This is a genomic window from Dyadobacter subterraneus, from assembly GCF_015221875.1.
In the GTDB taxonomy this organism is placed as follows: Bacteria; Bacteroidota; Bacteroidia; order Cytophagales; family Spirosomataceae; genus Dyadobacter; species Dyadobacter subterraneus.
The window spans coordinates 4,485,655-4,543,325 of sequence record NZ_JACYGY010000001.1 but is presented as its reverse complement, the minus strand read 5'-3'; the positions used below and the strand labels follow the sequence as shown (position 1 = coordinate 4,543,325).

The following is a 57,671-nucleotide window of genomic DNA, read 5'->3' as shown; positions in this document are numbered from 1 at the left end:
TAATTTGCTGCTTTAAGGGAAATAACTTTTGAACGATCCCGGTAGAACAGGAGCGCACCGCACCGTCAAAAAAACTGACAAGAATAATGGGCGCCTGATTTTTAATAATGCCTTCTTTTTGTCCTTTTTCAAGCAGATCATAAAGGGGTTTATTCTGCCGTTCATATTCTGCCATTTGTTTGGAAAAATTTAGCTGTATATAATTGGATTGTATGTACTGATCAATAAATACGGTTTCGTTATAATGATTTAATCTGTAATTCAGCATGTTGACATAGATAAGTTTCAAAGACTGTTTCACCGGCACATTGATGTCGAATTGTTCATACATCTTTTGAGTCATCTTATCTTCAACACTAAAATAGGCAGACTGGACGATCTCTTCTTTATTTTTAAAGTAGGTGTAAAGTGTGCCCGCGCCAACGCCTGCGGCTTTACTGATATCAGCAATATTAATACCAGCAAGCCCGTGTTTACCGGTAATGGCAAATACAGACTGAATGATTTTTTCCTGTTTGGCTGGATCTAATGGTCTCATAATACAAAGTTAACCGAAATTTTATTCGGTTAACTATAAAAAGTCGATTATAATATAATTTTAATTCTAAATTGGTGAAGATAAAATCAGGTTAGATAAACCGAATTTTGACAATTGTGTTGAGCCCGAAACGCCGGATTGATCAGAAGATATTTTGACAAATAGCTATCATCAAAACAGCCACAAGACAATATTTTGTCTGTGGCCGTTTTTGATTTCAATATTTTAGGACCGATCCCTTATACAAGCTGAACCTCAGGTTTCTTACTGTCAATTAATTTGCGATCCACTTTTCCACTGAATGATCTTAAAAATGCAAATACGACAACACCTGTAATAACACCTAATCCGATTATCTTTTTCGTAGTTTCCATAGTTACTATATTTTATTTGTACAATGCACAACAATTACGTGCGCTTTCAAAACTTAATACAAAAAAGATACCAATGGGGGCAGTGCTGAAAAAATTGTTAAATAAAGATTATTTTGATCGTTGTATTTTCATTTCAGAATTCAGGAGTCCACTAAGCTTTACAAGTAGACTAACGCAAACGGCTTACCAGGCCAAGATATATTAGCATTTACAAAAATAACATTGAACGATTCCAGGCAGAGAGCCTTCTTTTATCAGACCGATTGAAGAAGATTTCCGCATTTCGTCTGGGCATATTCATTTTGTCTCTGGTCATCGTACTTTTTTTGGCAAATGAAAGACTAATCCAGCCATTAATTCTTGTTTTCCCGGTTTGTGTTCTCGCTTTTGCTTTTATTGTCAGGTTATATTACAAGCTGTCATTAAAGCAACAGCATGTGGATTTTTTAACGGAAATAAATGAACATGAGCTATTAAGACAGGAAAATAAATTATCAGGATTCCCCTCGGGCCACATGTTTCTCAACCGGGATCATCCCTATATATCAGATTTTGACATTTTCGGTACGCATTCACTTTTTCAGCTTATTAATCGGACAACCACAGAATCCGGTCATTTAATGCTCGCCGATTGGCTTTCTGAGCCTGCTTCGAACGGCGAAATTTTTGAACGCCAGCAATCAATTCAAGAGCTTACTTTTAAAATAGATTGGAGACAGGATTTTCAGGCTTCGGGAATGCGGTTTGAAAATAAAAAAAGTGCTTATAATAAACTGCTCACCTGGATAGAAACACCTTCCAAATTACTTCCTTCGCAGTATAAGTACTTGATAACAGCGGTATTATTATCCTTTTTGTCTACATCTGCGGCAGCATATTTAGTTTATGGTCTTCTATCTGAGACTTCGTTTTCTGTATATCACATCATTCCGCTGACAATAATTTTATTTATAAACCGGCGTGTTTTGAAAAGAATAGCGCCTCTTGCAGAAGATATTATTGACAGTACGCATGTTAATGTTAATACGCTAGGCGGTTACCAGGCACTGATTGCAAAAATTGAAGCAGAAGAATTTGACTCTACCCGGCTTATGAATCTTCGGTCGCTTTTCAATCAAAATGGTTATTCTGCATTCAAAGAGATTAACGCACTAAGAACTATACTGGAAATCTTTCAGGCAAAAGGTACCAAGAGTTCTATTGGTAAAAATGATTTTTACGGGATTTTCAACAGCCTATGGCTTCTGGATATTTATCTTATCATTTTGACTGAAAAATGGAAAGAGAGAAACAGACCTTTTTTGGTTTCCTGGTCATCTGGGGTAAGTGAATTTGAAGTTTTGAGCAGCCTTGCCGGTTTTGCATATTCCAATCAGGGATTCACATTTCCTGAAATAATCCAGGAGCCCCACATCATTGGTTTTAAAGAGCTCGGACATCCTTTGATTGCAAATGAAAGGAGAGTATGTAATGACTTTTATTTGTCAGCAAGAGGAGAAATGGCTTTGATAACAGGATCCAACATGGCCGGCAAAAGTACATTTTTAAGATCAGTAGGGATCAATCTGGTTTTGGCCCTAATGGGAGCACCTTGCTGTGCTAAGTCAGGACGAGTTTCGCATATGAAAATATTTACGAGTATGCGAACGCAGGATAACCTGGAAGAAGGTATTTCTTCTTTTTATGCAGAACTTAAAAGAATTGAGCAGCTTCTGAAATTAAGTGAAATGAAAGAACCTGTCTTTTTTCTTTTGGATGAGATGTTTAAGGGGACCAATTCTCAGGACCGATATGCTGGCGGGGTTTCCTTAATAAAACAGCTGGGTGAACTAAATGTTTCGGGAATTATTTCAACACACGATCTGGAACTGGCCAAATTAACAGCGAATCAGAAAATGGTCGCAAATTTTAGCTTCAATAGTGACATTAAGGACGGAGAAATTATTTTCAACTACAATTTAACCAAAGGAATATGCACAGATTTTAACGCGCGTGAATTGATGAAAAAAAGCGGGATAAAGATTTTTTCGGGTGTAGGGGAAAAATTTTGACTTCTTAAAGCACCATAAACGGTTCCCATTAAATCTGAAAAAAAATGCACTGACATTCCAGTCTATTAATGCTTCTTTTTAGACTTATTGAATCAACCTTATTAGATAAGATAATCGAAGCAAGATTTTCCTATGTGTTATAAATACCATTGAAAGGTCATTTAATTAATTTTGATCCTGTGGAAAAGTTGAATAAAAATTAATCTCAATGTCAGCTTAGAACGCTTCGCTTATCTGACCGGCCGAAGTCTGTCTGTTTTTAAAAGGGATTTTGAGGAAATATTTTCTGATACTCCCAGCCCTTGGTTAATCTAGAAAAGACTGTAAGAAGCCTATTTTCTTATCAACAAAAAAGGCAAAAATCATCTGAAATTTATTTTGATATGAGCTTTGAGGATCTTTCACATTTCTCATTTGTGTTTAAATAGAAATTTGGATTTAATCCGATAAATTTATGGACGCTGGCAGACAACAGCTTTTATATGACAAAAAATAACAGCCATCTGTTTGTAAATCAGATGGCTGTAAATATATCATTCCGTATTTGATTCCGATCAGTTCAATTTCCAGTCTGGTCTTTCAAAGTGGCAGGTATATCCGCCAGGATTTTTTTGTAAATAATCCTGATGCTCCACTTCTGCATTCCAAAAATCACCGGCAGGTACAACTTCAGTGACAATTTTGCCAGGCCATTTGCCAGATGCTTCCATTTCTTCAATCAGCTCATTAGCAACTTCGTGCTGCGTTTCATCCAGATAAAAAATGGCGGAACGGTATGACATTCCAATATCATTTCCCTGACGGTTTCTTGTTGTTGGGTTATGAATCTGGAAGAAATATTCCAAGAGTTTTCGGTAGCTTAACTTCGAAGGATCAAAAACAATTTCGATTCCTTCTGCATGCGTTCCATGATTGCGGTAAGTAGCATTTGGGACATCGCCGCCCGTATAGCCAACTACCGTTGAAATTACGCCTGGTTGGTGTCTGAAAAGTTCTTCCACTCCCCAGAAGCAACCACCTGCCAAAATGGCTTTTTCAGTACTCATATATTTTAGTTTAATGTGATAAAGCTATGGTGCAATTTCCATGCCTTCAGGTTATAAAACAGATTTTGTATTGAAATGATTTGCGTGACACAGGTTTTATTAAAAATCTGACAAATTATTAAAAGAGTCAGTCAGCAATTGGCTGCTGGACAGAAAATAGCTTACTGAAAACTGGTATACTCTGTGATACTGATTACAAAGGTATATCACTATGCAATACTTTTGTGTACGGAATTAAAACAACCAGTAAAATGACAAATAAAATAGCAATAGTAACGGGTGGAAATAGCGGGATCGGCTATGCGACAGCCAAAGAAATGATAGCAAATGGAATAAAAGTTATCATAACAGGAAGACGTAAGGATGCAATTGAAAAAGCGGCATTGGAAATCGGGGCAATTCCTTTTGTAGCCGATCAGGCCAGTTTGCAGGATATTGGCCATTTGTACAATTTTGTTAAAGAGCAATTTAGCCAAATTGACATTCTCTTTATCAATGCCGGAATTACGGGTGAAGGATCGCTGATCGAAAACGCCAGTGAATCCAATTTTGACAATGTGATCAATATCAATTTTAAAGGTGCATATTTCACATTAAGCAAATTTGTTCCCCTTTTAAACGAAGGTGCATCTGTGGTATTTCTGTCTTCCATTGTAGCTGCTACACACAAAGCAAATAGCTCTGTTTATCAGGCAAGTAAAGCGGCTTTGAATTCAATCGCGAAAACAGCAGCAAGTGAACTGGCTTCCAGAAAGATCCGTGTAAATATCGTTAGTCCCGGACCGACAAGAACCGAAGTGTTAAGCAAGTCAGGTATGGATGAAGCAACTGTAAGCGGTATTTTCGATAATCTCGTCAATATAATACCACTGAAAAAACTGGGCATACCGGAAGATGTTGCTAAAATGGTTATGTATTTAAGCAGTGATTCGGCATCATTTATTACCGGGTCAGAATTTTTGATTGATGGTGGATTTATGCTGTAATGCAGATTGGGCAGGAAAGCAAAAAGGCAAAAGTGACGGAGGAATGAAACGCAAATTCCAGTCCCCTTTTTTGTAAATTTATTCTGCGCCTGGGCCAGTCCAAACATTTTAATGTGACTTGGCATGATCAAATCCCCATACTAAAATTATCTATGGTATAAGAGCTCCCTATTATGGTCTATTGAAACCGAAAAAGGCCAGACCAGGTATCCTGTCGATCCTTATACAGGTGAAGTTTTGGTTGAAAAACGGGAAATATTATCCGGTACTTTCCTTGTGAAAGACGGAAAAATGACGGGTGAAAATCTGTTGAAGGCTGATTTTTTCAGGTTCAGTCTGGATGGTCATATGCATCTTTGGCTGTCAATGAAATTCGTTGTTGCCCAAAGTACTTTCAGGTAGCGAAATGACCCGGAATTATGCTCAAAGCCGACTAGAAAAATTTGGGTGTAGTATTTCGCTACCTGCCATAAATTGAATTAAGATATTGTTTTTGAAGCGTTGAAAAATAGGTGAGAGATCCCAGGGTCACAATGGTCATGACAAGAAACGTGGTTGGGTGCGGGAAATAATAAAAGGTTGTCAAAATGACAAAAAAACCTCTCGCAAATTCCAGATAGAAAACCCAGCGGCGCTGTTCGAGAAGGGCACCGCAGTTAATCAGGGTACAGACAATAAAACATGCAGTCATGATTTGAAGAAAGAAATCTGTCTGATGTTCAAAAAGTAACAGGAAAAACAGGATCGTAACCATCACACTGAATTGCAGCAGCACGTACAATCTGAACTTTTGTGAACGTACCCTGACTTTGTGTTTAGAAAGAAATTTTTTCTCAACCAGGGCTCTCATTTCCGGGTCAAAATCGGCCGGACTTCCAAAATATAGTTTCAACTTTTCAAATAACCCTTTCTTTTTCTTTGCAGCATGCCATAATTCCACATGGTAATGGAAATGCTGCCACAGGAAACTGTAACTGTCAAGCGGCTTAGTAAGTCCATAAAAGGGTTCTTTTTCTTCAAGGGCAAAAGTGCCGAAAAGCTTGTCCCAGATAATAAACATATCCCCGAAATTCTTGTCGAGATACTCCTCATTGCTGGCGTGATGCACCCGGTGATGGGAAGGTGTGACCAGGATATATTCCAGAATACCCAGTTTGCCAATTAATTGGGTATGGGTAAAAAACGGGTAAAGGCCGTGTACAATCAGCATCGTGGTAATCATAGGTGCTGGAAATCCTATAACCGGCAAAATTGCCCAGAACAGTGTTCTGATTACTGCCTGGAAAACCGTAATACGACTTCCTGCTGTATAATTAAATTCTTCACTTGTATGATGAACAACATGGAATCCCCAGAAAAAATTAATTTTATGTCCACACCGGTGATACCAGTACCAGATAAGATCCGTGGCAAGTATCAGTGCGATCCACATTAAGATCGTTGGCTTTATATTGAAAATTGCAAAATGCTGGTGAAGATAATCGTAAAAAAAGTAGAAGGAACCTGCGGTGAAAAGATCGATAAGCCGCTCGGCAACGCCAACATTCATATTGGCGATGGAACTGTTAAAATTAAATACATGCCTGTCGAAAATTTTGGAAAAAAGATATTCCAATCCAATAAAAAACAGAAAAACCGGTACGGCCAGCGCCATGTAATTTAAATTCATATAAGTATAAAAAGCTTATCTATGTATAGTATATAGAACAAGTAGATTTTACAAATATGCATCTTTAAATAAACGGAACAAAATCTGATCACCACAATTAATAATTTAATTATCTCATTACAGTTTTACCCCTTTTATAATCACCAATGAAATTAAAATATCTACTTTTTATAAATCTTCTGCTTTGGATTTCACAATCCGGTTTTGGGCAAAATGTGAAACCGAATATCGTTTTTGTCATGGCAGACGATCTGGGTTATACTGATCTTTCCTGTTATGGTAATCCCTATCACCGTACGCCAAATATTGATTCGCTGGCAAAAAAGGGATTGAAATTTACCCAGGCCTATTCGGCTTGTCCGGTTTGTTCACCTTCACGTGCCGCGATTATGACGGGCAAATATCCAGCCAGGCTTCATCTCACGAATTTTATTGCCGGTGAAAGAAAGGATCCGAGATCCAATGTTTTACCTGCTCAGTGGACAAGATATCTGGCGTCGTCAGAAATTACATTGGCAGAGATTTTGAAAGATAATGGTTACAAAACCGGTATCGTTGGCAAGTGGCATCTGGGATCAGCGGATTCATCTTCGCCCGTAAACCAGGGATTCGAATATGACAGAGTCATTGCAAAAAATGGACTGGATTATTATAATTACTCGATTACCTCGAATGGAAAAACGGTTTTTGAAGACCACGGAAAGGAGTACCTGACTGATAAACTCACCGATTATGCAGTGGAATATATCAATGAGAGCAAATCAAAGCCGTTTTTTCTATATCTGACTTATTCCGCGCCACATGTCATGCTGATCCCAAGAGCTGATAAACTCAATTATTACTTTTCCAATTATGCCAAATACAAAGATAAGTTTAACCCGAATTACGCGGCAATGCTCGAAAGCATGGACGATGGTGTAGGACGTGTGGTAGCTGAGCTTGCCAAAAATAATTTACTGGAAAATACGATCATTATTTTTACTTCGGACAATGGTGGTTTAGGACTTGCCGAACTCGGTCCTGTGCCGACAAACCTGGCTCCGCTAAGGAAATGGAAAGGGCACGTATATGAGGGAGGCATTAAAATACCGTTGATTTTTAGTTGGAAAGGAAATATCAAGGAAAATATGGTGACAAATAATACAGTGATCGGAACAGACTATGTTTCCACTTTCTGCGAGCTTCTCGGAATTAATCAAACAAATAAATCAGGTGATGGTAAGAGCTTTTATCCGGTACTAAAAAGTCCGGGGCAAGTCGCTGAGCGCGGAGCTATTTTCTGGCATTATCCTCATTTCAGTAATCAGGAAGGAAGGCCGTCGGGAGCCGTCAGGCTTGGGAATTATAAGCTGGTTGAATCTTATGAAACCGGTAAGCTGGAATTATTTAATCTTGAAAATGATATTTCTGAAAGTAAAGATCTGTCTGCGAAACTCCCTTCCAAAACGAAGGAACTGGCTCAGCTTTTGAAAAACTGGCGGAAACAGGTTAATGCCAATATGCCCGAAATCAACCCGGATTATTCAAAAAAATGAAACAGGATTTCCTTGATTTATTAGCCTAATCTTCCCGAATTTTACTGCGGTGTTTTAATCCCCAGCTAACTAAAGTTTCGGTTAGTGGAAGTACGCCTCTGCCGTATTCCGTAATCTGATATTCGACAGTGACTGGTTTTGTTTCCAGCAGCGTTCTTGTGACAAGCAAATTTACTTCAAGATCTTTCAGTTCCTTGGAAAGCATTTTGGCTGAAATGCCATCAATTTCCCGCTGCATTTTTTTAAACGAATTCTTTTCACAGGGACGGTTTGCCAGATAGCGCATGATATGCAATTTCCATTTTCCACCCAGAATTTCCACGCTTTCTCTCATCGCAGTTAATTCTTCCTTGCAGCTTGCTTCACGAATTTCGCCGTTTTTTTCAATCAATGCCATATGATATCGGTTTCCTGGAAGTTACCGGTTACCTGCTGTTAACCGGTAACAAATATAAAATATTGGGCTTGTAATTTTACAAATCAACATAAAATTCAGTTATGCAAGCCATAGTTTTGAAGGATTTTGGAAGCGTGGAAAACTTTGTAATAGAGGATAAATTTCCAATTCCAAAGATTACAGAAAATCAGATTTTGGTCAAAATAAAAGCGGCTGCTTTCAACCCGATCGACTACCAGATGCGTCAGGGTAAAACCGAAAGGAAGCGAATGCATTCTCAGATTCTCGGCAGGGAAATGTCCGGAATTGTGGTTGAAATCGGTGAAAAAGTAACAAAGTTTAAAGTTGGTGATGCCATTCTTGCAGCTTGCGGAAGTATGGGCTCGAACGGAACTTACTGCGAATACATAGCCATCCCGGAAACGATTGCAGCTTTAAAACCGAAATCATTGTCTTTTGAGCAAGCAGCCGCTATCCCGACGGCTTCAATCACTGCACTTCAATGTTTCAACCGACTGAAAATAAAACCGGAAGACTCTATTTTTATCACCGGTGCAGCAGGCGGCGTTGGAATTGTTTTAGTCAAAATATTATTGGCTATGGGATTTAAAAATATAATAGTAACGGCTGGAAATCAACAAAGTATCCACCAGCTTTTGAAGAAGGGTTTAAAAGAAAATCAGATTATAAATTACAAAAATGAAGACTTGCAAGAATTAATTCTGGGCGCAAATAATCAAAACTTTTATGATCATTGCATCGATTTGGTAGGAGCTGAAATGTCCGAAATTTGTGCCAAAGTTTTGATAACAAATGGAAATTATGCAGATGTTACGGCACTTAGTACAGAAATTGCGAGAGAAAATCTTTTCAATAAAGGAGCGACCATTATTAATATTTCAAACTACGCATACATGCTGGCGGGAAATATAAATTACTACGGAGAAAAGCTCACCGAATTCATTTCGCTGATCACAAGCAACATTATCACACCCCCAGAAATCAATATAATAGGAACACTATCAAGACAAACAGTAAAAACCGCCCACCAAATGCTGGAAAATAATAAAACCAACGGCAAAAAACTTATCATGAAAATCGATTAGAAAGATACCCAACCAAATATCAAACAACCATTTCCTGACCACCCTTGACAACAAATGACAATTTCCTGACCACAAATGACAACCTCATGACAAAATTCCCCCGCAACAAAACTACCCCAAAAGGCAATTTTGCAGCAGGGGGAATTTTTTACTTAACCGGATGTTCCAACACCTTCACCCCAAAAGCAGGAGAACCGCTGAGGAGTCCGTGTGTAAAAACAGTATAAATTTTACCTGCTTCCAAAGTTACGGAGGTTGAGCTGCCGGTAGTGTTGCCGCTGGTTGCGTTGGTAAAATTTAAATCGTAAATACCCGGACTCACATTTTGAAACGGTCCGAGCGACCATGCACTCAGCGTTTCGCCTGCGAGAGAAGAATTTGCTGCTCGTCCATAAGCAACATTGCTAAACAAAGCTGTTTTGCCGTTGAAGACATTTATTGTTCCGTTTTCCGGGGAAAGATTCACGAAACGAAGTTTGGCTTTCTGAGCATCGGGCGCTTTTAAATCATCATAAAAAAGAATCAGAGAATCCGCTTTATTATTGCTCGTTCTGGCCGCAACCACGGTGTGATAAAATGTTGCGATAGGACCGTTTGGTCTTCCCGTGGCTGAAAAAGTAGCGCTGTTTCCAAACTGGTATGAAGCTTTGTAACTTGTGTTAGCACCTTCGGTAAAATTGATCTGCACATTACCAAAAACGGTAGGATAATAGGCAGAAGCCTCATTTATTGCAACGGCAGTTGGTGTGATTTTATCTGTAAATGTCCAGAAATTTAGCGGCGTAGTAACCGGTCTCGCGTTGACAAAACTGATGAATGCGCTTAATGGCGGGCGATCTGCTGCATCTACGTCCAGATAATCTGCTTCCTTGCAGGCGGAAAATCCGGTAAGCAGAATTGTTGCAATCAGCGCCTTTTTCAAAAGCGGAATTGACCTAAATGTTTTATATAGATTCATAAAAGTTGAAGTTGAAATAATTTAAAGTCTTGCCGTGATTCTGATAAAAGGCTGAATACCTGCGCTTCCGTTCTGAATTCCGATAATCGAAGGTTTACTCAAAGCATTAAGTTTTGGATCAGAATAATCACCCAGTTTGTTGAAAGCGTTGTTAACACCAATGGAGCCCTGCAATATTTTTGAGAATGAATAAGCGACAGAAGCATCAACCACCCAGATCGGTTTCAGTTTTTGATAGAAGTAATCCGGTTTTGGGAATGTTGCATTTAATGCAGACGCGTTTGTAACCGATCCGAAATAAATTGCACGTGCCATGTAGGTCAGTTTTCCAATTTTGAATGTTCCTTGCAGGTTGATCTTTTTGCCAGGAATGTTAGAGGTTACTCTCGCTTTTTCTCCGTCATTGAAAATGATATATTGATAAGCTTCCAAACCTTTTGGCGTGTTCACTTTCGTCACTTCGGTATTGACAAAATTGGCACCAAAAAGTAAGTTAAGCGCTCCGCCGCGGAAGGGTGTCTTATAGCTTCCTGTCAATTCCAGACCTTTTGTGCGGGTGCTAAAAGAGTTATAGAAAAATTTCGCTTGTGTCGTACCGGTTTGTACAAATAAATTCCTGACTTCGAGTGGCAAATTGACATCCGTTGCAGAGAAATTTCCGGTATTTCCTACACGGTTATTGACATCAACCAGGTAGGCATCAGCCGTAAATTCGAAGTTTCTGAAAGGCTGTGTTGTGATTCCTAATGTATAACCTTTTGATTTTTCAGGTGTTAAAGTTGGAATCCCAAGCGCACGTGTCGCTGCACTTTGATTGGATGCGGTAACCTGATCAATTGCCCGTCCCTGCTGAAAACTGGTGGACGTTTCGGTGTAATAATACTGAGCCAGATCCGGTGCGCGGAAACCTGTATTGTGCGATCCTCTGATGCCCAGCCAGTCTGTAATACTGTACTTTGAAGCAACTTTATACGTTGTCACATTACCCAAAGCCGAGAAACTTTCCAGTCTTAATGCGCCGGAAACGAGCCATTTTTCTGTAAAATTAACTTCCACATCAGCATAACCTGCCAAAACGGAACGGTTTACATTTACGGCATTTTCTGGCCTGAAACCTGCGTGAATTTGTGATCCTGGTGAAAGTCCATTCAAACCAATACTTCCTTCTTTTGTTGTGTAAATAATTCCGCTGGCCGTTGTGTCCAGACCAAAAACGGTACGCAGATCTGCTTTTGAATAAGAAGCTTCTTCACCGGCAACAATCTGGTAAGTTTCAACACGGTACTGCGCTCCAAAAGCGACGTTGATTCCTTTCAGCGCTTTATCAAAATAGCGGCTGATATCGATACTTCCTGTATTTTGGCTAGCGTTGTAACTTCCGGCATCAAAAGTTGTAGGTGTTTTTAATCCCAAACTCGCGTTTAAAGAATTGGTAATGACGTTTCCAAAATTGTTTTTCCCATAAACATTGGATATGTCAACAGACCAGTTGCGGATTTTTCCTTTGATACCAACGGCAAGCGATTTATCGGTGATAATGTTTTCCATCGCTGGTAAAAAACCATCCGGATACAAAAAGGCATTATTCCGCTCAGTCCATCCGGGAAGACGATAAACCGCTGTAAATTGTGAATTTCTGTGACTGATACCTCCAAACGCATAAACTTCCGCATTTTGCGCTAACGGAATGGCGGCGTTAAAAAATAACAGCGCATCTTTTGCTTTGTTGGATCCGCCACCGCGACGGTCAAAATGATGGCGGTCTAAACCGCGGTCGGCCAGAATTTTTTCGTCAATTTCCTTTGTGTAAATTGCATCATAGGCTCTGGTATTTGCACCGCCACCGTATATCGGTCCAAGGTAAAGTCCGGCCTCATCATTTCCGGGTAAAAGCGCAACCGCCTGTGTTGCAAATTCTGCCGTAGTATTCAAATAGCCACCGCTTTTTCCCAACGAGAATCCATAATTTGCATTCGTTCTTGTCGTAGTTCCATCGCCACGACGCCGTGTGCTAGCCGTAGAACTTAGCGTCAACTGATCAACATTTTTGTTTAAAACAATATTGATTACACCCGCAATCGCATCCGAACCATATTGAGCAGCTGCCCCATCCCGCAGAATTTCAACACGTTGAATAGAAGCAGTCGGAATAGAATTCAGGTCATAACCTGTGGCACCATTTCCCAATCCGCCCCAGTTAATATTAGAACTTTTATGACGACGTTTTCCATTAACCAAAACTAAAACCTGGTCAACACCCAGTCCGCGAAGCTGGGACAAATTCAAAGCTGAACCTGCATCGCCTGCATTACTACCGTTCACCGAATGAAAAGAAGGCGAAACATATTGCAATAACTGCGTGATACTGACCTGTGGAGCAGTTTCCTGCAAAGCTTTTATATCAATAACATCAACGGGAACGGGAGAATCCAGTTTGGTGCGATTCGCATTTCTCGATCCCACCACCTGGACTTCTCCAAGCGTGTGCGTATTTGGCTCCAGTGTCACATTATATTCGTTGGAAGCACCTATATGAATTTCCTGGGCTGTGAAACCGATGAAGGAAAAAACAAGCGTTTCGCCCTTAACAAGACTAAGACTGAATTGTCCGTTTCCATCCGTAATTGTTCCTTGTCGGCTTCCTTTAATGGAGACGTTAACGCCGGGAAGTGCGCTGTTATCTTCGGTAGTATGGACCGAACCGGAGAGAATTCGCTGCTGTGCAAAGGAAGGAATTGCCACAAGCACATGAATAAGAAGGATAAATTTTTTCATGAAATGGATCTTTATTAATTTTTAGGCGGGAAAAAAGCATGGTTAAATGCTTAAAATAGCAGTTACTATATGGATTATACGTAACTGATTTGTATCAATTCGGCGATGTGCAGACCTGTTCAAACTGCACGGTAAGGTACACCGGAGAGCCTGCAGTCCCGGGAGTAGCATTACCTTTCAGCAAAACATCAGGCGTTTGCCCTTTGCCGGCACACCGCCGAATCGAAAGGAGGTTTTACAAGAATTTTACAGAAGTGAAAATTTCTTTTGTTGCCTTATCGCATCCGTTGGATTTGTAAAAGATATTAAGTCGGAAGCGGTCATTAAAATCAGCGAGAATAAAATCGTTTTCATATTACGTTTTGTTATGAGGTGATATAATAATACTTAACCTATCGTTTTTGTATACTAATAATTTTTGCTAAAAACATTTTCGCATCAATCTGACTATTTTAGCTCGCTTGAAATTAATTTAGAATTTCAGTGCCATTCAAATTGCATTTTGCGTTTTGAATTTTATTAAGCCGGAAAGGTGGTTACCGGACTTTTATTGAAGTTAAAAAAGATCTGAATTTTGATCTTTTTGTCGGGTTTATATGAGAGGGTGTCATTGTAAGACGATGTAAAGGTAAGGGTAAGATTTTCGGATTGTGAAAGTTTTTTAAAACTATTTTGAAAGAAATCGGGAAGAATGCCACCAAATGATTTTTGTTGATACCGGCTATTTCCGCTTTTGTTCCAAAGGATATTTCTTGTCAATTTTTGTCAAAACCACGAAAATTGAGTCTTTATGCTCGTTTATTCCTGACAAGATAAAATGATTATTATCAGGACGTTCATAATGCAGAACAAGTTTACTGGCCGTGTCTGCCCGGTTGGAAAGTGAGAAAACATGGTTTATTGTATCAGCTTTATAACCATAATAATAGCGCCCTATACTACCATAAAACTCAGTTGTCCGTACCGAATTTTTTGTATTCACCTGAAACGGTTTATCAATTTTGACACTGATGCTGTTGAATTTTTCAAAAATTACATTTTGCCAGCGTACCGTATCACCAGCTTCGTAAGGGATCGTTTTGTTATTTATTTTAAAATCCGAGACGCTGTAAATACCACTGACTCCCGGAAGACCACTATCGAGCGGAAGTTTAAAAGATTTTCCGTTTGCATAAAGGTTACCATAACCAAACCCGCGATAAACGATGAAGATCAAAATAAAACCATACTTTAAAATGAGCCTGGCCTTATTTTTCCAATCAACCGAAAACTCGATTTTAGGAATGTAAGTAAGTGCCGCCGCTTTATGCTCAATAAGAATTTCGTAAAATTTCTTGCTGTCACGTACCAACAACAGAAGCGACAAACTTAAAATATGCATACTGGTAAGTTCGACACCGGCGTCATAGCCAATATTTACAAACCAGATCGGAACCAGTATGGCTATCATCATCAAAGCACCAGCCGTTGTGGTTCGTCTATATAAAATCAGGATCGTTGCCAACAATTCAAACACACCTGCGAACACTTCAAAAAATGGAGAAACACCGGTCGTGAGCCAGTAAAGTTTGCCGGGCGTGAAGTCGCCCAGATTTGTATTCAACTGACTGATGGTAGGGAAGGGCATTTGCACCGGAAATACTTTCGCCCAGGCAAACCAGGACATTCTCAAAGCAATTCCATAACGCGCTGCTACATAAAACCAGTAGTATAAGCGCTCGTTATCCTTGCGTTTTTTGTCAAGAATATTCCAGAGAAACCCGGCAATTGCACAAACTATAACGGTGATAAACCATCCCGTGTAATTTTTCCCTTCCTGACTTGCGAAGAACCATGGCTTGTTTTGAGAGATGGCATCAAACCAGCGAAACGTGTAAGAATTGACATTAAAACCTGCATCAAAATCCTGTGTGTAAAATTCTGGTGCAAAGGGAATTGTACTGATGACGGCGTAAATCAGCGCAGTTCGGAGCGCAACTTTTTCATACACCTTCCATTTGGAAGATGCACTTGTCGAATCTTGTAAAGACATAATTATTGTTTAGAGTTTGGGCAAAAGTATGCCTGATAAAACTTCCCTGCAAGCAATTTGGTGGTACGAAAACGAATTAATCCTACAAAGTCTATAAAATTAATAGACAATTGATTGTTATCATGTTTTCCCTGCCATATATTTGCAGCACGTTAAAACAACAACTGATTAAAAACCACCTTTGATTAGTTAACTTTTTACACCGGAAAAAATCCTGCAAATGTTTCCGGTCACATGCGAGTACTTCCGGATTGTTTTCCGGCAAGGCTATATAGTTAACTTTTTATTCTATTAAAAAAATCTATTTGTATGAAAATCAACAATCAGATGAAGGCGGTGGCTTTTGCAGGTGTCACCATTTTGAGCAGTTTTGCAAATGCCGCTGAAAACCCGGCAGCAAAGGCACCGAAACAGGGAATCTGGCGCGGAGAATTTGTGATCAGCGAAACGCACATTCCTTTCAATTTCGAATACAATGCGAAAGATAAGGATCATCCGATTCTTACGCTTTTAAACGGATCCCGTCGTGACGATTTCAAAGTGACAAAACTTTCTGGAGATTCAATTTTTGTAAAAATGAATACCTACGACGCGGCGCTTGTAGCAAACGTCGAATCCGACGGAAAGATCACAGGAGAATACAGAAGTCTGGTTCCTGGTTTCCGTGGAAGCTCCCTTCCATTTTCGGCTGAATACGGTAAGGATTATCGTTTCGTTGAAAAAGGAAAAGAGCAGCCTACCAAACATAATTTATCCGGAAAATGGGATTTACAGGTTTTGAGTAAAGCCAAAATGCCTGACAATGTTGCCCTGCTGAAACAGGAAGGTAACAGACTGACGGGTGTAATTATGTCGACTGTGGGCGATAGTCGCGAGTTGGAAGGCGTGGTGCAGGGAGATGAATTTGTATTGTCACATTTCTCTGGTCCTAATCCAAGAGTATACAAAGGAAAGATAAATGAAGATGGCTCGATCACAGGGGTGATCAGCTCAGGAATTTATGACAACACGAAATTTGAAGGAAGCAAAAACGACCAGGCTGCCTTGCCGGATCCTTACAAATTGACTCATTTGAAAGAAGGATACAGCAAACTTGATTTTACGCTGCCTGATCTTAACGGAAAACAGGTTTCATTGAGCGATGACAAATACAAAGGCAAAGTGGTAATAGTAGAAATCGTTGGTACCTGGTGCCCGAATTGTACGGATCAGACTGCTTTTCTTTCTCCATGGTTCAAGGCAAACAAGGCTCGTGGGGTAGAAGCAATTGCCATTGGTTTTGAGCAAAAAGACGATCTCGAATACGCAAAATATACATTGGGTACGCTGAAAAAGAAATATGGTATCGAATACGATATTCTTTTTGGAGGTATTGCTGACAAAAAAGTGGCTTCTGAAAAACTTCCTGCGCTAAACCGCATGATGGCTTTCCCGACAACCATTTTGATCGACCGCAAAGGTGATGTTCGCCAGATCCATACGGGATATACGGGTGAAGTAACAGGTCAGTATTTTAAGGATTATGTTGCAAAATGGAACAAGGATCTTGACGAACTTCTTGCAGAACCAGTTCCGGCTACTTTCACATCTCTGAACACAAACCCAGAGGTGAAAGGCTCTAAATAATATTGGATTGCCCCACAAGTACGAAGTATTCTGAGACAACTGCAAGGACTAAAATGTTCTTTGCAGTTGTTTAAATCTTTATCAAATTTTTTGCTAGTCATTTTAAACCTACTAATTATTAGTGGGTTATGACGGGAAAATTAAAAATCCAGTAACATGAAGTACCCAATATTAAGTATCGTTTTTGTATTCTTTTCAACCCTGGCTTTTGGCCAAAAAGATAAGGATATCTCTAAATGGAAAGTGACCGTTTCAAATACTGCCGCGGCATCTGGTCAGGAAGTTGAAGTAATATTTTCTGCCGATATTAACGAAAACTGGAAACTTTACTCTTCCGATTTTAAGGGCGATATTGGCCCGCTGCCTACACAATTCGTTTTTGAAAAAAACGAGGCATATAAACTTGTAGGCGAAATCACTCCTGTGAAACCCAAAAAAACAACAGACCCCACCTGGGATGTCGCTTATACCTATTTCACCGAAAAAGCAGAATTCAGACAGAAAATCAAACTGGTAAAAAAAGACTATATCGTCAAAGGGACGATCAAGGGACTTCTGTGCAGCAGCGTAGATGGCATTTGTGTGCCTTTTGAAGAATCTTTTCAGGTTAATTAATCTACTAAAAAGCAATGTTCAGGATACAAAAATACTTTATGGTATTGCTGAGTTTGGTAGCATTTATATTTATTGTTGCTTTTCAGCCTAAAACAGAAGGAAACGAAGTTTTGACAAAAGAACAGCTCGGGGAAAAATTGTTCTTTGATCCAATTCTATCAAAAGGAATGGCCATTAGCTGCGCCTCCTGTCACATTCCCGCCTTCGCATTTGCGGATACTGCCGCTTTTAGTATTGGCGATAAAGGCACAAAACTTCCTCGCAACAGTCCGTCGCTGACAAACTTGTCCGGAAGAACTGATTTTTTTTGGGATGGCCGGGCGGCTTCTCTGGAAGAACAGATTTTAGGTCCATTGTCGGCACATGATGAAATGGATCTGCCGATTCAGGAAGCTGTGGAGCGACTTAGCAAAAATGAATTTTACAGTACAGCATTTCAAAAGACATTCAAAACCGAAGTAAATAACAAAAACGTTTTGAGTGCGATTGCTGCTTTTGAAAGAACATTGGAAACTACGGATACACCCTACGACCGTTTTCTGGACGGTGATGAAAAAGCCATGACAGAAGCTGCAATCCGGGGACGTATACTGTTTATCGGTAAGGGGAATTGTGCCACTTGCCACTCAGGAGAAGATTTTACGGCAGACCGTTTTAAAAGTATCGGTTTGTTCAATGGAAAGGATTTTACAGATTCAGGAAGATATAAAATAACGTCTGACAGCTCGCACCTTGGCGTTTTTAAAATCCCGGGTCTGCGTAATGTCGCCGTCACCGCTCCATACATGCATAATGCTATGTTTAAAACGCTTCGTGAAGTTGTTGAATACTACAATACGCCTGACAAGTTTGTAAAAAACAGTATCAATCGTGACTTGTCTCTGGGAAGTTCTTTGAATTTGTCCGACGGAGAAATGAATGATATTGTAGCGTTTTTGGAAGCCTTAACGGACGATAGATTTAAGAAAAATAACTGAAAATCAGGTGCTTGGTGCCTAATCTAACTATGATTTTTTCATTATAATTAATCTTCATTATGACAAGAAAATATCTAATTGTGTCGCTCTTTATTATTCTTTCTTTTCAGGTTTCTGCTCAGAAAAAGGAAGTTGGTGGAATTGTCACTTCGGCAGAAAATCGTGATCTGTTATCCGGAATCGTGGTGTGGGTTAAGGGCTCGAATCAGGGTTTAGTAACAGGAAAGGACGGTTATTTTGATTTGACGGTATCCGAGGGTGATACCATTGAAGCATCATCGCGCTACTTTCAAAGCAAAGAAATTGTAGTCGGCAGTGGATGGAAATATGAGATACGGCTTGACGGAAATAAAAATGAAGAAAGAACCGGTTTTTTACGCTCAAAAACTCCGGATACCGAAGAAAAACTTCCTGATTCGGAAACTGGTTCGATTTATCTTTCAGAAAGAAAATTGAAGATTTCGGGACATTAATCTTATTTTTTCATGGGGCGAAATCAAGAATTTATTTTAACTGCTTCTTATAATAAATTTTGTGATATTCGTATTTCTATATAAAATCTATTACTTTTATATACTATATTTATGACACTTATTATGAGCCGTTTCTGAATTGTACATTTCATTTAAGCTTTGTAAAAATTTTACCAGACTTCTATTATGACAACTAACTTTAATATTAAATCCAGGATTGCAGGTTTACTTTTCCTTGTGCTCATTTCAGCAGGTTTTGTGAAAGACAGTGCCTACGAAGCCGAAATTAAAACCTGGCATGCGGAAAGAGTGGAGGCATTGAAAACAGAAAATGGATGGCTCAATCTGGCGGGTCTGTTTTGGCTTGAAGAAGGCCGCAACTCTTTTGGTGGAGACGGAAAAAATAAAATCGTTTTTCCGGCCGATCGTGCTCCGGCAAAACTTGGTGAATTCGTTGTTGAAAACGGGCAGATCACCGTAGAAGCTAAACCGGAAGCTGAGATATATTATAACGATCAGCTTGTTACTAAAATTAGCATTTTCCCATACGACAAACCTGTTGTTTTAAAACATAAATCACTCAGATGGTTTATCATCAAACGCGGGGATAAATTTGCGGTTAGATTAAGGGATTTGGAAAGTCCGTTTTTGAAAGAATTTACCGGTATCAACACTTTTCCTGTTTCCGAAGATTGGCGCGTGAAAGCGAAATTTGAACCAACAGAAGGTAGAAAAATTCCTATTCTTGATATTACGGGAAGATTGGATCAGCAGGATTCTCCAGGTGTTTTGGTTTTTAATATCAAAGGCAAAGAATACCGCTTGGATGCATTGAAATCAGGCGAAGGATTTTTCATTCTTTTTGGAGATCAGACCAACAAAAAAGAAACTTACGGATCAGGACGTTTCCTTTACACAACGAAGCTGGACGCAGAAGGTTATACGTATCTGGATTTTAATAAATCGATCAATCCACCTTGTGCCTTTACGCCTTATGCAACTTGTCCGCTTCCGCCAAAACAAAATATATTAGCATTGGCCGTTACAGCAGGTGAGAAAAATTATGGTCATCATTGATAATGGACTTGTTTGAAATCCTGATAAATCTTCAAAGATTTCAGCATCTAAAAAAATAAGTATCCCGTTTTGCAAATTATTTCTACCTGATTTAATTTGTGAGAACGGGATTACTCTTTTTAATATTCTTAAACTTTTCACTTTTGAAGTCATACCTTTTTTGCCTGCTGATTATTTTCATTTCTTACCTGCCAAATTTTGCAGTAGCGCAGATTCCTGGTAAGGATCATAAAAATTTAATTTTTCAGGACGATTTTCAGAAGCCTTTAGACACAACAATCTGGAAACCGGAAATTGCTGATTTGACAAATTCCTCGATTATAACCAAAGATGGTAAGCTGGTGATTGATACGAAAGGAGGGGTTACGGTTTGGCTGAATAAACTGTTAAAAACTAATATTGAAATAACTTATAACTGGACTGTGCTTGTGGGGACAGGAAAAAATGACAGACTATCAGATCTGAATCAGTTCTGGATGGCTTCCGACCCGCTTCGTACAAATTTATTTACGCGGAAAGGAAAGTTGGAAGAATATGATTCTCTTTCTTTATACTACGTTGGGATGGGAGGAAATTCCAATACGACAACCCGGTTCAGAAAATATCCGGGCGACGGGCAAAGAGTACTACTTTTAGAATATACTGATAAGGATCATTTGCTGATTGCGAATAAAACCTATCAAATCAGAATTATTGTAAAAAACGGAGTAACTGAATTTTGGGTGGATGGAAATAAATATTTTTTCTACCAGGACAAAAATCCTTTAATCACTGGATACTTTGGGTTTCGTTCAACAAGCTCCATGCACGAAATCAGTGACTTTAAAGTTTATCAGCTTGAAGATTGATTTTAATCAAACTTACAATATCATTGCTGGATTATCCCAAATCTAATCGAAGGCTCCATATAATTTTAGTAATAGGAAGTGTTTTCAAAATTATAATTTCAAAAGTTATACAACTTTGACCCTGAAAATTTGGTAAAGATTTCTTAATAAGCTTACTTTGTCTATCAATTTTATAGAGTAACTTCTTTTATGTTACCACCAGCATAAAGGATTTTTGTTAAATTTTAAACAATTATGAATAGAATAATTCCTTATTCTTTGCTTTGGTGTGTACCTTTTTCAAAGTATTTCAGTCGATTCTCCAACCGTATTCGCAGTTGCTGACTTTCTCGCAGCCGCATTGAAATGTCTTTTTTTGCCTTGTCTGATAATTTGATAATTAAAACGACGCGTCAAATTAGATTTTCTTATCGCAATCTTTTCGGATCCTTTCATTTCTGCATTTGAACTACCAATTCTTTTAATTAATGGGATTTATAGAGTTGAAATTCGTGGGTTACCCAAATGTAGACTGCCGTCAAATTGGATGAATTTGGTTTGCGTATATTGTATATGGTTATTTTCTCACCTCTGGTGTTGATCCTTTTATTACCAATTATTCCTAATCCAAAACAATTAACTATGATGAAAAAATACCTGTACATTTTTATGTTTTTAGCACTGATATTTACCTCTGCACGCGCTCAGGAATTTGTGAAAGGAGTGGTTAAAGATGCAGCCGGACAAACCATTCCCGGGGCAACAGTGATTTTAAAAGGCACTTCCAAATATGCCAGTACGGACATTGATGGTAAATTTAGTATTGCTGCTCCCAAAGATTTTCCTTTTACATTTCAAGTCACAATTACAGGTTACGAAAAGCATGAGGTAGATATTTACGAGTTACCATCCGAACCCGTTGAAATCACTTTAAAAACGGCTAATGTATTGGATGAAGTGGTGGTAATCGGCTACGGATCTCAGAAAAAAGGGGATCTTACAGGATCTGTTTCGTCGGTTCCACAGCTTGCTTTAAAGCAACCGATCAGCTCTTTTGACCGTGCGTTACAAGGTGCCGCAGCCGGTGTTCAGGTGACACAGGTTTCAGGTCAGCCGGGAGCCGCGGTAAGTATAAGGATACGTGGGGGAAATTCGATTACGGGAGGAAATGAGCCCCTTTATGTTATTGACGGATTTCCGGTTTACAACAGTAATGCAGATGCCAGCGCGGGTGTTACAGCCGGGCCAAGTATTAATGCACTTGCAAGTCTGAATCCCAGCGATATAGAATCGATTGAAGTCCTGAAAGATGCTTCTGCCACAGCCATTTATGGTTCCCGCGGAGCAAACGGGGTTGTGCTGATTACAACAAAAAAAGGGAAAGCCGGACAAAATACTTTTACTTATGATGCTTATTATGGTACTCAATCGGTACTGAAAAGAGTCGACGTTTTGACGAGTGCAAAAGATTGGGCATTGTTAAAAAATGACGCCCGTGTCAACTCCGGAAAAGCACCATATTATACAGAAGACCAGATCCGTAAACTCGGTGAAGGTACGGACTGGCAGGGTGCTGCTTTCCGTTCTGCGCCGATTCAGAATCACCAGCTTTCGTTTACAGGAGGTGATGACCGGACGCGTTATGCGATCTCCGGTAACTATTTCAAACAGGAAGGTATTTTAAGAAATACTGATTTTGAAAGATATTCTGGTCGGGTAAATCTGGACCGTGATATTTCTTCCGGGTTTAAAATTGGGGTTAATTTAACAGCGAGCAAAATTAGTGCTCAGGTAGCAAATGCAGGTATTGTTAATGGATTGCTGGCTATGCCGCCAACGGTGAATATTCGGGATGTAAACGGAAAATATACATATCAAAGTGAGTTTGAAACGCCGCTTGGGAACCCGATTGCAACGCTTGAGAAGGAAGTAAATAAAACCACAACCTATCGATTTCTTGCCAACACATATGGAGAATATACATTTCTGGAAGGTTTGGTAGGGAAAGTTTCCTTCGGAACAGACATTATCAATAATAAGCAAAACCGGTATGTTCCTTCTGATATTTATCAGGGCGCCAATTCAAATCCTACGGGAAAAGCATCGGTGGGATCTAAATTTGCTTCCACCTGGCTAAATGAAAATACGCTTAGTTACTCGAAAACTTTCAGCAATAAACATGTGCTGAATGTGGTTATCGGGTATACGCAGCAAGCCTTTAAATCGGAAAGTGCAATTGCGGGTTCGGAGGCATTTGTTACAGATCAGCTGGCTTATAATGATCTTGCCAGTGGTTCGGTTTATTCCCAGCCTTCATCCGGTTCTACGGCCTGGGCTCTTAATTCCTACCTGGGCAGGATCAATTATTCTATCGATCAAAAATATATTTTTACTGTCAGCGGTCGTGCGGACGGATCTTCCAGATTTGGGAAAGATAATAAGTGGGGTTATTTCCCTTCCGCTGCTTTTGCCTGGAATATTTCCCGGGAGTCATTTTTGTCTAATGTGGAGGCGATCAGTAATTTAAAACTGCGATTGAGCGCGGGCGTTACCGGAAACCAGGAAATTGGGCAATACCTTTCTTTGGCGACTCTGAACTCGGCAACGTACTTTTTTGGTGGACAAACTTACATCGGATTTGCGCCAAACCGCATTGCCAATCCGGATCTTGGCTGGGAAACGACCAGACAATATGACGGAGGAATTGACCTGTCGCTGCTGAAAAACAGAATTAATTTCGTTTTTGATGCTTACTATAAAAAGACTACAAACCTGCTGCTGAACGTACCAATTCCTTATACAACCGGACAGTCAACTGCTTTGCAGAATTATGGTTCGGTTGAAAACAAAGGAATTGAACTGGGTATTAACACGACGAACTTTTCAGGGCCATTTTCATGGAATACCAATTTCGTTTTTTCAATCAACAGAAATAAAGTGCTGACACTTGGAGACGGAGCAAATTATATTATTTCTGGCGCCAACATCGCTCAGGTAGGCAAGCCGCTGGGTTCTTTTTATGGATATAAAACGAACGGTTTATTTCAAACAGGAGATGATATTGCCAGTTTGCCAACGATCAATCCGGCTACAACCAAACCAGGAGACCGCCGCTATGTAGATATCAATGGCGACGGAAAAATTACACAAGCCGATGACCGTACGATCATCGGAAATGCACAACCTAAATTCCAGGGTGGTATCACAAACACTTTATCATACCTGAATTTTGATCTGAGTTTTTTCTTCCAGGGAACCTATGGAAACAAATTATTTAATCAGAATAAACAACAGCTCGAACTTTTGACCGGACAGCAAAATGCATCAACTGCCGCTTATGATCGTTGGACTACAACTAATCCAGGTAATGAAGTGCAGCGTGCTTTTGAAGATCCTGCTGCGGTTAATACAAGTCGCTATGTTGAAAATGCTTCTTTTTTAAGATTGAAAAATCTGACAATCGGGTATAATCTGCCGAAAAGAGTGACGTCAAAAATTCACGCCAGCAACATTAAAATTTACATGTCAGCGCAGAATCTTTATACCTGGACCAAGTACACAGGATTTGATCCGGAAGTGAGCCGCAATGAGCAGAGTACGCTGAATCAGGGGATAGATTATAGCATTTATCCAAGCAGCAAAAGTTTTCTGGGAGGTTTGAGTATTTCATTTTAATTCTGCCAAAAGGCAAATAGCACGTTTAAGCAATGAAGAAAATATTTTATATAATTCTGACTTTTATTTCATTCATCTCCTGCACGGACCTGAACGAAAAACCTGAATCTTTAATCACAACGGAGCAGTTTTATAACACTGAAAGTGACGCGCTTTCTGCCGTTACGAGTGTTTACAACGCCACGCTAAATAATGGCGGAATTACGATGTATAACCGTCTTTTCCATCTTGCTATCGAGATCATGTCAGATGACGCCATTGCGGGACTTCGGGTGACTAACGCGGATGTAAGAACGATTTCAGTGTTAACGCATTCTACCACCAATGACCGTGTTGACGAGTTATGGAGAGAAAGTTATGTGGCTATAAACCGCGCCAATATCGCTATTGACCGTATTCCACTTATTTCGATGGATGAAACCCTTCGTGCGAGACTGGTGAATGAAGCAAAGTTTTTACGCGGGCTTCTCTATTTCAATCTGGTAAGACTTTGGGGTGATGTTCCTTTAATTTTGAACGAAACAGGCTCTCTAACCAAAGACGCAATTCAGGTAGCAAGAACTCCAAAAGAACAAGTTTACCAACAAATAATTACCGATTTAACAGCAGCCGAAGCACTTCCGGCCGCCTTCACAGGCGCCGACGCAGGACGTGCCACGGGAGGAGCTGCAAAATCAATTTTGGCAAAAGTATATCTGACCCACCAGGAGTGGGATAAGGCTGCGGCAAAAAGTCTGGAAGTGATCAATGGTCCTTATGGATATGATTTATTTGAAAATTTTGCGGACGTATTTAATGTGGCTACCAAAAACGGGAAGGAGCATATCTTTTCTGCACAGTGCAAATCCAACGTGAATGGGCAGGGAAATCGGCTCGCTTCTTCGGCCACGCCGGTAGGCATTCCGGGTGTTGCCTCGGCCGGAACTGATGAGCCGCACCCGGATACTTACGCCCTTTATTCAGCTGCTGATAAACGCCGTAATGTCACATTTTTCACTTCTTTGGTGAGCCCAACAACCGGTAAGGCTGTTACTTTTCAACCTCGTTTCTTTAAATATTTTGATATGGATCAAATCGTAAATCCAACAGAATCTGCTAAGAATATTCCAGTGATTCGTTTTGCAGAAATCCTGCTCATTTATGCTGAGGCGGTTAATGAAGCAACCGGACCTTCGTCGGAAGCTTTCGCTGCTGTCAACAGAGTCAGAAAAAGAGCCGGACTTGAAGCTTTGGCAGGTTTGTCGAAAGCCGATTTCCGGGAAGCGATTTACACCGAACGCCGGTTGGAACTGATGTTTGAATTTCAACGCTGGTTCGATCTCATTCGTACAAAACGTATGATTGAAGCATGTCATAAAGCAGGTAAAACAAACGCGTCTGAAAAACATTATCTCCATCCGATTCCGCAGCGTGAAATGGATTTAAATCCAAAACTTGTACAGAATCCGGGTTGGGAATAATCGCCATCAAAATCATCGTTCACGTTTTGTCAAATAAGATTAACAGTAAATCCATGCAGCAAAAATTGAAAGTTCTTATACCCGTTATCGCTGGTCTTATGTCGATAACGTCCGTCATGGCTCAGCATAGTCCTCAGCAGCCATGGAACGGGAAAATTGCTCCAACGTTAAAGGAATCAACACCTTTCAAAATAAATTATAATAAAAAAGCATCAAAGGATGCGCCTAATGTTATCTGGATTTTGATCGATGACGCAGGTTTTGGTGCCACCACGGCATTCGGTGGTCTTGTGGAAACGCCGAACATTGAAAAACTGGCTAATCAGGGTTTAAGGTTTACAAATTTTCATACAACCGCCATTTGTTCACCAACCCGCGCAGCGCTTTTGACGGGAAGAAATCACCATTCCGCGCACGTCGGACTGCTAACACCGGCAGCTATCGATTTTCCGGGTTACGATACCTATATCCCATTTGAAAAAGCAACAGCCGCCGAAGTACTCCGTGAAAACGGTTACAGCACTTTTGCACTTGGAAAATGGCATTTGACACCGGTCACTGAAAATTCTCAGGCAGGTCCCTTCAACCGCTGGCCAACGGGAAGAGGCTTTGATCACTATTACGGATTTCTTCCGGGAGCAACGGATCAGTGGCATCCGGAGCTTTGGGAGGATAATACCAAACTGGATATTGAACCCAATACCAGGCATTTGAACGAACTTTTAGCTGATAAAGCTATCACTTACATTGCTAACCAAAAGTCGGTTGATGCGGAGAAACCGTTCTTCCTTTATTTTGCTACCGGTGCTACGCATTCTCCACATCAGGTGGCAAAAGAATGGATTGATAAGTACAAAGGAAAGTTTGATCTGGGTTGGGATAAATACCGTGAAGTCGTTATTGAAAACCAGAAAAAACTGGGTATTATTTCAAAAAATGCAATACTTCCGGAGAGAAATCCTGGTGTAAAAGAATGGGCTACATTATCTGAAAAGGAGAAAAAAGCCTATGCTCATTTTATGGAAGTTTATGCGGCATTTTATTCTTATACCGATTACGAAATCGGGCGAATCATCAATTATCTTGAACAAATTGATCAGCTTGACAATACCGTAATCGCTGTAATGCTGGGAGATAATGGAGCAAGCAAAGGCGGGACGCAGCATGGAACCGTTAACCCGCAGATTAACAGACTGCAAGGCGAACAACGGATTGATGCGATTGTAAAAGCAGCAGATATCATCGGTACGGACGAGTCAAGTACGGATTACCCTATTGGCTGGGCAGCGGCAGCTAACACGCCTTTCCGTTACTGGAAAGCTGATGCCAATACAGAAGGCGGGACCAGAAATCCAATGATTTTATTTTATCCAAAAGGTATAAAAGACAAAGGTGGAATCCGGAATCAGTATGGTCATGTCAACGATATTTTGCCAACAACCATTGAGCTTGCGAAGGCTCAGTCGCCGCAAATTATCAATGGCTATAAACAGGAACCTTTTGAAGGAACAAGTCTTGCCTATGCCGTGGATAATGCGAAAGCACCTTCAAAACACACCGTGCAATATTATGAAATTGCCGGAAGCCGCTCAATTTACAAAGATGGCTGGAAAGCAGGGGCCTTGCATGATATTCCGGAAGGGATCAACATCGGGGGAGGTGCTGACCCGACTGGTGGAAAAGTTGATTTCAGTAAAGATGTTTGGGAGTTGTACAACCTGAATGATGACTTTAACGAGCGTATTAACCTTGCTTCAAAAAATCCGGAAAAGTTGAAAGAACTGCAAGCTGTTTTTGATCAGCAGGCAAAAAAATACAATGTTTATCCCCTGAAAGATTTCACCGCACACGATATGCCAGCAGGAAGAACTGTTTATGGAAAAATGAAAAATATAACCTTGTTTCCGGGCATCGACAATCTTGTTGGCGTGAGCAGTCCTTTATACGATGGGCGCTCTTTCACAATCAATGCCGAAGCTGAAATTGTTTCAGGAAAAGAAGAAGGGGTACTTTTTGCTGTCGGAGGAGATAAAACAGGTATCAGTCTGTTTATAAAAGATGGCAAATTTCATTACACGCATAAGACCGCGCGGGATGTTTTTAACAGTGTTTCAACCAATGTGATTCCAAAAGGTAAAGTCAATTTCAAACTGGTTTATGAGTATTCGGGAAAACCTCAGGCTGGACAACCGGTAGGGAAGGAAACCATTTTTTTGAATGATGAAAAAATTGGTGAAAGAGCATTTTTACCAGCTCAGGCAGGCATTCAGGGAGGACGGAATATTGACGGTACGGACGTAGGCAGGGATCAGAAATATGAAGTTTCAGATCAGTACAAAGCACCGTTTGCATTTACGGGGAAACTGAAAAAAGTGACAATTCAGTATGATAATCTTTAATGTTAAAACGATGAAACAGATCACTCATTTTATAGCACTGGTTTTAATGCTGCTAATTGCTATAAACACTTTCGCCCAAAAAACAGTGCCGAATATTATCCTGATTCTGGCTGATGACATGGGGAAAGAATGTATCGGGGCCTATGGCAGTACTTACAAGACACCTAATATCGATAAACTGGCCAAAGAAGGATTGAAATTCAATTATGGATTTGCTCAGCCGCTTTGTACACCATCCCGTGTGCAGATTATGACGGGAAAGTACAATTATAAAAACTATTCACAGTTTGGGCATTTGAATCAGGATCAAAAGACTTTTGCGCATTTGGCGAAAGAGGCTGGCTATGCCACGGCTATTGCCGGGAAGTGGCAGTTAGGTGCAAATCAAAGATTACCAAAACATTTTGGGTTTGATCAGTATTGTCTGTGGCAATTGAGTAAACCGAGGCGAGACGGCGAAAGATATGCGAAGCCCTTGATTGACCGGGATGGTGAAATTTTGAAAACGACGGACGATGATTACGGACCCGATATTTTCACCGATTATCTTCTTGATTTTATTGAAAAAAACAAAGACAAAAAGTTTCTGGCCTATTATCCAATGGCGTTGGTACACGACCCTTTTCTTCCAACACCCAACAGCAAAAACTGGAAAACGAATGTCGAAGGCCGTCATAAAAAAGACACATTAAACTTTCGGGATATGGTAACTTATTCAGACAAAAATGTCGGTAAGATTATCCAGAAACTGAAAGATTTGAATCTGTATGAAAATACGATCATCGTTTTCACCGGGGATAATGGCACGGGAAGAGCTGTGGTAACGCCGTTAAAAAACGGTGGTAAAGTAAACGGTGGAAAAGGCCTGACGCTGGACCGCGGACATCACGTGCCGCTGATCGTAAATTGGGGAACCGGAAAATATAAAGCCCACGAAACGGACGATCTGGTTGACTTTACCGATTTCCTTCCAACGATCGCGGACATAATCGGCAAGCCGGTTCCCAAAACCTGGGATACGGATGGTACCAGTATTTTGCCACAGATCAGAGGTGAAAAAGGAACGCCAAGGAAATGGATTTTCTCGCATTATTCCCCGAACCATTCAGAAGGAGCGAATAAAGAATCTGCGCGGTTTTTCCGTGACCGGCATTACAAGCTTTATTCGGATGGACGTTTTTATGATCTGGTAAAAGACAGTGAAGAAAAGTCTCCGATAGAGAAAGGAAAAGCGGGAGCTGAAGGCGAAAAAGCCAGAATACTTTTTCAGGCTCAATTAGCGAAACTGCCAGCCTGGAAATTTGGTGATCCAAATGTTGCCAAAGTTATTCTCCCTGGTCTGGAACCGGTTGCAGGTTTTGCCGACAAAGGAGATTGATTGTGATTTAAGGTGGGTTTAAGGAATTGTTTCAACTTATAAAATTTAAGATATACGTATGAAAATATCAGATATTCCCGTAAAGTTGCTTGGTCTGACATTGATTCTTTTTCTGTCCGAAATCAATGTTACTCTCGCGCAAAAAAATGAAAAGTACAACGTTCTCTTCATCGCCGTAGATGATATGAACGACTGGATCGGGCCATTTGGCGGTTATGAAGGAATTAAAACACCTAACATTGACAAGCTTGCCAAAAAAGGTGTTGTTTTTAAACGGGCTTATTGTTCGGCCCCGGCCTGTAATCCGTCGCGTGCAAGTTTGCTGACTGGTGTCAGGCCTTCAACATCAGGTGTTTATCATAATAATCAGCCTTGGCGACCGGTGCTAAAGGATGCGGTCACTTTACCTCAGTATTTCACAGCCAATGGTTATGAGGTAAAAGGTGCGGGTAAAATTTTCCATAATTCCTTCAATGACCAGGCATCCTGGCCAGTCTATTTTGATGTGCCGCATTCTCCTGAACCACCTAAAAAACCGGTAAACGGTTTTGCAAATTTTGACTGGAGTCCCGTGGATGTGAAAGACGAAGACATGGGAGATTTTAAAGTAGTTAACCAGGGAATTGATTTTTTTGGCAAAAAACATGAAAAACCTTTCTTCCTGGCAATTGGACTTACCCGTCCTCATTTGCCCTGGTATGTTCCACAGAAATATTATGATCAGTACCCCTTGTCCGAAATAAAACGACCGAAAGTGACTGAAAATGATCTGGCTGATGTGCCGGCTGCGGGGGTGAAAATAGCAAAGCCAAACGGAGATCATAAGTTTATTAAAGAACACGATCAGTGGGAAAAGGCGGTTCAGGGTTATCTGGCCAGTATTACTTTTGCTGATGGGCAAATCGGCCGGCTTTTGGACGCACTTGATAAAAGCCAGTATGCCAAAAATACAATTATTGTTTTCTTTGGAGATCATGGATGGCATCTGGGCGAGAAGGAGCACTGGCGTAAATTTGCACTTTGGGAAGAAGCTTCCCGCGTTCCGTTCATCGTTTACGCCCCCGGGATTTCGACGCTAAACGGGGTTTCCGACAGAACTGTGAACCTGATGGATATTTATCCAACACTGGTTGACCTTTGTAAATTACCTGCAAAAAAGGAACTGGAAGGTAATAGCATCGCTGCGCTTTTGAAAAATCCGGCGGCTCCGTGGAAACATCCATCGGTGACGACGCACGGCTTTGGAAATCATGCGGTTCGTTCTGAAAAATATCGTTATATCCGTTACAACGATGGTTCGGAGGAATTGTATGACCATGATGTAGATCCGCTTGAATGGAAAAATCTGGCAAAAGAACCAAAATATGCGGCAGTGAAAAGTGAATTGGCTAAATCCCTGCCCACCTTAAATGCAAAAGACGCGCCTACTGTTAAAGAATCAGGCGAATAAATACATAAAAAAAGGAATAGGTAAGACTCTGCGGATTGATCCATGGAGTCTTACCTGTTTGAATACCAAAAAAATAGTTATCTAAATAGTTGAACTATGAAGCGTTCGTTGAATAAAATTTCATTTTTATCGGTAATATTTCTTTCTTGTGGATTGCTTTTGGCATTTCAAAACACGGTCCACAAGGAAGCAAAACCGTTCAATATTCTGCTTTTTACAGCAGATGATCTGGACCGGAATTCACTGGGTTGTTATGGTTCGAAAGTTCCGGATATTTCTCCGAATATTGATAAGTTCGCCGGTCAGTCGCTGCGTTTTGAACATGCTTTTGTGAATGCAGCCATTTGCGCTCCGAGCCGGGGAATCCTGGCAACGGGACTTTACGGACATAACAGTGGCGTTACAGGTTTTGTAAAAATGAAACCAGGTAGCCAAATTCCTATTCTGGTTGAATTATTGAGAGCGCAAAACTATGAGCTTGGAATTCTTAGTAAAGTAGGTCATTCCACACCGAAAGCTGATTTTAAATGGGATTTCACTTTTGATCAGGCTGATTTAGGTGACGGCAGAAGTCCAAAAGCTTACTATGAAAAAACGAAAGCTTTTTTTGCACAAGCCAGTCAAAAAGGAAAACCTTTTTATTTTATGGTCAATTCTGATGATCCTCATCGTCCTTATCACAATCCAAAAGAGCCCTTAAAAAACGGGGCGGAGGCGCCTTCAAGGATTTATTCACCTGATGAAATTACAGTTCCGGGTTTTGTAACGGATCTTCCCAAAGTGCGCCAAGAGCTGAGCTATTATTACAATTCAACACGTAGACTGGACGATACTTTTGGCAGGGTAATGCAGGCACTTGAAGAATCCGGACAGGCTGAAAATACGTTGGTCATATTTTTATCCGACAACGGTATTGCCATTCCTTTTGCCAAAGCAAACACCTATTATGCCAGTAACCGGACGCCATTTCTAGTGCGTTGGCCAGCGGTCACCAAAGCAGGAACTGTTAATAAAAAGGACCTGATTTCAAGTGTTGACTATTTTGTTACCATTCTTGATATATTAAAAATACCATTCACTGGAAAAACAAACGGAAGGTCTTTTTTGCCATTATTGGAAGGCAAAACGCAGACGGGCAGGGATAAAATATTTACCCAGATCGATACAAAACAGGCCGGCGGCCCAACGCCGATGCGTAGTGTGGTCACTTCTGATTTTAGTTATATTTTCAACGCCTGGGCTGATGGAGAAAGAGTTTACCGAAATAATAATGAGGGATTGACAATGAAGGCGCTTGAAGAGGCTGCGGGAAATAATCCGGATGCTGCGGAGCGTGTAAAATCATTTCGCTACCGTTCCGAAGAGGAATTGTATGATTTAAAAAAAGATCCTGACGGACTGCATAACCTTATAAACGATCCCGCATTTAAATACAGAGTGCAATCTGCAAGAAAAGATCTTGAAACTTGGATGTCAAAAACCAATGATCCGCTTTTGAAAGTTTTTCAAAACAGAAATTCTCCGAAAGTCATGCTGGAAGCTTTTTATAAAGTATATCCTGGTGCACAAAAGGCTGATTTAGACAAAGCAAATTATAGTGTTGGTAAGGCTTTTGAAGAATGATCGTTTGTAATCTTTACTTATCAGATTTGTGAAAAAAAATGAAAAAAGCGTGATTTTAACACTTCGTTACAGGACTTTATTTTACCTGATGATTGCGTTAATAGTGCTCGGGCAAAATAAAATAATTGCCCAAAAAGCAATTAAGGATGTCAGGCCTAACATCATAATTATTATGGCTGATGATCTGGATAGCAGACAAATCAGTTGTTATGGAGGACAGAATCTAAAAACCACCAACATTGATGCGCTGGCAAAAGAGGGGCTTAGATTTACTAATATTTATACCTCCGAGGCCATGTGTGTACCCACGAGGGCGTCACTTTTCACGGGATTATATCCGGCTAGGCATGGCGCTTTTCAAAATCATAAATCTGTTAATGATACCCTGAAAAGTGTTGGACACTATCTTACGGATGTGGGGTACCGGGTCGGGTTGACGGGCAAGGATCATGTGACGAAACCCAAGTCGGTTTTCCCTTTTGATATTATCAATGGTTTTGAACCAGAATGTGTCTCGCCAACAGATGATTATCAGTTGGAAGATGTGAAAAAATATATCAAACTGGACACGAAACCGTATTGTCTTTTTGTAATGAGCATCAATCCGCACGCACCTTGGACGATTGGTGATACGACTGAATTTAACCCGGCAAAATTGCAGCTTCCTAAGGAATGGGTAGATACGCCAATGACCCGCAGACAATATGTCAAGTACCTTGCGGAGGTAAGACGGCTGGATAATCAGGTTGGAGATATTACAAAACTTCTGAAAGAAACCGGGCAGGACAAAAATACAATTGTCATTTTTATGGGCGAACAAGGAGCACAATTTCCCGGCGGAAAATGGAATCTTTGGGATGCAGGTCAGAAAAGTTCTATGCTTATAAAATGGCCGGGTCGCGTAAAATCATCCTCCGTAACCGACGCTATTGTACAGTATGAAGACATTTCCCCAACACTTATTGACATTGCTGGCGGAACTCCGATACCTGGTCTGGATGGAAAAAGTTTCCTGCCTGTTGTTTTGGCAAAAAGCAAAACGGCTCGTCAATATGCTTACGGCATTCATAATAATATTCCGGCAGGTGATGCATATCCAATCCGAAGTATTCGTGATGACAGGTATAAGCTGATCCTGAATTTATCCTCGGAAAAACCGTATTTTAATAAGGCGCTCATGAATGGTGAGGATAAAAACAAGAAAACGGTTTGGTCTTCATGGCTTATTAAGGCAGACAAAAATCAGGAAGCCAAAAGACTGACTGAACGTTTCGTAAACCGCCCGCCAGTCGAATTTTATGATACTTTAAATGATCCTTCCGAATTTAGTAATCTTGCAGCTGATCCAGCTCATCAGGATAAAATTAAAGAACTAAAAAAGGAATTGCTTGAGTGGATGCAACAGCAAAAAGATAAAGGAGCTGAAATGGATATAGGCTATTCAAAAAATCCTTAACAAATGGTTTTCCATTTAATATTTTTGATGATAAAAAACATAATTTGGTCAGCGGGATTTTGGACTTTGCTAATACTTCCATTAGCGATCTTTGGTCAGGACCAAAAAACGGTCTCTGATCGTAAATTCAGCGATCCAACAGCTCCTGTTGGCAATAAATCACTGACAGTTCCTGATATAATTCGTCCGATTTTAGATGTCTGGATGCGGGATACGTATGTGATGTATGGTCCGGATGGGAATTACTACCTCACAGGTACAACGGCCAGTCCAAACAGAATTTTCCCAAATGGCACGCCTCACTGCTGGGATTATAACGACGGAATATATCTGTGGAAATCCAAAGATTTAAAATCCTGGCAAAAATTGGGGCTGATATGGAGCTTTGATAAAAACGCGGCAGACTGGCAAAAGAAGGGAAAACCGGTTTTGGCTGGCGCAAAATCTGTTAACAATGATGCTTTGGATTCATTATACCGTGCGGTTTGGGCTCCTGAAATTCACTATATCAAAGGTCAGAAAAGATGGTTAATTGTAGCTTGTCTGAACGGCGGACAAGGTTCATTTATTCTTGAAAGCACGTCAGGAAAACCGGAAGGACCCTATCGAAATATTGCAGGAAATGCTGACAAGCCAATATTTAAAAATATTGATGCCAGTTTGTTTGAAGATGATAACGGCGATGTATATGTAGTTGGCCACAATCATTTCATTGCAAAAATGAAACCTGATCTGAGTGATCTGGCTGAGCCTTTCCGGCAATTTGCAGAAACTCCATACAATCCTGAACCTTATATTGAAGGTGTATTTTTGACAAAACACGACGGAAAATATCAGCTTTTGCAGACGGTTTGGTCTGTGCCTAAAAAAGATGGAACTTATACGTATTTGAAAGACAATGAAAATCCAAAACTGGTATATAGCTATGACGTTGTGGTTGCAGAATCAGCCAATATTAATGGTCCGTACGGCGAGCGGTATCCTGCAATTCTGGAAGGTGGACATAATAATCTTTTTAAAGACAAAAAGGGCGAACTTTGGTCCTCAACCTTTTTTAATCCACGTGGATTGAGAGGTGCAAAATATTCGCCGACTTGCAGACCTGCCATCGTTCCGGTAAAATGGAAGAATGGGAAATTGTTACCAGATGCAGTACGTGCAGAGCAGTTTTATTCAAAATAAAATATATGAACAGATTTAATAGCATTGTCCTTCTGATTTGGATATTATTTATCTCAATAGATTTCACTACCAATGCCCAACAAACCACCAAAGCGCCAAAAAACGGAAATAATGTAGCTTCGGTCAAAACAGAGCGGCCAAATATGATCGTCATCCTGGCTGATGATATGGGTTTTTCTGATATTGGTAGTTACGGAGGCGAAATTCCTACACCGAATATTGATATGCTTGCTGATAAAGGACTTAGGTTTTCGCAGTTTTATAATAATGCAAGATGTTGCCCGACACGCGCAAGTCTTTTGACCGGACTTTTTCCGCATCAGGCAGGTATCGGCCGCATGTCAGAAGATCCGGAAGATCCAAAAGCCAATGATGAAGGAACGGATGGATACCGCGGTTATCTCAGCAAAAATTCTGTAACAATTTCCGAAGTTTTGAAAACGGCTGGTTATCATACTTATATGTCGGGCAAGTGGCATGTAGGCATGCATGGAAAAGAAAAGTGGCCGTTGCAAAGAGGTTTTGAAAAGTTTTACGGAATACTTTCAGGCGGATCAAGTTATCTGAAACCGTTTCCACCGCGCGGTATTACAACCGGAAATAGTGATCCGGCTTATGATTTTCCGGATGATTATTACACAACAAATGCTTTCACGGATAACGCAATCAATTTCATAACTGAACAAAAAGACAAAAATCCATTCTTTTTATATCTGGCATATACCGCTCCGCACTGGCCCTTGCAAGCGCAGGAAAAGGATATTGAATTGTTCAAGGATAAATATCTGATCGGTTGGGATTCTGTAAAACATGAAAGGCTGAGAAAACAAACGGTTATGGGAATTAATAAAACCGAGTGGGGTCTTGCTCAACGGGAAATGAGGCCATGGAATGAACTCAGTGCTGCGGAACAAAAGGATGTTGCGTACCGGATGAGCGTTTATGCGGCCCAGGTTTACCGAATGGATCAGAACATTGGAAGACTAATCGCTACGCTGAAAAAGGAAAACAAACTGGATAATACGCTTATTGTTTTTCTGTCTGACAATGGTGCTTGTGGTGAGCCTTACAAGGAACTGGGCGGAAAAGGGCAGGAGGAAATAAATGATCCGGGCAAATTCTGGGTGGTATCGTACGGAACGGGTTGGGCAAATACCTCAAATGCACCTTTCAAAAAATGGAAAAATTCCACCTATGAAGGGGGAATTGCAGCTCCGTTTATTGCTTACTGGCCAAAGGGAATTAAGGAAAAATCGGGAAAATGGAGTACAACGCCACATCATATTATTGACTTGTTACCGACTTTAATTGACGTCGCCGGCGTAACTTATCCGAAATCATTTAATGGAAATTCAATCATGCCCACGGAAGGATTAAGTATGTTACCTGATTTTATAAAAGGCGACAGTAAAACCCACGATTACATGTATTGGGAGCATGAAGAAAACTGTGCGGTTAGACATGGAAACTGGAAAGGTGTGAAACGTTTACCTGCCGGGAAATGGGAACTTTACAATCTGGAAATTGACCGAACCGAAAGAAATAATGTAGCAGATCAACATACTGATATCGTAAAAGATCTGGATGAAAAATGGCAAAACTGGGCTGATACGCACAAGGTTTTTCCAAAGGGTAGAAATTATTTCAAGTAATATTTTGAAAATAACGACAAAACCAAACATCGAAGAATTACGAATTTGTAATCCTTCGATGTTTGATGTAATTCAAAAAAGTGGAAACTTATTAAACGTTAACAACAATTTTCCCCACAGTTCTTGCACTTTCAATCTGTTCATGCGCCTCTGCCATTTGGTCAAAAGAGAAGGTTTTGGAAACATGCGATTTGAGTTTTCCTTCGGCTAAAAGTTTTGCCAGAAAGTGCATGTCCTTTCCGTTTGATTTAACCAGCATAAACTTTCCATCAATGTTTCCGGGCTTTAATTTTTCCGTCAGCGCATCATTAAATTGAGTAACAATACTTATAATCTTACCACCATTTTTAATTACAGGTAAAGAATTAATGATGTTATCCGGACCTAGACAATCAAGTACAAAATCAATATCTTTGGTGCTATCTGCGAGCGTTTGTGTTTGATAATCAATATGTTCGTCCACTCCCAAAGAAAGAACAAAATCCTTATTTGTAGCAGAAGAAGTCCCGATAACATAGGCGCCCAGATATTTCGCAAGCTGAACGGCGTAATGTCCCACACCGCCGGAAGCCGCATGAATCAAAACACGGTCGCCTTTTTTAATACCGGCATCAGTGAAAACCTGTAAAGCCGTTAGAGGAGCAAGGGTTGCCGCAGCCGCTTCGTCGTGGGATATTTCAGCTGGTTTCAAAGCAAGATGTTCGGCCGGTGCGGCTATATATTCTGCATAAGCATTGCCAACGCCTGGAAAATTTACCATGCCAAAAACTTCGTCGCCGACATTGAACAAACCGGATTTGGATTCTGTAACAACGCCCGAAATATCCCAGCCCAAAACCAATTCTGTTTGTTTACTGACATTGCCGTATTTGTAAACGCCTCCGCCTTGCCGGGTTTTCGCATCAACCGGATTTATACTGATTGATTTTACTTTGATCAGTACTTCATCAATCTTAATTTCTGGTACCGATACTTCTTTTATTTTCAAATTTGCGGTTGACCCTGGTTCAACCAATACGATAGTTTTCATTTGCTTGCTTTTGATTATGAAGCAAAATTATACTATCGAAATGGTTTAATATTAGTATATATTTTCGCTAAGTTGGTATATTTGCAGCATGCAAAAAGAAGTATTACACGCGCCGTATTCCATTCAGTATGCTACAATGGATGTATGTCCAATGCCTGAGCACACGCACACTTTTTTCGAACTGGTTTATGTTCGTTCAGGCACAGGTTTGCAGTGCATCAATAAAAGCAGCTTTGCCTATCATCCCGGACATTTGTTTTTACTTACACCAGAAGATTGTCATTCCTTTGATATTCAGACGACCAGCGAACTTTTTTTTCTCCAATTCAACGATATTTATATTCAAAATAACGGCCTGGTTGCAGAAAATATAAAAAGACTGGAATTCATTTTACAGAATGCCAATCATGAGCCCGGTTGTATTTTCAGAAACAAGGATGATAAAATGCTGGTAAAGCCAATTATTGAAGCAATTATCCGTGAGCAGGAAACAAGGGATATTTATAATCAGGAACTGGTTCATCAGCTGGTCAATACGCTCATCATTATAATAGCAAGAAATATCGCCAAATTCCTTCCGGAAAAAGTCAATATTTCAACCGAGGAAAAAGCAATTGATGTGCTGCAATATATTCAGAACAATATCTATTATCCTGAAAAATTAAAAGCAGAAAAGATCAGCGCACATTTTGGGATTTCGACTTCGTATCTGGGACGTTATTTCAAAAAGCACACGGGAGAAACGATGCAGGAATACATCAGTGGTTACAAAACAAAACTGATCCGGCACCGCTTAAAATTCAGCGACAAACGGCTGAATGAGATATCGGATGAGTTTGGCTTTACGGACGTAAGCCATTTGAATAAATTTTTTGGCAACCAAACCGGCAGCAGCCCGGCCGCTTACCGGATTATGGTTCGCAATTGAAGACTTTAATTAAGTGACTGCTTTTTAAAAAGTACAGGCGTCATGCCGACCTCTTTTTTAAATAATCTTGAAAAGTAGGACAGGTTATCAAACCCAAGTGCATAGGCAATTTCTGAAACCGATTGCTCCTCAAATTTCAGACGGTTTTTTGCTTCGGATATCAGATAAATGTGAATATGTTCCAACGCCGTTTTGCCACTTTCCTGTTTTAAAACATCGGTTAAATATCCCGAAGAAATATTCAGGCGCTCGGCCATATACTGGACGGAGGGAAGTCCTTTACTATTTAATAGTCCGTTAGCCAGATAGTTATCCATCTCTTCCACAAATTTACTGACCGTTTTTCCTGAAATTTCAGCGCGGTTGATAAACTGTCTTTTGTAAAAACGCTGCGCATATTTGAGCATCGTACCAACATTGGCCAGAATAATTTCCCGGCTGAATTCATCCTGATTGTTGTTATACTCGTTTTCAATTTTGCGATACAAATCCCAAATCGTAACTTCCTCTTTGGGAGACAAGTGCAGCGCCTCATTGACTTCATAATCGAAATAATGATATTTTTTTATTTCACTATGAAGAATGTGGCCGTTCAAAAAGTCTTCATGAATATACATCAGAAATCCATCTTCATCTAAATGAAGATTTTTCATTTCAACAACCTGTCGCGGTTTTACAAACATCATCGAACCGCAATCGTGATCATATTTGGTACGGCCATAAAGGACAACGCCGGATTTTAATTTCTTAAAACCGATCATGTAAAAATCACTGGTAAACTCCCGATTACCAATCGAACAAGTCCCGTTACATTGATACATACTGAAAAATGGATTTTCATTTGGCGGAAATCCGTTATCGCGGTGCAGGTCGCTGAGGTTTTTATAATGTTTCATTTTTGTTGGATAAATGAAATACAATCTGCAAAGTAAACGATGCAGATTGTATTTCGGTTTCTAAAACTTCTGGTTTTATCAGTGACCGTGCGCTGCTGCTGAAACTTCTTTCCATGCTTCAAACTCAGCCAGGCGTTCATTGTAAACTTGTTTAACGCCAGGGTAGGCTATTTTGCCAAGCAAAAAGTGCAAAGGAGGGTTTTCTGCATCAATAAGTTGTAATACGGCATCTGCGGTAGACTCCGGTTTTCCCCAGGTATCCGGCGTAGCGCCTTCTGCAAATGCTTTTTTGATCGGCGCGTAAACTTCATTGGGTTCAGTCTGGAAAGCGGAAGCACCTGACCAGTCTGTTGAAAAACCGTTCGGTTCAATTAAACTAACGTTAATTCCGAAGCTTTTTACTTCGGTAGCAAGAGTTTCACTCAAACCGTTCACTGCATATTTCGAAGCATTGTAAAGTCCTAAAACCGGGAGTGTTACCAGTCCAAGGAAACTTGATACCTGGATAATATGTCCGCTTTTTTGTGCTCTCATAATGGGGACAACCGCTTGCGTAACCCAGAGAAGTCCAAAAAAGTTGGTTTCCATTTGAGCGCGCGCCTGCTGTTCTGTCGTTTCTTCAATAGCACCAAACAAACCAAAACCTGCATTATTGATCAGCACATCGATGCGGCCAAAATGTTGGTTGGTTTTATTTACTGCGGCAAAACAGTCTTCTCTGTTGTTTACATCCAGCTGAATAGGAAGAACCGCATCTCCATATTCTGCAATCAGATCGTTCAGGTTTTCTACATTTCTGGCTGTTGCAGCAACTTTATCTCCTCTTTCTAATAATGCTTTTGCCCATAATTTACCAAAACCGCGGGAAGCTCCTGTAATAAGAATTATTTTTGACATGATATTTTTCTTTTTTAGTACACTACAAAGGTATCATGACCCCTTGCCGGGTTTTTAACACAAAATCAGGATTCATTGACACATTCCAGCAGTAGGTGCCAGCGGATCAGTATCAACGTAAACTTTTCATCAGATTTTCACGGTAAACCTTACCAACAGGAAGTTTTTTGCCGCTAATGGATAGCTCATTGCCTTCAATGAATTTGATATTTTTAACCGAAGCGATATAAGATTTGTGAATGCGGGTGAATTTTGAGGCGGGGAGCTGCTGCTCAAACTGGATCAGGGTTTGCTTGGACATAATCCGCTCCTGACTGGTGTGAATGAAAATATAGTTGCCGTACGCTTCAACATAACTGATGTCATCGAAAAAGATTTTGGTAAGTTTTTTTTCTGATTTGACCATCATAAACAAATCTTCATCTTTGGTAAGTGATGTAACGTCACTAGTTCTGTTTATCACTTTTTCGGTGGCCTGAACAAAACGGGCGAAGGAAAAGGGTTTGAGAAGATAATCTGTAACCGACAACTCAAAACCTTCAAGTGCATATTCCGGATAAGCCGAAGTAATAATTACAGCCGGGTAAATTTTCAGGGAGCGCAGCATTTCGAAGCCCGAAAGCCTAGGCATGTTGATATCAAGGATGAGCAGATCAATATCTTTTTTACTGAGAATCTGCATCGCTTCAAAAGCGTCTTCGCAACTGGCAGTCAGGGTCAGGTAGGGCACCTGATCGATATAGGTTTTCAGGATATTCCGGGCGATCGGTTCGTCGTCTACGATGATGCAGTTGATATTCATTATCCTAGTTCTATTTCAAGTTTTACTTCAAAATAATGGGTTTTTGCGGCTGTTTCCAAAGTATACTGGCCTGGGTAAATCAGATCCAGCCGCTGTTTTACGTTTTTCAAACCGAGTCCGCCTTTGCTGGCATTTTTGACCGGAATATAATTCGGATCGATTGAGTTTTTAACGGTCATCATAAGGCGACTGTCTGAAATAATAAATCGGATGTGAACAAATGACGGCTGATTTTTTGCCGCTGAAAAGTGCTTGAAACTATTTTCAATAAAAATAATAAGAAGAAGCGGCGCGATGTAATCATCAGAAAAATCGCCGGAAATATCCAGTACGATCTCCGTTTTTTCGCTGAGCCGTATTCTTTCCAGCGCCACGTAATTGCTGATGTAATCAAGCTCCTTTTGAATAGGCACATAATTCTGGTTTGTATCGTAAAGAGAATAACGCAGAAGCTCCGATAATTTCAGCATCAGGTCCGGCAGTTTTTTGGATTCTGTTACAGACAAACCATAAAGATTGTTTAGCGTATTAAACAAAAAATGAGGGTTCAACTGCGCTTTCAAATGTCTTAATTCGTTCTCCTTCTGCTGTTTTTCAAGAATCAGTTTATCAAGCCCGATTTTGAAGATTGTGGCCACAACCGTAAAAGCAATCACACTGAATGTAATATGTTCGTAATGCCAGTTGACACGGTCACTGATAGGAAATAAAAGACCAACGGCGTTAAGAATATAGGGCAAAAGTTTAATCAGCAAGATCACCTGAACCAGATATAAAACAATTCCGATTATCCATTTTCCTCTGTTGAAAAGTGGAACGATCAAAAGATTTTGTGAATAGGACGGGATTGCCAGTTCCAGTGTTTGCTGTAACACAAGGCAAAAAAGTGTCAGGCCGTTCATGCGGTCGGGAAATTCTTTCAAAACAATAAAGAGTACAAAAACGATGACCCAGAATGCCAGCTGAGTGAAAATCCGGTATGGTTTGATGAAAAGGCGCGTCCAGTCGAATTGTTTCATACCCAAAGAAAAAGTAATGAAAGCCGCAAACAAAATTCTGGGGATGAACGACCAGTTTTTGATGACAAACAATTAATCCCCGCTATAAACACGTTCATCACCATCCTTTTACAGTTTGACATATATATTTTTCAGTGTGTTTAGGCGGAGATAATTTTGATCAAACTTTAAAAAACATGAAAACAAAACTGATCATTTTCCTAGCCGCTTTGTTCGGCCTGATTACAATTGCAAAAGCGCAGCCAGATACGCTTAGCCAGGGTTTAATAGCTGATATACCGAAATGGATGGCCGAATACCATATTCCCTGCGTAGGTGTTGGTTTGATTGAAAATGGAAGGATTAAATGGATAAAGAATTTTGGGGATCTACAAAATGGACAACCAGCTCCGAACAATACTTTATTTAACATTGCTTCACAAACCAAACCTGTCATTGCCATGCTTACAGTGAAACTGGTACAGGAAGGGAAATGGAATTTGGATGAGCCGCTGAGCCATTACTGGATTGATCCCGATGTTGCAGGAAATGCTTTCACAGACAAATTGACAACCAGGCTGGTATTATCCCACCAGACAGGTTTTCCAAACTGGCGCTCGGATAATGGGGAAAATAAACTTCAATTTATTTTTGAGCCAGGCACCAGATTCGGCTACTCGGGAGAAGGATTTGAATATTTAAGAAAAGCGCTGGAAGCAAAATTTCATCAGCCACTTAATGTTTTGCTGGATTCGTTTTTGCTCAAACCGCTGGGCCTGAATGATACGCAATATTGGAACGAAAATCTGGATAATACCCGCTTTGCCAGGTGGCATAATGGGCAGGGAAATCTATATTCAACATCCATTCAAACACCTGTCAGCGCTGCTGATGATTTGATCACCACCGTTGAAGAATATTGCAAGCTGGGAATTTATGCCATGGGAAATGCATCCTTGTATACTAAAAAAGAGGTGAGGGTGAAAGAAAATTATTACCGTGGTCTGGGTTGGGGTTTGGTGGAAAATTTACCTGATTATCAGTACGCTTTTGAACATGGGGGCTCTGATATCGGGGTAAGAACAATGGCTATTTTTTTACCCAAATCCAGAAGTGGAATTGTGGTGATGACTAATGGAGATAATGGCATTTTTATTATTGACCGGATTATAAAACGTGCGTTAAGCCAGGGAAATCAGCTGCTTGCCACAATGAATAAAACTGAAAATACGCATAAAAGAATAGTGGTATCGGAAAATATTATCCAAAGTTATAGCGGTATTTATGAGCAGAATAACGGTAAAATCATGAAAGTTGAAAAGGAAGCGAACGGCGTGAAAGTTTCCGGCGACGGATTACCGACAGCAGTATTATTTCCGGAATCCACAACCAGGTTTTTTCTTGAAGGTTACGATGTACAGCTTGAATTTCCTGACGCGACTTCACTGATTGTTTTTGAAAACGGGAAACAGGTTTTGAAAATGAACCGGAAAAAATAAACACTAAGAGTACCGCGCCGCGTCCGCTTAGTGCGCTTTTTGGTAAAAGAAATCCTGAATATCCTTTGCCAGCAACTGCGGCTGTTCCGCAGCGGCAAAATGTCCGCCTTCCGGCATCTGTGTCCAATGCTGAATATTAAAACCTTTTTCAATATACGAACGCGGGGGCGTAGGCAGTTCCTTTGGAAATTTGGCAAAACCAACCGGAATTTTCACAAATTCGTTTTCCCTAAAAGCCACTGGTTTTTTGCTGTTTTCATTATAAATCCGCATAGAAGAATGAATGGTTTCTGTGAGCCAGTACAAAGTGACATTGGCAAGCAGTTCGTCCTTTGAAAATACATTTTCAATATTTCCCCTTTTATCACTCCAGCTGTTAAACTTTTCTATGATCCAGGCGCATAAACCTGTCGGAGAATCATTTAATCCGTAAGCAGCTGTTAGCGGTTTTGTGGCATGCATATGTGAATAAGCACCTTCCCTGGCAGACCAATCCGCTCCAAATTTTTGGAAAGCCAAAACTTCGTCAGATAGCTCCTCGTTTTCTTTAATATAAGGTTTATAAGAACCGGAAATAAAATTAAGATGCAGTCCAGATACGTTTGCCGGATATTTCAATGAAAGCCAGGTGCTGATTCCCGCGCCTATATCTCCGCCCTGCGCACCGTATTGATCATAACCTAATTCCTTCATAAGCTGATGCCATAGTTCAGCTACAACTGCGCTGTTACAACCCGGATCTGTGACTTTACCCGAAAATCCGAATCCGGGAATTGAAGGTATGACAAGATCAAAGGAGAGCTCGGGATCTTCGGTCAGCAGCGGTATCAGTTTCATCATTTCAAGAAAAGAACCAGGCCATCCGTGTGTGATGATCAGCGGAAGGGACCGTTTTCCCTTTCCTTTAATGTGAAGAAAATGAATCTGATATCCGTTAATATCGGCCATGAAATTAGGATATGCATTGATTTCGTCTTCAATTTTTCGCCAGTCAAAAGTATGTTGCCAGTAATCGGTCAGTGATTTTATGTAGGAAAGGTCTGTGCCATAGGTCCAGCCCGATCCATTAATTTCATCCGGCCAGCGTGTATTACTTAATCTGAATTTGAGATCATCCAGTTTTTTCTGAGGTATGTTGACTGAGAATGGTTTTATCGAATTCATTTTCGAGGATTGCATTTTTGTTGATGAAACCAAAGGTTTATTATCTTTTGAGAAAATTAAGCAAGTTGCGGCAAAAGCCATACCAATTTCCATTATTACTTCACGTCTGCTAATTGAATACATAGGATTTTACTTTTACCTTGATGTAAAAGTAGAGCGCCAATTAATGCTGAAAAATGCTTATTTTTAATCTATTAATGATTTTAAAGCATTAAATGGATCTTGATCAAATACGAAACTTCCTGAAATTATCAGAAGAATTACATTTCTGGCGTACCGCCGAAATGGTGAATATTACCCAATCAGCACTCAGCAGGCAGATTCAGACTTTAGAACAGGAACTTGGCCTGCAACTGTTTGAGCGCAATAAAAGAAATGTAAAACTGACTGCCGCTGGTATGTTTCTGAAAGCAAAGTGGACTGTTCTGCTGGATGATCTGAATTATGTCCATTTGTTTGCCAGGAAAATAAGTCAGGGAGAAACGGGTAAATTAAGAATTGCACATCCTGATTCCATATCGTCCTCACTGCTTCCTGATCTACTTTTGAAGATATCTGAAAAGTATCCTGAACTTACCGTTGAGATGCTCCAACTGCTTTCTGAAAATATTCAGATGTCGCTGCTGGATTATAAAATAGACCTGGCCTTTACCCGGCAGGTAAGCGAATTGCCAGGTATCAGTTCAAGAAAAGTTAAAAGTGAGCCTGTTGCACTTTTTGTCCCTGAGCATCATTCTTTTACAAATTATGATGATGTTAGTGCCGAGAGTTTGGCCAGACAGCGTTTTATCCTGCCTGTGGCTGAAAGAAAAAGCAGTTATTATTATTTGGTTTGGGAAATTTTTAATTCATATAATGTTACTCCTCAGGCTTTTTATGAATCGGATTTTGGATCAAGTATTCTTGGACTTGTTTCCAAAGGGTTAGGAATTGCCATTTTACCAGTCAGTTTTGCACAAAATGGAATGCCTCACATTCGCGTAATAGAACTACCATTCTCGACTGATCTTTATATAAGCTGGCGTTCGGATGATAACGGGCCATCATTAACGAACGTGCTCGGTATTATCAAGGATTTATGAAAGCTGCAAAATTCCCTTTTTATTGAACCGTCGAAAGATGATGATATAATGAGGCGAAGATTTAGAGGAATTAATTTCTATCATTTGAATTTCACAAATAATGGATTGATTCTCATAACCAGCAGCCCTTGGGCACCAGGTATCTTTGTATTACAAAAATTAAACAAACGATGGAACAGAAAAATAAAATAGCACTCATTACCGGCGGCAGTCGCGGCCTGGGTAAAGACATGGCACTGCGCCTTGCAGAAAAAGGAATTGATGTCATCATCACATATAACAGTCAGTTACAGGATGCAGAAAATGTTGTAGCTGAGATTGAAAAAAGTGGACAAAAAGCCACAGCGCTTCAACTGAACACAGGTGATATAAAAAGTTACGGCTCTTTTGTCAATCAATTGCAAGAGGTTTTGCAGAATAAATTTGCTGCAACCCATTTTGATTATCTTGTAAACAACGCTGGCATTGGCGGGTATCTTCCAATCGCTGAGGTGACTGAGGAAGCATTTGATGAACTGCTGAACATCCATTTTAAAGGTGTTTACTTTTTAACACAAAAGTTGCTGCCGCTCATCAATGACGGAGGGGGAATTGTTAACGTATCATCCGGCTTAACGCGCATTTCAGTACCAGGTTCTTCGGTTTATGCATCGATGAAAGGAGCGATGGAAATTTTCACACGCTACCTTGCCAAAGAATACGGATCGCGCGGGATCAGAGCAAACATCATTGCGCCCGGAGCTGTCATGACAGATTTTGGCGGAGCGCATTTAAGAAATGATGAAAACCTGCAAAAATTTATAAGCAACGTAACGGCCCTGGGAAGACCAGGAGTGGCCGAAGATATTGGGGGCGTGGTTGCTTTTTTATGTTCGGAAGAGGCGCGCTGGGTTAACGGCCAGCGTATAGAAGTTTCCGGTGGAATGCAGTTGTAGTTTTTTGGAATAAGTAAATGATAAGCTCAGATCAATTTCTGAGCTTATCTTTTATAAGAGTATCAGGTTAATCAATTATATTCCTTTGCCCTGAAAACCCATTTTGGAGCGTCATTTATTTCCTGACGTAAAATCATATTTAACTGCGCGGCATGATGCTGAACATGCCGCATGTTGTAAAGCAATATTTCCAAAATAGAATAATTCATTGCGTCTGATTCAAAATCTTCAACGAAACGCTCGTTTTTTATTTTTTCCTCTGTCAGTCCCGCAATTAAATTCCGGCATTTTTCCCGGCTTGATTGCAGGTAATCAAGTAGTTCTGTTTTGGTATAAAAGCGGTTGGGCACCAGATCATCTATTGCGTTTTCTGGTAAATTTTCAGGGTCTGTAATAGTATAAGGCAACTTGGGTGAAAAATTCTCAGGCGGGATCGTAACATAATAATCCAGAAATACCAGGATGTGATATGTCATGTAAAAAAGCCTTTTATTCTCGACAAGAATATTTTCAGGACAAAGCGTAATAGCCTTTTCCAGTGAATCTACGCTTGCCCCGAATTGGCTCCACAGGTTTTCTTTAATTTGATCAATCATATTTATGAAACAATAATGGTGTGGTTATCCAAGCATTAAATCAGCTTACTTTTTTTGCTCATAATGTAAAACAACAATTCCACAGTTAAATGGTGTGGATTCTATGAGTGAAAAACCTTGCATGGTGCCAATTTCGTTAAAAATAGGCAATCCATGGCCGATTGCGGTTGGATCGAGAAGGAAATAAAATTCATCAATCAACCTTTCCTTAATTAGCGCCGATACAAAAGTTGCCCCGCCATAAGCAATGATATCCTGCCCATCCTGATCTTTTAGTTTTTTTATTTCCTCAACCAGATCACCTTTGGCAAGAATCGTATTTTCCCATTTTGACTCTTGCAGGGTTTTTGTGAAAACTACCTTCTGCGTTCTGGTAAGCATTTTCGCAGGCTCGAAATCCGGATCGTCGGGTTTTAATGCTATTTCTGCCCAATAAGGAATAAATCCTTCTGCAAGTTTTCGCCCGAGAATGATGCAGTCAACAGGATTCATGATTTGTGATATATAGTTCCTGAGCTGATCATCCCAATTCCATTCCATCCATTCCATTTCTCCCTTAGGCCCGGCAATAAATCCATCGAGGCTGATCTGCACCTGAAGTTTTAGTTTTCTCATGACGCTTTTAGTTATGTTGTCTGACAAATTTACTTGATATAATTTTTATCAATACGGTGTTTGTGCGCCTAAAAACAGGGGCAGCTGCGACATTTTGTTGGCTGGATTTTTGATGATTATTAAGATTCATTAATGAATATCACCACTGTGAATGCAACGAAATCATATAGTTTGACGAACTGGAACTGAGGCAATCAACTCTCTAAATTAATTTAACTTGTTTAAAGGAAAAGTGGTAAGGGCAATAATGCTCATCAGCACATGGGCAGCCACAGCGGTATCAGCACAAAACACAGAATCTTTGTCGTTTCCCAAAGATCAGTTTACAATAGAAACTAAAATCGTCAAAACTTCAAACGGCGAGAAAAAAGTTACTTATAAGTCGTACATGCACATTCCGTATGTGGCAAATCCTGTTGACAAGGATTATCAAAGTATGAATGTAAGCGTACCAACCCAGGTTGATGGTATCAGGATTGAAACGTCAAACGCGCCTATTCTTTTTGTTATCGGTGTTGGCGGATATATGTCTGTCAACAATGCAAAAGGTGGTGGTTTCGGTCCTGGAGGTCCTGGTGGTGCAGGTCCGGGTGGTATGCGTCCGAACGGTCCACCTCCCGGTGCAGGCGGACCGCCAATGAACGGTGGAGCACCAGGTGGCAGGACAGCAGGTTCGGCAGGACCGATCGGCGGAGGCCCCGGCGGGAATAGCAAAACAAGCGGAAAAGCAGATCTTGCGCTCGCAGCAGGCTACGTAGTTGTGACTCCAGGTTGCCGTGGACGCGACAATGTGACTTCTGATGGCAAATATTATGGAAAAGCGCCGGCTGCCATTGTGGACCTTAAAGCGGCTGTTCGGTATATCCGTCACAATAAAGGTGTCCTTCCGGGAAATACGGACAGAATTGTTTCCACAGGCGTCAGTGCGGGTGGGGCAATGTCGGCGCTCTTAGGTGCTTCCGGAAATAGCCCTTTATATGATACCTATTTGAAAGAAATTGGCGCTGCCGATGCAGACGACAACATTTTTGCTACTGCTGCTTTTTGCCCGATCACGGATCTTGAACATGCAGATGGTGCTTATGAATGGATGTATGGAGCTTTTCCGGTAGGTACTTCCGGTTTGGTTGATCAGCAGATTTCAAAGGAACTTCGCGCTTTGTATGGGCAATACCAGGCATCTTTAAATTTAAAAGGCAAGGAGAATTTCGGGACAATTACTGCTGATAATTACGCCCAGTATCTTTTGAAATCTGCGCTTATTCCCTCGGCTAATAAATACCTGAAAAATCTCACAGAGGAAAAACGCAGGCAATATCTTGAAAACAATAAATGGATTACCTGGAAAAATGGTGCTGTAAATTTTTCGTTTGCAGATTTTGTAGCGCATGTAGGCAGGATGAAATCAATGCCAGCTTTTGATAATTTTGATCTGACCAGTGCTGAAACGATTGAATTCGGTAACAAAACTGTCAACGCCAGACACTTTACCGATTACAGTCTTCAACATACAGCCGGCAATAAAACTGTAAAGGTCGATGAAGAGGTCACGCTAGCTGTGCATTTACTGAATGCAATGTATTTTATCGGGCAAAAAAATGAGGGCTGCGTAAAATACTGGTGGCTTCGTCAGGGAACTTCCGACGCGCATACTTCACAAACGGTTATGGCGAATCTGGCCGCCTGTCTTGAAAATAACCAGAAAGAGGTGGACTCTGCGCTTTATTGGGACGCAGGCCATGGAGCCGATCAGGATCCGGAGGAATTCATTACCTGGATGGGCAAGATTTCAGGGTTTTCAAAAAAAACGGATGCTGTCAAAAAGTAGAAGTTCATTAATCTGATTTCGAAAAGTGTTTAGCGGGAGTTTAGGTATATCAAATTGGCTGATATATTTGAACTCCTAATTTTTTGTCACGAAAACCACCTTTGTAAAAATCTTTTTTCTTTCAAAATAAAACCGTTCCCAAAAAATCAGCCCGAAAAGTTGAACTAGTTCAACCGTATTTCCTAATCTGGTTCATCGTCTGCGGAGCAGGCCGCAGATACCTTTGTGACATACAAAAACAACAAAAAAATGTCACTTAAATTAGAAAATAAAGTTGCTGTAATTACCGGAGGTAATAGCGGCATAGGTTTGGGCGTTGCAAAACTTTTTGCAAACCAGGGCGCAAAAGTAACCATCACAGGACGTAATGCTTCGACGATCGAAAAAGCGGTTTTGGAAATTGGCAGTGGCTCGGTAGGCGTGGTAAGTAATGTTGCAGACGTGAAAAGTTTTGTACCGCTATATGAAAAGGTTGCTGAAACTTTTGGGAAAATAGATGTACTGGTTGTAAATGCAGGTATAATCCTGATGACTCCGCTGGAAGAAACCTCCGAAGAAGTGTTTGACCAGATCACAAATATTAATTACAAAGGAGTTTTCTTCACGGTTCAAAAAGCGCATCCTTTCCTTAATGAAGGCGCGTCAATCATCATAACTTCTTCTACCGTCGCTGATAAAGGTATTCCCGGATCAGCAGTTTACACTTCTTCCAAAGCAGCAGAACGTAATCTGGTGAGATCTTTTGCCACAGAACTGGCAGCCAGAAAAATCAGAGTTAACGCCCTTTCTCCGGGCGCTATCGAAACGCCTATTTTTGAAAAAAATGGTTTTAGTCAGGAAGCGGCTTTAGGCATGAACGATTTTTTTGCTGGCGCTGTGGCACTAAAAAGACTTGGAACCGTGGATGAAATAGCCAAAGGATATTTATTTCTGGCGTCTGAAGACTCATCTTACATGACAGGCGCTGATCTGGTTATTGACGGTGGGTTTAGAGACTTGTAATTGATAAAAAACGAAAGTCTAACGTACGGAACACAGACAGTCAATACAGCATTAGATTTGAATTTGATTAGATCAAGGCCCTCCTTTGGAAATATAGGAGGGCTTTTGATAATTGTTGGTAAAAGAAATGGCGGAAGAAAATAATTTGTTTTTAAGTTGCAGGACTTTAATCAAATTATATTTTAGTAATGGCTGACATTGATCTCTTCATCAAATATATCCAAAGAATTATAGTTCTGACCGAGCAGGAGCTTACCGAGTTTACGTCAGTATTTATTTATAAAAAAATAAAGAAGAAGCAGTTCATTATCCAGCCCGAGTTCCCTGCAAAATACCGGACTTATGTCTTGAAAGGAGCACTCCGGTCGTATGTTATCGACCACGATGGTGTTGATCATACCATCCAGTTTGCTTTGGAAGACTGGTGGGTATCAGATCTCAACAGTTACATTTACCAAAAACCGGCAACCATGTTTGTTGTGGCTGTCGAGGACAGCGATGTCTTGCAGATTGACTATGAAACCGAGCAGCGCTTAAAGCAATCCAATCATAAATTCGAAACTTTTTTCAGAATCACTGCGGAACGCACCGCCGCTTTTCATCAACGGAGAATAATTTCGTCATTAACCCGCACGGCAGAAGAACGTTACAACGATTTTCTGGAAAGATATCCGGCTGTTTCCCAACGTCTGCCCCAGTATGTAATTGCATCTTACCTGGGAATGACAACTGAGTTTTTATCCAAAATAAGAAACCGGAAAGTCCGCAGAAAAGCTGATCCGAAAAGCGCTAAACCTGCGTGATGTTTAGTAAAGTTGCCTGCAGCTTTTTGACCCAACCATCGTGATCTTTTAAAATAGATTCAAGAGATCCTTCTATTTGTCAGCAGACTGCATATGCGGTGGGTGTAAATTTCCAGATCTTGAAGGAACTAAGAAGATGAAATTAAATTAAGGGCATCCGCTTATTACCAATCAGATCCATGGTCAAGAGTAGAGCACAATGATGTGAGGTATTCAGGATTCTTTTGTTAAAGTAGGTTCGGTGATTTTTTTCTTTTTGTTTATAGCGATGCGCTAAACAAATATCCTAAATCTTATCCTGATCATGCCAAAATCACCAGACATCATACCCAGTGTAAAACGCAGAGATTTTATCAAAAAAGGCAGTATTCTCACGATCGGTTTTTTGTTTTCGCGCCATTCAGGTTGGTCCGGTTCGCTGAAACCTGCGGGGTATCCGGTACATAATATTCCGGTCGATAAAAATCTGGATGCGCTCTGGGTCAAATCATTATACCAAAGAGGAAAACCAACTACTTATTTAAAAAGCAGAAACGAACTAAGATACATTGGTATGCCTGTTGGCGGACTTCATGCCGGAACGGTTTATATGGGTGGCGACGTAAGGCTTTGGCTTTGGGGAATTTACAATGAATCGGAAGAACCAAAAAATGAAGGTATAGATAACAAAACGGTACTTTGGAATGACGGAAATACCGTCAGCAAAATACGGTCGCGAGATGGAGCCTCTTACATAGAACCCGCCATCGCTGAAAATAAACGTGTTTTGGAGCAGGGTTTTGCCGTAAGGATTTTATATAAAGGAAAGCTTATTATTAAAGAATTAAACGAGAATCACTGGGATGAAGTGAGTTTTCAGGCCACTTATCCTACGGCGACGGTTCAATATACAGATCATAATTTACCTGTTTCCATCACCCTTACAGGTTATTCCCCGTTCATTCCTCTTGATGCTGACAATTCATTACTCCCTGCCACGGTCCTTCGCATCGCAGTGAAAAATCTTTCAGGTGAAAAAATGGATGTATCAGTGATGGGCTGGATGGAAAACGGCGCCAGTAAACTATCGGCTAAAAAAGGGGATGGCAAAAAGGTCAATTCTGCTATCTCATCAGACAAATTCAAAGGTGTTTTTTCTTCATTCCAGTTTTCAAAAGATGGGTTGTCAACAGCAACAGATTCAGGAAGTACTGCTTTTGCAATACTAAATCCGGGCGCCGGTGTTCATACCGGATTTAATTCCTGGCCGGTGACAGATACGGCTTTTACATCCGCATATACGCAGAATTCTGAAATTGATGCCCCGGAAAAGTTAATAAGTGCGCTTTTTACTTCAAAAACGCTGACAGCCGGAGCAACGATGCGTGAAGATTTTGTCATCAGCTGGCATTTTAACAATCCCAATGACAAACTGAAAGAATTGGTAAAGGATGCCAGGGGCGGTTACTACTACGGAACAAAATTTAAAAATGCAGGAGAAGTAACCGAGTATCTGGCCACTCATTTTGACCAGCTGTCAACCCAAACCGAATTGTGGCAAAAAACATGGAACGACTCAACGCTTCCACACTGGTTTTTGGAAAGAACTTTTGTTAACATCGGAACACTTTCAACAGCAAACACTTACCGTTTTGCCAGCGGACGTTTCTGGGGCTGGGAGGGGGTTGGAGCCTGCGCCGGAACCTGTACACATGTTTGGCAATATGCCCAGTCCATGGGCCGGATTTTTCCTGAACTGGAACGGATACTTCGTCAGAAAGTGGATTTAGGTGCTGGTTTTCGTCCGGATTCAGGCGCAATTATTTTCCGTGCCGAGAATGAAAGTCGTCCTGCAATCGATGGGCAGGCAGGGACAATTCTAAGATTTTACCGGGAGCACCAGATGTCAGCAAACGATGAATTCTTAAAAACAAACTGGCCAGGTATAAAAAAAGCCGTGCAGTTTATGCTTGCCCAGGATAAAAATGGGGATGGCATGACCGATACGCCGATGGAAAATACCTTGGATGCGGTTTGGGAGGGAGAAATCGCCTGGATCGTAGGCCTTTGCATCGCCGCTGCCAGGGCAGGACAAGCGATGGCGGAAGATATGGGTGATGCGGATTTCAGCCAGATTTGTAAAACCTACGTTCAAAAAGGCAGAGCAAATATGGAAGAGCAATTGTTTAACGGCGAATATTTTATTCACAAACCTGACGCTGTCCAGGGGCGTAAAAAACTGGGTTCCTACAATACCTGTCATATTGATCAGGTTTATGGACAAAGCTGGGCACATCAGGTTGGTCTGCCCAGGGTTTTGGACAAAGAAAAAACGCTGTCGGCTTTACGTTCGCTTTGGAAATATAATTTTACTACGGATGTCGGGCCATATATCAAATCCCACCAGGGAGGCAGGCCATATGCGGTGGCTGGTGAAGGTGGCATGGTCATGAATACCAATCCGCATAATGAAGATAAACCTTATGGTGAAAATGAAAGCTGGCAGCTTGGATATTTCCATGAATGCATGAGCGGTTTTGAGCATCAGGTCGCCGCCCATATGATGGCAGAAGGCATGGTCGATCAGGCGCTGACCATGACGCGCGCCATTCATGACCGCCATCATGCGGCAAAAAGAAATCCATATAATGAGATTGAATGCAGCGATCACTACGCGCGGGCCATGGCCAGTTATGGAACGTTCATTTCCGCATGTGGTTTTGAGTATCACGGACCAAAAGGGTTTTTGGCTTTTGATCCCAAAATCAGTCCTGAAAATTTTAAGGCTCCTTTTACTTCTGCCGAAGGATGGGGAACGTTTAAACAATTACAATTGGCTGGAAAACAATTGGCTAAGGTTGAAATAGCTTATGGTAAATTGAGACTGAAAACATTTGCAGTAAGACCCGTGAAAGGAAGTGTCATTAAAACTGTCCTGGCAAAAGTAAACGGAAAAAGCCAGCAGGTTAGTTTTAGAAAGCAGGATGACAAATATTTTATTGATTTTCATACTGAGTTGAAAATCACACCGCTGCATAGTCTAGAGCTGACTTTAAGTTGATTTTTTTGGAATTAAGAATTGATGTGATTGGCCGCTCAGTAATCACTTTTTGCAATCATTAAATTGTAAAACCGAAATACAGCAATGAATTTAAAGTCAAAATCACTTCTGATCAACAGCATTTTAATCGCCATCACAACCTCACTGATCACAACGATCCTTCATGAAGGGGCACATTATGTGACAGCATTGGCTATGGGAGTTCCGGCAGAATTGCACCATAATTACGTATCAACACCCGATGAAACCCTTTTGCAAACTGCAACCATAATTTCAGCAGCCGGGCCTTTGTTTTCGCTTCTTTTTGGAATCTTAGCGCTGGTGATCTCTGTCAGGCTTGTTCAGATATCCTTATTTAAATTATTTATGCTGTGGCTTGGTATGCAGGGTGTTCTTACTTTTTTTGGATATCTGCTTATTGCCCCCATTGCCGCAGAAGGGGATACTGGTAAGGTATTCAGCCATTTAGGTTTTCCTATTTACCTTTCTGCTGCGATTGCCGTGATTTCATTTATTTTTATCAATAAGGCTTTTTCACGGCTCGCCCGGTATTTTGCCTTTTACAAAGCAGAAGCGTTTTCTGATAAAAACGAAGATTGTCGTCAGCTGCTGACTTATCCTATATTTGCTTCCATTATTCTGGTCACACTTCTAAATCTGCCCGTTATCATTTGGGTAAGTTTGTTGCCAACGATTTTTATGCCGATGACTTATTTTGCTACCATGGGTGCATACAAAAGACTAAAAATAACAGGCAATCAGGTGGTGATTGACAAGATTTCAATTCCATTAAGTATTCTTGCCGCAGTAACTGCCCTATTGTTCCGCTATTTGGTGTAAGCCAAATAAAAAACCTCCTGATCACATCAAGTTTTGTGATCAGGAGATTTAAATTTTTTCTATGAGAATAACTGCGGTTTAGCTTTATAGGTTTCCCACAAAAACTCTCCAAACAAGGTATTGGCCCAGGCGAACCATGACCTTGTAAATTTCGTCGGATCATCCTTATGGAAAGATTCATGCATGAAACCAGTGCCTCCGTGGCTCTTTTTCAGCATGTCAATACAGGATTTTATTTCTTTGTCATTGTTACTTGTCAATCCGCGGATGATAATTCCAAGCGGCCAGATCATGTCCAGACCAATATGAGGTCCGCCAATTCCTTCACCAGCTTTTCCTTTGAAAAAGAAAGGATTATTTAGCGACAACAACATTTTACGCGTATTCTGGTATATCGGATCACTTTTTGGTAATGCATCCAGATATGGCAGTCCCAAAAGACTTGGTACATTGGCATCGTCCATCAAATTATAGCTTCCATAACCATTGACTTCGTAAGCGTATACTTTGCCGAATTCTTTGCTATCAACGACTGCATGGATTTTCAAAGCATTTTCTACTTCGACAGCAAGGCCAGTTAATTCAGCTGCCAGCGCTTTGTCGCCGGATATTTTTTCAACCATTTTAGCAGCCTGTTTCAAGCTCACAACAGCGAAAAAATTTGATGGTATCAGGAAGGAGTAAATCGTTGCATCATCACTTGGACGGAATGCTGAACAGATCAAACCAACTGGTTTTACCGGATATCCATAACCACCCATCGGTACGCCATCCGTTGCCCAGGAAGTTTTACGCTGAAAGTGGTAAGGCCCGTTATCCTTTTTTCTTTGCTGCTCTTTGAAAGTCTTCAGCGTAAGCATGATCGCTTCTTTCCATTTAGCATCAAACGGTGTAGTGTCCCCCGTTAATTGCCAGTAACGGTGGGCAAGACGGATCGGATAGCACAAAGAATCGATTTCCCATTTGCGCTCATGAAGGCCCGGTTTCATATCCGTTTCATCGGTTTTCCACTCACCTGTTTTATTAGGATCGTCGTAAAATGCGTTCGCATAAGGATCGCGCAAAATACATACAGCCTGACGGTTAATAACTCCGGCTATCAATTGTTGAAGCGTTTTATCTTTTTTGATAAAATCAAGATAAGGCCAAACCTGAGCGGTACTGTCACGCAGCCACATCGCATCAATATCACCCGTAATTACATAAGTGTCAGGTTTTTCGCCTTTGCCATTGTAAGTAACAGTTGTGTCCAGCGTATTTGGGAAACAATTCCCAAAAAGCCATCCCAATTCTTTATCTTTAATAGCCGACTGAAATTCAAGAATGGAATCTTCAATCACCTTGCTGCTGAATTTTCTTTCACCCGGGTTTACTCTGAC

46 protein-coding genes (2 of these 46 only partly in view) are annotated in these 57,671 nt (G+C 40.6%); 29 read left to right on the top strand and 17 right to left on the bottom strand.

The features are described from left to right. Together IEE83_RS18915 and IEE83_RS33295 are read right to left on the bottom strand one after the other, a co-directional pair. On the bottom strand, positions 1-538 hold the 5' portion of the coding sequence (locus IEE83_RS18915) for a TetR/AcrR family transcriptional regulator (RefSeq protein WP_194122073.1). The gene continues 44 nt to the left of window position 1, outside the view; only the first 538 of its 582 coding nucleotides appear in the window; its start codon is at positions 536-538; the stop codon falls past the left edge of the window. A 239-nt stretch (positions 539-777) separates the two neighbouring features. After that, positions 778-912, bottom strand: coding sequence for a hypothetical protein (locus IEE83_RS33295; RefSeq protein ID WP_262893244.1), 135 nt, complete (start codon positions 910-912; stop codon positions 778-780). Positions 913-1,175: 263 nt separating this feature from the next. On the opposite strand from IEE83_RS33295, the gene IEE83_RS18910 reads away from it, so the two are divergent. Beyond that, complete coding sequence (locus tag IEE83_RS18910) at positions 1,176-2,963, top strand: MutS-related protein (protein ID WP_228101878.1); 1,788 nt, start codon at positions 1,176-1,178, stop codon at positions 2,961-2,963. A 554-nt stretch (positions 2,964-3,517) separates the two neighbouring features. Here IEE83_RS18910 and msrA read toward each other — a convergent pair. Next, positions 3,518-4,009, bottom strand: coding sequence for a peptide-methionine (S)-S-oxide reductase MsrA (gene msrA, locus IEE83_RS18905; RefSeq protein ID WP_194122072.1), 492 nt, complete (start codon positions 4,007-4,009; stop codon positions 3,518-3,520). Between the two features lie 251 nt (positions 4,010-4,260). On the opposite strand from msrA, the gene IEE83_RS18900 reads away from it, so the two are divergent. Further along, positions 4,261-4,995, top strand: coding sequence for an SDR family oxidoreductase (locus IEE83_RS18900; RefSeq protein WP_194122071.1), 735 nt, complete (start codon positions 4,261-4,263; stop codon positions 4,993-4,995). A 237-nt stretch (positions 4,996-5,232) separates the two neighbouring features. Continuing rightward, the gene (locus IEE83_RS18895; RefSeq protein ID WP_194122070.1) at positions 5,233-5,397 is read left to right on the top strand and encodes a hypothetical protein; all 165 of its coding nucleotides are present in this window, start codon (positions 5,233-5,235) and stop codon (positions 5,395-5,397) included. Positions 5,398-5,455: 58 nt separating this feature from the next. Here the strand turns inward: IEE83_RS18895 and IEE83_RS18890 are convergent, their stop codons facing one another. Beyond that, on the bottom strand, positions 5,456-6,664 hold the full coding sequence (locus IEE83_RS18890) for a sterol desaturase family protein (RefSeq protein WP_194122069.1): 1,209 nt from the start codon (positions 6,662-6,664) through the stop codon (positions 5,456-5,458). Positions 6,665-6,810: 146 nt separating this feature from the next. Here IEE83_RS18890 and IEE83_RS18885 point away from each other — a divergent pair, with 146 nt between their 5' ends. Next, positions 6,811-8,199, top strand: a complete 1,389-nt coding sequence (locus IEE83_RS18885) for a sulfatase (protein WP_194122068.1) — start codon at positions 6,811-6,813, stop codon at positions 8,197-8,199. 25 nt (positions 8,200-8,224) lie between these two features. Here IEE83_RS18885 and IEE83_RS18880 read toward each other — a convergent pair whose 3' ends face one another. Beyond that, positions 8,225-8,596, bottom strand: a complete 372-nt coding sequence (locus IEE83_RS18880; protein ID WP_194122067.1) for a winged helix-turn-helix transcriptional regulator — start codon at positions 8,594-8,596, stop codon at positions 8,225-8,227. Positions 8,597-8,697: 101 nt separating this feature from the next. Here IEE83_RS18880 and IEE83_RS18875 point away from each other — a divergent pair, with 101 nt between their 5' ends. Further along, on the top strand, positions 8,698-9,702 hold the full coding sequence (locus IEE83_RS18875; RefSeq protein WP_194122066.1) for a quinone oxidoreductase family protein: 1,005 nt from the start codon (positions 8,698-8,700) through the stop codon (positions 9,700-9,702). A gap of 148 nt (positions 9,703-9,850) precedes the next feature. Here IEE83_RS18875 and IEE83_RS18870 read toward each other — a convergent pair whose 3' ends face one another. From IEE83_RS18870 to IEE83_RS18860, 3 genes are all read right to left on the bottom strand, one after another. Next, entirely contained in the window at positions 9,851-10,660 is an 810-nt protein-coding gene (locus tag IEE83_RS18870; protein WP_194122065.1) for a DUF4397 domain-containing protein, read from the bottom strand. Positions 10,661-10,681: 21 nt separating this feature from the next. Then, complete coding sequence (locus IEE83_RS18865; RefSeq protein ID WP_194122064.1) at positions 10,682-13,435, bottom strand: TonB-dependent receptor; 2,754 nt, start codon at positions 13,433-13,435, stop codon at positions 10,682-10,684. Positions 13,436-14,156: 721 nt separating this feature from the next. Next, complete coding sequence (locus IEE83_RS18860) at positions 14,157-15,467, bottom strand: hypothetical protein (RefSeq protein ID WP_194122063.1); 1,311 nt, start codon at positions 15,465-15,467, stop codon at positions 14,157-14,159. Between the two features lie 309 nt (positions 15,468-15,776). Between IEE83_RS18860 and IEE83_RS18855 the strand changes: the two genes are divergently transcribed. The 15 genes from IEE83_RS18855 to IEE83_RS18785 all read left to right on the top strand — a co-directional run bounded on the left by IEE83_RS18855 (position 15,777) and on the right by IEE83_RS18785 (position 37,337). Beyond that, positions 15,777-17,093: a peroxiredoxin family protein gene (locus tag IEE83_RS18855; protein ID WP_194122062.1), complete on the top strand. Its 1,317-nt coding sequence runs from the start codon at positions 15,777-15,779 to the stop codon at positions 17,091-17,093. A gap of 156 nt (positions 17,094-17,249) precedes the next feature. Continuing rightward, the gene (locus IEE83_RS18850) at positions 17,250-17,708 is read left to right on the top strand and encodes a protein-disulfide reductase DsbD domain-containing protein (RefSeq protein WP_194122061.1); all 459 of its coding nucleotides are present in this window, start codon (positions 17,250-17,252) and stop codon (positions 17,706-17,708) included. Between the two features lie 14 nt (positions 17,709-17,722). Further along, a complete protein-coding gene (locus tag IEE83_RS18845) occupies positions 17,723-18,685 on the top strand; it encodes a cytochrome-c peroxidase (RefSeq protein WP_228101877.1) in 963 nt (320 codons plus the stop codon). Between the two features lie 59 nt (positions 18,686-18,744). Then, entirely contained in the window at positions 18,745-19,158 is a 414-nt protein-coding gene (locus IEE83_RS18840) for a carboxypeptidase-like regulatory domain-containing protein (RefSeq protein WP_194122060.1), read from the top strand. A gap of 186 nt (positions 19,159-19,344) precedes the next feature. After that, positions 19,345-20,235 (top strand): DUF1684 domain-containing protein, encoded by an 891-nt coding sequence (locus tag IEE83_RS18835; RefSeq protein ID WP_194122059.1) that lies wholly within the window; start codon positions 19,345-19,347, stop codon positions 20,233-20,235. A gap of 143 nt (positions 20,236-20,378) precedes the next feature. Beyond that, a complete protein-coding gene (locus tag IEE83_RS18830) occupies positions 20,379-21,083 on the top strand; it encodes a DUF6250 domain-containing protein (protein WP_228101876.1) in 705 nt (234 codons plus the stop codon). A gap of 621 nt (positions 21,084-21,704) precedes the next feature. Then, the gene (locus IEE83_RS18825) at positions 21,705-24,737 is read left to right on the top strand and encodes a SusC/RagA family TonB-linked outer membrane protein (RefSeq protein WP_228101875.1); all 3,033 of its coding nucleotides are present in this window, start codon (positions 21,705-21,707) and stop codon (positions 24,735-24,737) included. 32 nt (positions 24,738-24,769) lie between these two features. Continuing rightward, positions 24,770-26,197, top strand: coding sequence for a RagB/SusD family nutrient uptake outer membrane protein (locus IEE83_RS18820; RefSeq protein ID WP_194122058.1), 1,428 nt, complete (start codon positions 24,770-24,772; stop codon positions 26,195-26,197). Positions 26,198-26,250: 53 nt separating this feature from the next. Then, the gene (locus tag IEE83_RS18815) at positions 26,251-28,596 is read left to right on the top strand and encodes an arylsulfatase (protein WP_194122057.1); all 2,346 of its coding nucleotides are present in this window, start codon (positions 26,251-26,253) and stop codon (positions 28,594-28,596) included. A 10-nt stretch (positions 28,597-28,606) separates the two neighbouring features. After that, positions 28,607-29,974, top strand: a complete 1,368-nt coding sequence (locus IEE83_RS18810; protein WP_194122056.1) for a sulfatase family protein — start codon at positions 28,607-28,609, stop codon at positions 29,972-29,974. Between the two features lie 58 nt (positions 29,975-30,032). Then, positions 30,033-31,424, top strand: a complete 1,392-nt coding sequence (locus IEE83_RS18805; RefSeq protein WP_194122055.1) for a sulfatase — start codon at positions 30,033-30,035, stop codon at positions 31,422-31,424. 96 nt (positions 31,425-31,520) lie between these two features. Then, positions 31,521-33,047 (top strand): sulfatase family protein, encoded by a 1,527-nt coding sequence (locus tag IEE83_RS18800; RefSeq protein ID WP_194122054.1) that lies wholly within the window; start codon positions 31,521-31,523, stop codon positions 33,045-33,047. Positions 33,048-33,075: 28 nt separating this feature from the next. Beyond that, a complete protein-coding gene (locus IEE83_RS18795) occupies positions 33,076-34,503 on the top strand; it encodes a sulfatase family protein (protein ID WP_310588529.1) in 1,428 nt (475 codons plus the stop codon). 27 nt (positions 34,504-34,530) lie between these two features. Then, positions 34,531-35,685: a family 43 glycosylhydrolase gene (locus tag IEE83_RS18790; protein WP_194122053.1), complete on the top strand. Its 1,155-nt coding sequence runs from the start codon at positions 34,531-34,533 to the stop codon at positions 35,683-35,685. A gap of 5 nt (positions 35,686-35,690) precedes the next feature. After that, a complete protein-coding gene (locus IEE83_RS18785) occupies positions 35,691-37,337 on the top strand; it encodes an arylsulfatase (RefSeq protein WP_194122052.1) in 1,647 nt (548 codons plus the stop codon). Between the two features lie 91 nt (positions 37,338-37,428). Here IEE83_RS18785 and IEE83_RS18780 read toward each other — a convergent pair whose 3' ends face one another. Continuing rightward, positions 37,429-38,367, bottom strand: coding sequence for an NADP-dependent oxidoreductase (locus tag IEE83_RS18780; protein ID WP_194122051.1), 939 nt, complete (start codon positions 38,365-38,367; stop codon positions 37,429-37,431). Between the two features lie 88 nt (positions 38,368-38,455). Here IEE83_RS18780 and IEE83_RS18775 point away from each other — a divergent pair, with 88 nt between their 5' ends. Then, entirely contained in the window at positions 38,456-39,295 is an 840-nt protein-coding gene (locus IEE83_RS18775; RefSeq protein WP_194122050.1) for an AraC family transcriptional regulator, read from the top strand. Between the two features lie 5 nt (positions 39,296-39,300). On the opposite strand, the gene IEE83_RS18770 is transcribed toward IEE83_RS18775, so the two are convergent. From IEE83_RS18770 to IEE83_RS18755, 4 genes are all read right to left on the bottom strand, one after another. Beyond that, positions 39,301-40,191, bottom strand: a complete 891-nt coding sequence (locus IEE83_RS18770) for a helix-turn-helix domain-containing protein (RefSeq protein ID WP_194122049.1) — start codon at positions 40,189-40,191, stop codon at positions 39,301-39,303. Between the two features lie 78 nt (positions 40,192-40,269). Beyond that, on the bottom strand, positions 40,270-41,088 hold the full coding sequence (locus IEE83_RS18765; protein ID WP_194122048.1) for an SDR family NAD(P)-dependent oxidoreductase: 819 nt from the start codon (positions 41,086-41,088) through the stop codon (positions 40,270-40,272). 112 nt (positions 41,089-41,200) lie between these two features. Next, positions 41,201-41,890, bottom strand: coding sequence for a LytR/AlgR family response regulator transcription factor (locus tag IEE83_RS18760; RefSeq protein WP_228101874.1), 690 nt, complete (start codon positions 41,888-41,890; stop codon positions 41,201-41,203). Beyond that, positions 41,890-42,909, bottom strand: a complete 1,020-nt coding sequence (locus IEE83_RS18755) for a sensor histidine kinase (RefSeq protein WP_194122047.1) — start codon at positions 42,907-42,909, stop codon at positions 41,890-41,892. The genes IEE83_RS18760 and IEE83_RS18755 overlap by 1 nt, the downstream gene beginning before the upstream one ends. A 176-nt stretch (positions 42,910-43,085) precedes the next feature. Here IEE83_RS18755 and IEE83_RS18750 point away from each other — a divergent pair, with 176 nt between their 5' ends. Further along, positions 43,086-44,387, top strand: coding sequence for a serine hydrolase domain-containing protein (locus tag IEE83_RS18750; protein WP_194122046.1), 1,302 nt, complete (start codon positions 43,086-43,088; stop codon positions 44,385-44,387). A 27-nt stretch (positions 44,388-44,414) separates the two neighbouring features. Here IEE83_RS18750 and IEE83_RS18745 read toward each other — a convergent pair whose 3' ends face one another. Beyond that, positions 44,415-45,551 (bottom strand): epoxide hydrolase family protein, encoded by a 1,137-nt coding sequence (locus tag IEE83_RS18745; RefSeq protein ID WP_194122045.1) that lies wholly within the window; start codon positions 45,549-45,551, stop codon positions 44,415-44,417. A gap of 215 nt (positions 45,552-45,766) precedes the next feature. Between IEE83_RS18745 and IEE83_RS18740 the strand changes: the two genes are divergently transcribed. Both IEE83_RS18740 and IEE83_RS18735 read left to right on the top strand, forming a co-directional pair. Then, the gene (locus tag IEE83_RS18740; RefSeq protein WP_194122044.1) at positions 45,767-46,633 is read left to right on the top strand and encodes a LysR substrate-binding domain-containing protein; all 867 of its coding nucleotides are present in this window, start codon (positions 45,767-45,769) and stop codon (positions 46,631-46,633) included. A 170-nt stretch (positions 46,634-46,803) separates the two neighbouring features. After that, complete coding sequence (locus IEE83_RS18735; RefSeq protein ID WP_194122043.1) at positions 46,804-47,568, top strand: SDR family NAD(P)-dependent oxidoreductase; 765 nt, start codon at positions 46,804-46,806, stop codon at positions 47,566-47,568. A 71-nt stretch (positions 47,569-47,639) separates the two neighbouring features. Here IEE83_RS18735 and IEE83_RS18730 read toward each other — a convergent pair whose 3' ends face one another. Beyond that, the gene (locus tag IEE83_RS18730; protein WP_194122042.1) at positions 47,640-48,164 is read right to left on the bottom strand and encodes a DinB family protein; all 525 of its coding nucleotides are present in this window, start codon (positions 48,162-48,164) and stop codon (positions 47,640-47,642) included. Between the two features lie 45 nt (positions 48,165-48,209). Next, positions 48,210-48,779: a dihydrofolate reductase family protein gene (locus tag IEE83_RS18725; protein ID WP_194122041.1), complete on the bottom strand. Its 570-nt coding sequence runs from the start codon at positions 48,777-48,779 to the stop codon at positions 48,210-48,212. A 247-nt stretch (positions 48,780-49,026) separates the two neighbouring features. Between IEE83_RS18725 and IEE83_RS18720 the strand changes: the two genes are divergently transcribed. From IEE83_RS18720 to IEE83_RS18700, 5 genes are all read left to right on the top strand, one after another. Next, a complete protein-coding gene (locus IEE83_RS18720) occupies positions 49,027-50,607 on the top strand; it encodes a subtype B tannase (RefSeq protein ID WP_194122040.1) in 1,581 nt (526 codons plus the stop codon). Between the two features lie 249 nt (positions 50,608-50,856). Further along, the gene (locus tag IEE83_RS18715; protein WP_194122039.1) at positions 50,857-51,609 is read left to right on the top strand and encodes an SDR family NAD(P)-dependent oxidoreductase; all 753 of its coding nucleotides are present in this window, start codon (positions 50,857-50,859) and stop codon (positions 51,607-51,609) included. 188 nt (positions 51,610-51,797) lie between these two features. Further along, positions 51,798-52,412: a Crp/Fnr family transcriptional regulator gene (locus tag IEE83_RS18710; RefSeq protein WP_194122038.1), complete on the top strand. Its 615-nt coding sequence runs from the start codon at positions 51,798-51,800 to the stop codon at positions 52,410-52,412. Positions 52,413-52,716: 304 nt separating this feature from the next. After that, positions 52,717-55,452, top strand: a complete 2,736-nt coding sequence (locus IEE83_RS18705; protein ID WP_194122037.1) for a GH116 family glycosyl hydrolase — start codon at positions 52,717-52,719, stop codon at positions 55,450-55,452. Positions 55,453-55,536: 84 nt separating this feature from the next. Beyond that, positions 55,537-56,292 carry a hypothetical protein gene (locus IEE83_RS18700; protein ID WP_194122036.1) on the top strand — a complete coding sequence of 252 codons (756 nt, stop codon included), beginning with the start codon at positions 55,537-55,539 and terminating at the stop codon, positions 56,290-56,292. Between the two features lie 59 nt (positions 56,293-56,351). On the opposite strand, the gene IEE83_RS18695 is transcribed toward IEE83_RS18700, so the two are convergent. Then, a protein-coding gene (locus tag IEE83_RS18695) for a glycoside hydrolase family 125 protein (protein ID WP_194122035.1) crosses the window boundary here: on the bottom strand, positions 56,352-57,671 show its 3' portion. It continues 96 nt past the right edge of the window; 1,320 of the gene's 1,416 nt are visible here — the last part of the coding sequence; its start codon lies beyond the right edge, outside the window — the gene reads right to left on this strand; it ends in the stop codon at positions 56,352-56,354.

What these genes read in the sequence shown, in the direction of transcription:
- IEE83_RS18805 (WP_194122055.1), top strand. Translation starts at nt 30,033, where the DNA reads ATGAAAATATCAGATATTCCCGTAAAGTTGCTTGGTCTGACATTGATT.
- IEE83_RS18735 (WP_194122043.1), top strand. Translation starts at nt 46,804, where the DNA reads ATGGAACAGAAAAATAAAATAGCACTCATTACCGGCGGCAGTCGCGGC.
- IEE83_RS18865 (WP_194122064.1), bottom strand. Translation starts at nt 13,435, where the DNA reads ATGAAAAAATTTATCCTTCTTATTCATGTGCTTGTGGCAATTCCTTCC.
- IEE83_RS18860 (WP_194122063.1), bottom strand. Translation starts at nt 15,467, where the DNA reads ATGTCTTTACAAGATTCGACAAGTGCATCTTCCAAATGGAAGGTGTAT.
- IEE83_RS18820 (WP_194122058.1), top strand. Translation starts at nt 24,770, where the DNA reads ATGAAGAAAATATTTTATATAATTCTGACTTTTATTTCATTCATCTCC.
- IEE83_RS18740 (WP_194122044.1), top strand. Translation starts at nt 45,767, where the DNA reads ATGGATCTTGATCAAATACGAAACTTCCTGAAATTATCAGAAGAATTA.
- IEE83_RS18885 (WP_194122068.1), top strand. Translation starts at nt 6,811, where the DNA reads ATGAAATTAAAATATCTACTTTTTATAAATCTTCTGCTTTGGATTTCA.
- IEE83_RS18780 (WP_194122051.1), bottom strand. Translation starts at nt 38,367, where the DNA reads ATGAAAACTATCGTATTGGTTGAACCAGGGTCAACCGCAAATTTGAAA.
- IEE83_RS18720 (WP_194122040.1), top strand. Translation starts at nt 49,027, where the DNA reads ATGCTCATCAGCACATGGGCAGCCACAGCGGTATCAGCACAAAACACA.
- IEE83_RS18800 (WP_194122054.1), top strand. Translation starts at nt 31,521, where the DNA reads ATGAAGCGTTCGTTGAATAAAATTTCATTTTTATCGGTAATATTTCTT.
- IEE83_RS18835 (WP_194122059.1), top strand. Translation starts at nt 19,345, where the DNA reads ATGACAACTAACTTTAATATTAAATCCAGGATTGCAGGTTTACTTTTC.
- IEE83_RS18890 (WP_194122069.1), bottom strand. Translation starts at nt 6,664, where the DNA reads ATGAATTTAAATTACATGGCGCTGGCCGTACCGGTTTTTCTGTTTTTT.
- IEE83_RS18750 (WP_194122046.1), top strand. Translation starts at nt 43,086, where the DNA reads ATGAAAACAAAACTGATCATTTTCCTAGCCGCTTTGTTCGGCCTGATT.
- IEE83_RS18900 (WP_194122071.1), top strand. Translation starts at nt 4,261, where the DNA reads ATGACAAATAAAATAGCAATAGTAACGGGTGGAAATAGCGGGATCGGC.
- IEE83_RS18855 (WP_194122062.1), top strand. Translation starts at nt 15,777, where the DNA reads ATGAAAATCAACAATCAGATGAAGGCGGTGGCTTTTGCAGGTGTCACC.
- IEE83_RS18760 (WP_228101874.1), bottom strand. Translation starts at nt 41,890, where the DNA reads ATGAATATCAACTGCATCATCGTAGACGACGAACCGATCGCCCGGAAT.
- IEE83_RS18745 (WP_194122045.1), bottom strand. Translation starts at nt 45,551, where the DNA reads ATGAATTCGATAAAACCATTCTCAGTCAACATACCTCAGAAAAAACTG.
- IEE83_RS33295 (WP_262893244.1), bottom strand. Translation starts at nt 912, where the DNA reads ATGGAAACTACGAAAAAGATAATCGGATTAGGTGTTATTACAGGTGTT.
- IEE83_RS18725 (WP_194122041.1), bottom strand. Translation starts at nt 48,779, where the DNA reads ATGAGAAAACTAAAACTTCAGGTGCAGATCAGCCTCGATGGATTTATT.
- IEE83_RS18870 (WP_194122065.1), bottom strand. Translation starts at nt 10,660, where the DNA reads ATGAATCTATATAAAACATTTAGGTCAATTCCGCTTTTGAAAAAGGCG.
- IEE83_RS18850 (WP_194122061.1), top strand. Translation starts at nt 17,250, where the DNA reads ATGAAGTACCCAATATTAAGTATCGTTTTTGTATTCTTTTCAACCCTG.
- IEE83_RS18765 (WP_194122048.1), bottom strand. Translation starts at nt 41,088, where the DNA reads ATGTCAAAAATAATTCTTATTACAGGAGCTTCCCGCGGTTTTGGTAAA.
- IEE83_RS18775 (WP_194122050.1), top strand. Translation starts at nt 38,456, where the DNA reads ATGCAAAAAGAAGTATTACACGCGCCGTATTCCATTCAGTATGCTACA.
- IEE83_RS18705 (WP_194122037.1), top strand. Translation starts at nt 52,717, where the DNA reads ATGCCAAAATCACCAGACATCATACCCAGTGTAAAACGCAGAGATTTT.
- IEE83_RS18715 (WP_194122039.1), top strand. Translation starts at nt 50,857, where the DNA reads ATGTCACTTAAATTAGAAAATAAAGTTGCTGTAATTACCGGAGGTAAT.
- IEE83_RS18730 (WP_194122042.1), bottom strand. Translation starts at nt 48,164, where the DNA reads ATGATTGATCAAATTAAAGAAAACCTGTGGAGCCAATTCGGGGCAAGC.
- IEE83_RS18785 (WP_194122052.1), top strand. Translation starts at nt 35,691, where the DNA reads ATGAACAGATTTAATAGCATTGTCCTTCTGATTTGGATATTATTTATC.
- IEE83_RS18770 (WP_194122049.1), bottom strand. Translation starts at nt 40,191, where the DNA reads ATGAAACATTATAAAAACCTCAGCGACCTGCACCGCGATAACGGATTT.
- IEE83_RS18710 (WP_194122038.1), top strand. Translation starts at nt 51,798, where the DNA reads ATGGCTGACATTGATCTCTTCATCAAATATATCCAAAGAATTATAGTT.
- IEE83_RS18845 (WP_228101877.1), top strand. Translation starts at nt 17,723, where the DNA reads ATGTTCAGGATACAAAAATACTTTATGGTATTGCTGAGTTTGGTAGCA.
- IEE83_RS18875 (WP_194122066.1), top strand. Translation starts at nt 8,698, where the DNA reads ATGCAAGCCATAGTTTTGAAGGATTTTGGAAGCGTGGAAAACTTTGTA.
- msrA (WP_194122072.1), bottom strand. Translation starts at nt 4,009, where the DNA reads ATGAGTACTGAAAAAGCCATTTTGGCAGGTGGTTGCTTCTGGGGAGTG.
- IEE83_RS18700 (WP_194122036.1), top strand. Translation starts at nt 55,537, where the DNA reads ATGAATTTAAAGTCAAAATCACTTCTGATCAACAGCATTTTAATCGCC.
- IEE83_RS18815 (WP_194122057.1), top strand. Translation starts at nt 26,251, where the DNA reads ATGCAGCAAAAATTGAAAGTTCTTATACCCGTTATCGCTGGTCTTATG.
- IEE83_RS18825 (WP_228101875.1), top strand. Translation starts at nt 21,705, where the DNA reads ATGATGAAAAAATACCTGTACATTTTTATGTTTTTAGCACTGATATTT.
- IEE83_RS18880 (WP_194122067.1), bottom strand. Translation starts at nt 8,596, where the DNA reads ATGGCATTGATTGAAAAAAACGGCGAAATTCGTGAAGCAAGCTGCAAG.
- IEE83_RS18840 (WP_194122060.1), top strand. Translation starts at nt 18,745, where the DNA reads ATGACAAGAAAATATCTAATTGTGTCGCTCTTTATTATTCTTTCTTTT.
- IEE83_RS18755 (WP_194122047.1), bottom strand. Translation starts at nt 42,909, where the DNA reads ATGAAACAATTCGACTGGACGCGCCTTTTCATCAAACCATACCGGATT.
- IEE83_RS18810 (WP_194122056.1), top strand. Translation starts at nt 28,607, where the DNA reads ATGAAACAGATCACTCATTTTATAGCACTGGTTTTAATGCTGCTAATT.
- IEE83_RS18790 (WP_194122053.1), top strand. Translation starts at nt 34,531, where the DNA reads ATGATAAAAAACATAATTTGGTCAGCGGGATTTTGGACTTTGCTAATA.